The organism is Pseudomonas sp. RIT-PI-r (genome assembly GCF_001297015.1).
Taxonomy (GTDB): domain Bacteria; phylum Pseudomonadota; class Gammaproteobacteria; order Pseudomonadales; family Pseudomonadaceae; genus Aquipseudomonas.
This window is the reverse complement of the sequence record NZ_LIGE01000041.1, coordinates 1-55,390: the sequence shown is the minus strand read 5'-3', so window position 1 is coordinate 55,390 and position 55,390 is coordinate 1. Positions and strand designations below refer to the sequence as shown.

At 59.7% G+C, this 55,390-nt stretch carries 54 protein-coding genes and 1 pseudogene (1 of these 55 cut by a window edge); 25 read left to right on the top strand and 30 right to left on the bottom strand.

The window, feature by feature from the left end; translation table 11 throughout:
- A protein-coding gene (locus tag AK821_RS24570; protein ID WP_064392361.1) for an ankyrin repeat domain-containing protein crosses the window boundary here: on the bottom strand, positions 1-130 show its 5' portion. It extends 407 nt beyond the left edge of the window; the window shows 130 of its 537 coding nt (coding positions 1-130); the start codon lies at positions 128-130; the stop codon falls past the left edge of the window.
- A gap of 60 nt (positions 131-190) precedes the next feature.
- A complete protein-coding gene (gene katB / locus AK821_RS24565; protein ID WP_064392359.1) occupies positions 191-1,732 on the bottom strand; it encodes a catalase KatB in 1,542 nt (513 codons plus the stop codon).
- Between the two features lie 286 nt (positions 1,733-2,018).
- Here katB and mscL point away from each other — a divergent pair, with 286 nt between their 5' ends.
- Complete coding sequence (mscL, locus tag AK821_RS24560) at positions 2,019-2,432, top strand: large-conductance mechanosensitive channel protein MscL (RefSeq protein ID WP_064392357.1); 414 nt, start codon at positions 2,019-2,021, stop codon at positions 2,430-2,432.
- A 46-nt stretch (positions 2,433-2,478) separates the two neighbouring features.
- Here the strand turns inward: mscL and AK821_RS24555 are convergent, their stop codons facing one another.
- Entirely contained in the window at positions 2,479-3,255 is a 777-nt protein-coding gene (locus tag AK821_RS24555) for a ferredoxin--NADP reductase (RefSeq protein WP_064392355.1), read from the bottom strand.
- A 326-nt stretch (positions 3,256-3,581) separates the two neighbouring features.
- Here AK821_RS24555 and AK821_RS24550 point away from each other — a divergent pair, with 326 nt between their 5' ends.
- Both AK821_RS24550 and AK821_RS24545 read left to right on the top strand, forming a co-directional pair.
- Positions 3,582-4,295, top strand: a complete 714-nt coding sequence (locus tag AK821_RS24550; RefSeq protein ID WP_064392353.1) for an autoinducer binding domain-containing protein — start codon at positions 3,582-3,584, stop codon at positions 4,293-4,295.
- Between the two features lie 174 nt (positions 4,296-4,469).
- Positions 4,470-5,594, top strand: coding sequence for a methyltransferase (locus AK821_RS24545; RefSeq protein ID WP_064392350.1), 1,125 nt, complete (start codon positions 4,470-4,472; stop codon positions 5,592-5,594).
- 73 nt (positions 5,595-5,667) lie between these two features.
- Here AK821_RS24545 and AK821_RS29675 read toward each other — a convergent pair whose 3' ends face one another.
- The 3 genes from AK821_RS29675 to AK821_RS24535 form a co-directional block, all read right to left on the bottom strand.
- The gene (locus AK821_RS29675; RefSeq protein WP_016773090.1) at positions 5,668-5,835 is read right to left on the bottom strand and encodes a DUF2474 domain-containing protein; all 168 of its coding nucleotides are present in this window, start codon (positions 5,833-5,835) and stop codon (positions 5,668-5,670) included.
- 70 nt (positions 5,836-5,905) lie between these two features.
- On the bottom strand, positions 5,906-6,913 hold the full coding sequence (gene cydB, locus AK821_RS24540) for a cytochrome d ubiquinol oxidase subunit II (protein WP_007909749.1): 1,008 nt from the start codon (positions 6,911-6,913) through the stop codon (positions 5,906-5,908).
- 3 nt (positions 6,914-6,916) lie between these two features.
- Positions 6,917-8,365: a cytochrome ubiquinol oxidase subunit I gene (locus AK821_RS24535; RefSeq protein WP_064392348.1), complete on the bottom strand. Its 1,449-nt coding sequence runs from the start codon at positions 8,363-8,365 to the stop codon at positions 6,917-6,919.
- A gap of 459 nt (positions 8,366-8,824) precedes the next feature.
- Between AK821_RS24535 and AK821_RS24530 the strand changes: the two genes are divergently transcribed.
- From AK821_RS24530 to AK821_RS24520, 3 genes and pseudogenes are all read left to right on the top strand, one after another.
- Entirely contained in the window at positions 8,825-10,063 is a 1,239-nt protein-coding gene (locus AK821_RS24530; RefSeq protein ID WP_016986176.1) for an MFS transporter, read from the top strand.
- An 84-nt stretch (positions 10,064-10,147) separates the two neighbouring features.
- A pseudogene (locus tag AK821_RS24525) lies at positions 10,148-10,426 on the top strand (type II toxin-antitoxin system RelE/ParE family toxin).
- Positions 10,427-10,440: 14 nt separating this feature from the next.
- Positions 10,441-10,728 carry a HigA family addiction module antitoxin gene (locus tag AK821_RS24520; protein ID WP_064392346.1) on the top strand — a complete coding sequence of 96 codons (288 nt, stop codon included), beginning with the start codon at positions 10,441-10,443 and terminating at the stop codon, positions 10,726-10,728.
- Between the two features lie 12 nt (positions 10,729-10,740).
- On the opposite strand, the gene AK821_RS24515 is transcribed toward AK821_RS24520, so the two are convergent.
- Together AK821_RS24515 and AK821_RS24510 are read right to left on the bottom strand one after the other, a co-directional pair.
- The gene (locus AK821_RS24515) at positions 10,741-11,286 is read right to left on the bottom strand and encodes a DJ-1 family glyoxalase III (protein ID WP_064392344.1); all 546 of its coding nucleotides are present in this window, start codon (positions 11,284-11,286) and stop codon (positions 10,741-10,743) included.
- A 66-nt stretch (positions 11,287-11,352) separates the two neighbouring features.
- Positions 11,353-11,802: a DUF4879 domain-containing protein gene (locus AK821_RS24510; protein WP_064392342.1), complete on the bottom strand. Its 450-nt coding sequence runs from the start codon at positions 11,800-11,802 to the stop codon at positions 11,353-11,355.
- A gap of 222 nt (positions 11,803-12,024) precedes the next feature.
- On the opposite strand from AK821_RS24510, the gene AK821_RS24505 reads away from it, so the two are divergent.
- Entirely contained in the window at positions 12,025-13,320 is a 1,296-nt protein-coding gene (locus tag AK821_RS24505) for an NCS2 family permease (protein ID WP_064392340.1), read from the top strand.
- Positions 13,317-14,396 carry a tRNA (uridine(54)-C5)-methyltransferase TrmA gene (gene trmA / locus AK821_RS24500; protein ID WP_064392338.1) on the top strand — a complete coding sequence of 360 codons (1,080 nt, stop codon included), beginning with the start codon at positions 13,317-13,319 and terminating at the stop codon, positions 14,394-14,396. The genes AK821_RS24505 and trmA overlap by 4 nt, the downstream gene beginning before the upstream one ends.
- Before the next feature lie 58 nt (positions 14,397-14,454).
- Here trmA and AK821_RS24495 read toward each other — a convergent pair whose 3' ends face one another.
- Positions 14,455-14,898, bottom strand: coding sequence for a DUF2442 domain-containing protein (locus tag AK821_RS24495; RefSeq protein ID WP_064392336.1), 444 nt, complete (start codon positions 14,896-14,898; stop codon positions 14,455-14,457).
- Positions 14,895-15,323, bottom strand: coding sequence for a hypothetical protein (locus tag AK821_RS24490; protein WP_064392335.1), 429 nt, complete (start codon positions 15,321-15,323; stop codon positions 14,895-14,897). The genes AK821_RS24495 and AK821_RS24490 overlap by 4 nt, the downstream gene beginning before the upstream one ends.
- Positions 15,324-15,637: 314 nt before the next feature.
- On the opposite strand from AK821_RS24490, the gene aroQ reads away from it, so the two are divergent.
- A complete protein-coding gene (aroQ, locus tag AK821_RS24485; RefSeq protein WP_008084592.1) occupies positions 15,638-16,078 on the top strand; it encodes a type II 3-dehydroquinate dehydratase in 441 nt (146 codons plus the stop codon).
- 5 nt (positions 16,079-16,083) lie between these two features.
- A complete protein-coding gene (locus AK821_RS24480; protein ID WP_064392333.1) occupies positions 16,084-16,938 on the top strand; it encodes a shikimate dehydrogenase in 855 nt (284 codons plus the stop codon).
- Positions 16,939-17,042: 104 nt separating this feature from the next.
- Here the strand turns inward: AK821_RS24480 and AK821_RS24475 are convergent, their stop codons facing one another.
- Positions 17,043-17,720 (bottom strand): TetR/AcrR family transcriptional regulator, encoded by a 678-nt coding sequence (locus AK821_RS24475; RefSeq protein ID WP_064392332.1) that lies wholly within the window; start codon positions 17,718-17,720, stop codon positions 17,043-17,045.
- Positions 17,721-17,821: 101 nt separating this feature from the next.
- Positions 17,822-19,723 carry a 3-dehydroshikimate dehydratase QuiC gene (gene quiC, locus AK821_RS24470; protein WP_064392330.1) on the bottom strand — a complete coding sequence of 634 codons (1,902 nt, stop codon included), beginning with the start codon at positions 19,721-19,723 and terminating at the stop codon, positions 17,822-17,824.
- 359 nt (positions 19,724-20,082) lie between these two features.
- Here quiC and AK821_RS24465 point away from each other — a divergent pair, with 359 nt between their 5' ends.
- Entirely contained in the window at positions 20,083-21,420 is a 1,338-nt protein-coding gene (locus AK821_RS24465) for an MFS transporter (protein WP_064118770.1), read from the top strand.
- A 125-nt stretch (positions 21,421-21,545) separates the two neighbouring features.
- Here the strand turns inward: AK821_RS24465 and AK821_RS24460 are convergent, their stop codons facing one another.
- From AK821_RS24460 to AK821_RS24445, 4 genes are all read right to left on the bottom strand, one after another.
- Positions 21,546-22,424, bottom strand: a complete 879-nt coding sequence (locus AK821_RS24460) for a DMT family transporter (protein WP_034153813.1) — start codon at positions 22,422-22,424, stop codon at positions 21,546-21,548.
- 99 nt (positions 22,425-22,523) lie between these two features.
- The gene (locus AK821_RS24455; RefSeq protein ID WP_064392329.1) at positions 22,524-23,339 is read right to left on the bottom strand and encodes a sugar phosphate isomerase/epimerase family protein; all 816 of its coding nucleotides are present in this window, start codon (positions 23,337-23,339) and stop codon (positions 22,524-22,526) included.
- Between the two features lie 2 nt (positions 23,340-23,341).
- A complete protein-coding gene (locus AK821_RS24450; protein ID WP_064392327.1) occupies positions 23,342-24,403 on the bottom strand; it encodes a Gfo/Idh/MocA family protein in 1,062 nt (353 codons plus the stop codon).
- Between the two features lie 232 nt (positions 24,404-24,635).
- Positions 24,636-25,412 (bottom strand): IclR family transcriptional regulator, encoded by a 777-nt coding sequence (locus AK821_RS24445; protein WP_064392324.1) that lies wholly within the window; start codon positions 25,410-25,412, stop codon positions 24,636-24,638.
- Positions 25,413-25,588: 176 nt separating this feature from the next.
- Between AK821_RS24445 and AK821_RS24440 the strand changes: the two genes are divergently transcribed.
- The 5 genes from AK821_RS24440 to AK821_RS24420 all read left to right on the top strand — a co-directional run bounded on the left by AK821_RS24440 (position 25,589) and on the right by AK821_RS24420 (position 31,101).
- Positions 25,589-27,328 (top strand): FAD-dependent oxidoreductase, encoded by a 1,740-nt coding sequence (locus AK821_RS24440; protein WP_064392323.1) that lies wholly within the window; start codon positions 25,589-25,591, stop codon positions 27,326-27,328.
- The gene (locus AK821_RS24435; RefSeq protein WP_064392321.1) at positions 27,312-28,145 is read left to right on the top strand and encodes an aldo/keto reductase; all 834 of its coding nucleotides are present in this window, start codon (positions 27,312-27,314) and stop codon (positions 28,143-28,145) included. Before AK821_RS24440 ends, AK821_RS24435 begins: the two co-directional genes overlap by 17 nt.
- A 146-nt stretch (positions 28,146-28,291) precedes the next feature.
- Positions 28,292-29,143, top strand: coding sequence for a KPN_02809 family neutral zinc metallopeptidase (gene ypfJ, locus AK821_RS24430; protein ID WP_064392319.1), 852 nt, complete (start codon positions 28,292-28,294; stop codon positions 29,141-29,143).
- Between the two features lie 119 nt (positions 29,144-29,262).
- Positions 29,263-30,150 carry a KPN_02809 family neutral zinc metallopeptidase gene (gene ypfJ, locus AK821_RS24425; RefSeq protein WP_064392317.1) on the top strand — a complete coding sequence of 296 codons (888 nt, stop codon included), beginning with the start codon at positions 29,263-29,265 and terminating at the stop codon, positions 30,148-30,150.
- Positions 30,151-31,101 carry an alpha/beta fold hydrolase gene (locus tag AK821_RS24420; protein WP_064392316.1) on the top strand — a complete coding sequence of 317 codons (951 nt, stop codon included), beginning with the start codon at positions 30,151-30,153 and terminating at the stop codon, positions 31,099-31,101.
- A gap of 139 nt (positions 31,102-31,240) precedes the next feature.
- Here the strand turns inward: AK821_RS24420 and AK821_RS24415 are convergent, their stop codons facing one another.
- The 3 genes from AK821_RS24415 to AK821_RS24405 form a co-directional block, all read right to left on the bottom strand.
- A complete protein-coding gene (locus AK821_RS24415; RefSeq protein ID WP_064392314.1) occupies positions 31,241-31,834 on the bottom strand; it encodes an HAD family hydrolase in 594 nt (197 codons plus the stop codon).
- The gene (tesB, locus tag AK821_RS24410) at positions 31,831-32,700 is read right to left on the bottom strand and encodes an acyl-CoA thioesterase II (RefSeq protein WP_008082985.1); all 870 of its coding nucleotides are present in this window, start codon (positions 32,698-32,700) and stop codon (positions 31,831-31,833) included. The genes AK821_RS24415 and tesB overlap by 4 nt, the downstream gene beginning before the upstream one ends.
- Before the next feature lie 109 nt (positions 32,701-32,809).
- Positions 32,810-33,379, bottom strand: a complete 570-nt coding sequence (locus tag AK821_RS24405; protein WP_064392312.1) for a GNAT family N-acetyltransferase — start codon at positions 33,377-33,379, stop codon at positions 32,810-32,812.
- Positions 33,380-33,461: 82 nt separating this feature from the next.
- Between AK821_RS24405 and AK821_RS24400 the strand changes: the two genes are divergently transcribed.
- Both AK821_RS24400 and AK821_RS24395 read left to right on the top strand, forming a co-directional pair.
- Positions 33,462-34,382: a histone deacetylase family protein gene (locus AK821_RS24400; protein WP_064392311.1), complete on the top strand. Its 921-nt coding sequence runs from the start codon at positions 33,462-33,464 to the stop codon at positions 34,380-34,382.
- Between the two features lie 186 nt (positions 34,383-34,568).
- Positions 34,569-35,816 carry a TIGR03862 family flavoprotein gene (locus AK821_RS24395; protein ID WP_064392520.1) on the top strand — a complete coding sequence of 416 codons (1,248 nt, stop codon included), beginning with the start codon at positions 34,569-34,571 and terminating at the stop codon, positions 35,814-35,816.
- A 313-nt stretch (positions 35,817-36,129) separates the two neighbouring features.
- Here AK821_RS24395 and AK821_RS24390 read toward each other — a convergent pair whose 3' ends face one another.
- Together AK821_RS24390 and yedA are read right to left on the bottom strand one after the other, a co-directional pair.
- The gene (locus AK821_RS24390; RefSeq protein WP_064392309.1) at positions 36,130-37,467 is read right to left on the bottom strand and encodes a DEAD/DEAH box helicase; all 1,338 of its coding nucleotides are present in this window, start codon (positions 37,465-37,467) and stop codon (positions 36,130-36,132) included.
- Between the two features lie 52 nt (positions 37,468-37,519).
- Positions 37,520-38,455, bottom strand: coding sequence for a drug/metabolite exporter YedA (yedA, locus tag AK821_RS24385; RefSeq protein ID WP_064392307.1), 936 nt, complete (start codon positions 38,453-38,455; stop codon positions 37,520-37,522).
- Positions 38,456-38,618: 163 nt separating this feature from the next.
- On the opposite strand from yedA, the gene AK821_RS24380 reads away from it, so the two are divergent.
- Positions 38,619-39,071 carry an Lrp/AsnC family transcriptional regulator gene (locus AK821_RS24380; RefSeq protein ID WP_064392305.1) on the top strand — a complete coding sequence of 151 codons (453 nt, stop codon included), beginning with the start codon at positions 38,619-38,621 and terminating at the stop codon, positions 39,069-39,071.
- Positions 39,072-39,204: 133 nt separating this feature from the next.
- Here the strand turns inward: AK821_RS24380 and AK821_RS24375 are convergent, their stop codons facing one another.
- The 3 genes from AK821_RS24375 to AK821_RS24365 form a co-directional block, all read right to left on the bottom strand.
- Positions 39,205-39,810, bottom strand: coding sequence for a 3'-5' exonuclease (locus tag AK821_RS24375; protein ID WP_053124223.1), 606 nt, complete (start codon positions 39,808-39,810; stop codon positions 39,205-39,207).
- 35 nt (positions 39,811-39,845) lie between these two features.
- On the bottom strand, positions 39,846-40,325 hold the full coding sequence (locus AK821_RS24370; protein WP_007949802.1) for a LabA-like NYN domain-containing protein: 480 nt from the start codon (positions 40,323-40,325) through the stop codon (positions 39,846-39,848).
- A gap of 199 nt (positions 40,326-40,524) precedes the next feature.
- Positions 40,525-41,271, bottom strand: a complete 747-nt coding sequence (locus AK821_RS24365) for a DUF2076 domain-containing protein (protein WP_064392304.1) — start codon at positions 41,269-41,271, stop codon at positions 40,525-40,527.
- A gap of 179 nt (positions 41,272-41,450) precedes the next feature.
- Here AK821_RS24365 and AK821_RS24360 point away from each other — a divergent pair, with 179 nt between their 5' ends.
- A complete protein-coding gene (locus AK821_RS24360; RefSeq protein ID WP_064392302.1) occupies positions 41,451-42,125 on the top strand; it encodes a YciC family protein in 675 nt (224 codons plus the stop codon).
- Positions 42,126-42,200: 75 nt separating this feature from the next.
- On the top strand, positions 42,201-43,280 hold the full coding sequence (locus AK821_RS24355) for an endonuclease/exonuclease/phosphatase family protein (RefSeq protein ID WP_064392300.1): 1,080 nt from the start codon (positions 42,201-42,203) through the stop codon (positions 43,278-43,280).
- 98 nt (positions 43,281-43,378) lie between these two features.
- Here the strand turns inward: AK821_RS24355 and AK821_RS24350 are convergent, their stop codons facing one another.
- The 4 genes from AK821_RS24350 to AK821_RS24335 form a co-directional block, all read right to left on the bottom strand.
- Entirely contained in the window at positions 43,379-44,215 is an 837-nt protein-coding gene (locus tag AK821_RS24350; protein WP_064392298.1) for an ABC transporter ATP-binding protein, read from the bottom strand.
- The gene (locus AK821_RS24345; protein WP_064392296.1) at positions 44,203-45,006 is read right to left on the bottom strand and encodes an ABC transporter permease; all 804 of its coding nucleotides are present in this window, start codon (positions 45,004-45,006) and stop codon (positions 44,203-44,205) included. The genes AK821_RS24350 and AK821_RS24345 overlap by 13 nt, the downstream gene beginning before the upstream one ends.
- Before the next feature lie 10 nt (positions 45,007-45,016).
- Positions 45,017-46,003: an ABC transporter substrate-binding protein gene (locus AK821_RS24340; RefSeq protein ID WP_064392295.1), complete on the bottom strand. Its 987-nt coding sequence runs from the start codon at positions 46,001-46,003 to the stop codon at positions 45,017-45,019.
- Positions 46,004-46,520: 517 nt separating this feature from the next.
- Positions 46,521-48,011, bottom strand: coding sequence for an aldehyde dehydrogenase (locus AK821_RS24335; RefSeq protein WP_064392293.1), 1,491 nt, complete (start codon positions 48,009-48,011; stop codon positions 46,521-46,523).
- A gap of 221 nt (positions 48,012-48,232) precedes the next feature.
- Between AK821_RS24335 and AK821_RS24330 the strand changes: the two genes are divergently transcribed.
- Complete coding sequence (locus tag AK821_RS24330) at positions 48,233-49,147, top strand: LysR family transcriptional regulator (protein WP_064392291.1); 915 nt, start codon at positions 48,233-48,235, stop codon at positions 49,145-49,147.
- A gap of 112 nt (positions 49,148-49,259) precedes the next feature.
- On the opposite strand, the gene hrpB is transcribed toward AK821_RS24330, so the two are convergent.
- The gene (hrpB, locus tag AK821_RS24325; RefSeq protein ID WP_064392290.1) at positions 49,260-51,779 is read right to left on the bottom strand and encodes an ATP-dependent helicase HrpB; all 2,520 of its coding nucleotides are present in this window, start codon (positions 51,777-51,779) and stop codon (positions 49,260-49,262) included.
- Between the two features lie 110 nt (positions 51,780-51,889).
- Between hrpB and AK821_RS24320 the strand changes: the two genes are divergently transcribed.
- On the top strand, positions 51,890-52,309 hold the full coding sequence (locus AK821_RS24320; protein ID WP_064392288.1) for a hypothetical protein: 420 nt from the start codon (positions 51,890-51,892) through the stop codon (positions 52,307-52,309).
- A gap of 12 nt (positions 52,310-52,321) precedes the next feature.
- On the top strand, positions 52,322-53,218 hold the full coding sequence (locus AK821_RS24315) for a cation diffusion facilitator family transporter (protein ID WP_064392286.1): 897 nt from the start codon (positions 52,322-52,324) through the stop codon (positions 53,216-53,218).
- On the opposite strand, the gene AK821_RS24310 is transcribed toward AK821_RS24315, so the two are convergent.
- Positions 53,212-54,276, bottom strand: coding sequence for a DUF6515 family protein (locus tag AK821_RS24310; protein ID WP_064392285.1), 1,065 nt, complete (start codon positions 54,274-54,276; stop codon positions 53,212-53,214). The genes AK821_RS24315 and AK821_RS24310 overlap by 7 nt on opposite strands.
- Positions 54,277-54,728: 452 nt before the next feature.
- Here AK821_RS24310 and AK821_RS24305 point away from each other — a divergent pair, with 452 nt between their 5' ends.
- Positions 54,729-55,208 carry an Lrp/AsnC family transcriptional regulator gene (locus tag AK821_RS24305; protein WP_008081091.1) on the top strand — a complete coding sequence of 160 codons (480 nt, stop codon included), beginning with the start codon at positions 54,729-54,731 and terminating at the stop codon, positions 55,206-55,208.
- The last annotated feature ends 182 nt before the right edge of the window (positions 55,209-55,390 follow it).

The following is a 55,390-nucleotide window of genomic DNA, read 5'->3' as shown; positions in this document are numbered from 1 at the left end:
TCGGTACATCACCGCGCCGGGCGGCGTCGAAATAGTAGTCCTGCAGTTGGGCCTTGATCGCCTCAGGGTTCTGTTCGGCCAGCGCAGCAAAGGACTGGCAGCCGAGCAGCAAGAATAGAAGAACACGCATAAACCACCTCCTTGAACAGAACGGGGCCTGATTCAGGCCCCGCATGGCATTGCGTCGAAATCAGTCGACCAGCTTGGCCGCCAACGCCTTGACTCGACTCAGGTCACCCTTGGCTACTGCCGTCACACCACTGCCGTATTCCGGATCAGCCTTATAAAGGAAAGACAGGATGATGTGCTTGCTCTCGTCATCGGTGGTCGCCAGCGAGCCGCCAAAGCTCTCGATCAGGTCACGACGTTCCTTCTGGCTGAATGAGCGATACAGTTCACCGGCCTGTTTGAAGTTCTGCTCTCGTGTAATTTTCGCCTGCTGAGTGTTGCCGGACAGCGCCGACTGGCTGTAGCGCGCACTATTTGCTTCTTCACGCGGCTGCAAACGGCTTGGCTGATAATTCACCCCGGAGTTGCTCGCGCCGATGTTCATTGCGCCATCCTGATTGCCGTTATTCACCGCAACCTTCGGTGCGTTGATCGGCAGTTGCAAAGCGTTGGCGCCGAGACGATACATCTGCGTATCGGCATAAGAGAACACTCGACCTTGCAACAAACGATCTTCCGATGGCTCGATACCCGGAACTACATTGGCTGGCGCCATGGCCACTTGTTCGGTCTCCTGAAATACGTTTTGCGGATTTCGGTTCAAAACCATCTGTCCAACTTTTCGCTCAGGAATACCTGGCCAGATCTTGGTAGCGTCCAATGGATCGAAATCAAACTTAGACAAATCTTGTGGTTTTAGCACTTGAATGTACAAGTCCCACTTCGGGAAATCACCCTTGTTGATATGAGTGACAAGATCATTGGTCATATGACTGTAATCTTGACCTTGAACTTTGCTTACTTCTCCAGGCGTGAGGTTTTTAATCCCCTGCAAACTTTTCCAGTGAAACTTTACGTAGTGAACTTCACCTTTCGCGTTAATCAGTTTATAGGCATGTACACCATTGCCATCCATTTCCCGATAACTCGCGGGCGTTCCCGAATTGGAATACAACTCGGTCAGCGTTCGAGTGGCTTCCGGCACATGGGAAAAGAAATCGAAACGACGTGAATCGTCGTCCAGATTAGTGCGCGGATCCGGTTTGAATGCATGCACCATATCCGGGAACTTGATTGCATCACGGATGAAAAAGGTCGGGAAGTTATTGCCAACCAGGTCCCAATTGCCATCAGCGGTATAGAACTTGGTGGCGAAACCACGGGGGTCACGCAGGGTTTCCGGGGAGTGGTTGCCATGTACCACAGCGGAAAACCGCACGAAGACGGGCGTCGTCTGGCCGGCAGCAAATACCTTGGCCTTGCTCAGGTCGCTCAGGTCATTGGTCACGGTGAAGGTGCCATGCGCACCGGTACCGCGGGCGTGCACCACGCGTTCAGGGATGCGTTCACGGTCGAAACGCTGCAGTTTCTGAATCAGTTGCACATCCTGCAGCAGCACCGGGCCATTGGCGCCGGCGGTTTGCGAGTTCTGGTTGTCACCGACCGCGGCGCCGTTATCGCGCGTCAGGGGCGCGGCATTCACGGAGAACGTCAGCAGGCTGGCGGTGAGTACGCCAAGGGTACGGCGACGGGGAAAAGCCCCTGAGCCAAGCGATGAAGTCATATCAGGTTCCTCTGGTTTTTTTGGGCGCATCCGGGTGCGCCAACCAGAGGCTAGAGGGCATGGCGCGGGAACATAAATAGAATCTTCACAACTTCACGATTGAAAAAAATAGCTTCCTGATCAGCGAGTTAAGGCGTATTTCGCGCGCGATTAGTGGCATTTTGCAAACTATTTACCAATTAATGTGTCGATAAAAACGGGCATTGTAAGAAGGTGTTTCGCGCAGGACGCGTTTTGCTGATTTACACTGCGTACACCAACCTCATCTGTAACAAGGAAATAACCTATGGGCGTGCTAAGTGAGTTCAAGGCCTTCGCGGTCAAAGGCAATGTGGTCGACATGGCCGTCGGTATCATCATCGGCGCGGCCTTCGGCAAGATTGTTTCGTCGTTTGTCGGCGACGTCATCATGCCGCCAATCGGCCTGCTGATCGGAGGTGTGGACTTCAGTGATCTGGCAATTACGCTGAAAGCTGCCGAGGGCAATGCCCCTGCGGTGGTCATGGCGTACGGCAAGTTCCTCCAGACGATTCTGGACTTCGTCATCGTCGCCTTCGCGATTTTCATGGGCGTCAAAGCCATCAACCGCCTGAAGCGTGAAGAGGCCGTGGCCCCGACTCTGCCGCCGGTTCCGACCAAAGAAGAGGAATTGCTGGGCGAGATCCGCGACTTGCTCAAGGCGCAGAACACTCGCCCCTGAGCACGCTGGCATGAACGAAAACGGCACCGGTGAGGTGCCGTTTTTTTTACCAGTAGTTTTCCACCGCCACCTGACCGGGCCTGCGGCTAAGGCTCAGGCTCATACCGCGTCGTTTCAGCAGGGCGCGGGTGTCGCCGATCATCTGCGGATTGCCGCACAGCATGACCCGCGAATGTTCGGGCGTCAGGCTGACGCCAGCCCTGCGCTCCAGCTCACCATTCTCGATCAGCAGGGTGATGCGCCCATTCAGCGCCCCGGGATGTTCCTCACGCGTAACCGTCGGGATGAACCGAAATTTGTGGGCGTACTCTTGCAGGTATTCCCGTTGCGTCAGTTCGGCGATCAACGATTGATAAGCCAGCTCGCGCGCCTCGCGCACGCTATAGACGAGAATGATGCGCTCGAATTTTTCCCAGACCTCGAAGTCCTGCAGGATCGATAGAAACGGCGCGACCCCGGAACCCGTGGACAACAACCACAGGTCGCGACCATCGACGAAACGATCAAGGGTCAGGTATCCAAACGCCTGGCGCTCCACCAGCAAGGTATCGCCCACCTGCAATCGGCTCAGCTCGCTGGTGAACTCCCCTCCTGGCACCACGATGGAAAAGAACTCGAGAAACTCATCGAACGGCGACGACACCATCGAATAAGCCCGCCATACCGTACTGCCATCAGCCTTGGTCACTCCCAGGCGGGCGAACTGGCCGGCGCGAAACCTGAACCCGGCATCGCGCGTGGTACGCAGCGTGAACAGATTGGCCGTAACAGGCTGGACATCGAGCAAGGCCTGTCGGGTGAACTTCTCAGTGCTGGCAGTCATGGGGTACTCCATCGAACCGGTACGCGCAGTTTCGCGCAATCCTCTGCGATTAAACACCGGTGGTTTGTAATGGCATTAGCGCCAAGCCCTCACAAACAATATCTTTAAGGAGTGGCAAACATCCAACGTTCGCATACTACCGATCGATCAGATGCCACACACCATATGAAAAAAGCCGCTTACTAATATCTTTTTTTTAAACAACGCCGAACTCCAATAACAAAATATTCCAGAAGCTTTTGTAAGAATCGTCCTACACTTCGTTTTCGTGCTGATCCTTTGGATCCAAAAAAGCACCCCCGCGAAGAACTCATGGAGAGTTAGTGATGGAAATGTGGAAGGAGTCCCAGTTGAAGCAGCTGACTCTCGCCAGGGAGATTGATGTTGCTTATCCAATCCTGCTGAAATTTGCTGAAGATATCGGGTTCAAGTTTTGCGCCATCTATTTGACATCAAACAATCGGAATGCCGATTTTAACGCCTTGCAAATCAATAATTACCCCCGACAATTCAGCCAGCAATATGAAAAGGAACGCTACAGTAAAGTCGACCCGGCAATAGCACACTGCAACCACTCAATGTTGCCTGTTGTCTGGAGCGAGCACCTGTTCTCCTCGACCCCGCACTTATGGCAAGCCCAGCAGGATAATGGCTTGCGCCACGGCTGGTCGCAGTCATTTCTGCACGAGGAAAGCGGTTTGTGCAGCATTCTCAGCCTGGCCAGAGAGCATGGCCCCTTGAGCCCCCTCGAACTGTACGAGCATTTTGGCTATATGTTCTACGCGACCAGCCACCTGAGTGAACTGTTCGCCAGGACGCTGCCCAAACAGGCGCTCAAGGCCGCGCAACCACACCTGTCGCCGCGGGAGCTGGAAGTGTTGAAACTCTCAGCTGTGGGCAAGACCGCGTATGAAATTTCGAGGATTCTGTTCCTCAGCGAGCGGACTGTGAACTATCACGTGCAAAACGTGATTCTGAAACTCAACGTCTGCAACAAGATTTCTGCCGTCATTGCAGCCACGCGGATCGGCATCATCTGACGAGACATCCCCGCCACGACGAAAACCCGCGGGTATTCCAACGGAAAAAAAAGTACCATTTGCGACCTTCCTGAGTGATGACGCCATACTTGCACGTCGCATTGCACTCGGACGGTTCCGCCGCACGATCCCCTGGGCCGCGGGACACCCGTTGATTACCCAGAGTCCCGCCCCATGCCTTTGCTCGACACGCCCTTCGCCCAACTTGATCTGATTCGCCAGCCCGAGCAGCAGAATGAACCACTGCAAGCCTTCGATGCGGCCGACGAGTACCTGCTCAATCATCTTGCCGCGCAACAGCCCGCAGCGAACACACGGGTACTAGTGCTCAATGACAGCTTCGGCGCGCTGGCTGCCAGCCTCCTGGGCAAAGTCGCAGTGAGCAGCAGCGGTGATTCGTTTCTCGGATTCCTTGGGCTGGAAAAGAACTTGCTGCGCAATGGTCAGGCATTCGACGCGATTCGCCCAATCCCGGCCAGCGAGCCGTTGATCGGCCCGTTCGACCGTGTGTTGATCCGCGTCCCGAAGACTCTGGCCCTGCTCGAAGAACAACTGATCCGCTTGCAAGGGCAACTGGCGCCGGGTGCTGAGGTCGTCGCCGCGGCGATGGTCAAACACCTGCCACGCGCGGCCGGTGATTTACTGGAGCGTTACATCGGCCCCGTGCAAGCCTCGCTGGCCGTAAAGAAAGCCCGGCTACTGATCGCGACGCCGCAGGCAAAGGCCCCGGCGGTCTCGCCCTACCCGTCGCGTTATCGCCTTGATGAGCCAGCAATCGAACTGCTCAACCACGCCAACGTGTTTTGCCGCGAAGGCCTCGATATCGGTACTCGCGCCTTTCTGCCGCATCTGCCGCAAAACCTCGGCAGTGCAAGGGTAGCCGACCTTGGCTGCGGTAATGGCGTATTGGCGATTGCCAGCGCCCTGCGCAATCCGGATGCGCATTACACACTGGTCGACGAGTCGTACATGGCGGTGCAATCGGCCGCTGAAAACTGGCGCGCGGCGCTGGGTGATCGCGAGGTCGTAGTGCGTGCAGGCGATGGTCTGGCCGGACAAGAGGCACAATCACTGGATGCGGTGCTGTGCAATCCGCCATTCCATCAGCAGCAAGTCGTCGGTGACTTCCTCGCCTGGCGCATGTTCCAGCAGGCGCGCGAAGCGCTGGTAGTGGGTGGTGCGCTGTACATCGTCGGCAACCGCCATCTGGGCTATCACAGCAAACTGGCCCGGTTGTTCCGGGGCGTCGAGCAAGTAGCAGCGACACCGAAGTTCGTGATCCTCAAAGCCCGCAAGTAAACCGCCAGGCAAAAAAAACCCTCCGCAAGGAGGGTTGCAAAGCCGTACCCGAAGGCGCCGGGACGGGGATGATTCAGTGCGTGGTCAGGCCTGCGGCATTCATGAACATGCGCATCAGGCTGGCGGCGATGAACAGCACGCCAACGCTACCGACCCAGATCAGGGCCAGCCAGCCGAGCCGCTGCCACAGCGGTTTTTTTTCGGCTTCTTCAATGTCGTGCAGGGAATGTTTGCCGGTCATTGTTGCGATCCTCAGTCAGATCGATGGCGCCGCTACCGACGCCATCGCGGGCAAGCCCGCTCCCACAGGATTAGTGATAGCCGTCTTCATGGGTGACCTTGCCGCGGAACACGTAGTAGCTCCAGAAGGTGTAACCCAGGATAAACGGGATAATGAACAACGTGCCCACCAGCATGAAGCCCTGGCTTTGCGGCGGTGCGGCGGCGTCCCAGATCGAAATCGACGGCGGTACGATGTTCGGCCACAGGCTGATGCCCAGACCGCTGTAGCCGAGGAAAATCAACACCAGGGTCAGCAGAAACGGCATGTAGTTGGCATTGCGCGCGACTGCTCGGATCAAACCGTACATCGTCACCAGCACCAGAATCGGCACCGGCATGAACCAGAACAGGTTGGGCATGCTGAACCAGCGGGTGGCAATATCCGGATGAGCCAGCGGCGTCCAGATACTGACAATACCGATCACGGCCAGCAGTACGAAAGCCAATGGCCGTGCCAGGTCATGCATCTGTTCCTGGAGCTTGCCTTCGGTTTTCATAATCAACCAGGTGCAGCCGAGCAAGGCATAGGCCACCACCAGCGCGGCGCCGCAGAACATTGTGAACGGCGTCAGCCAGTCCAGTGAACCGCCGGCGAACTGCCGATTGACCACCGGCAAACCGTCGATGAATGCACCCAGCGCCACCCCCTGAAAGAACGTCGCCGCCACCGAGCCACCGATAAACGCCTTGTCCCACAGGTGACGCTTGTCGTCCTTGGCCTTGAAGCGGAACTCGAACGCCACGCCACGGAAAATCAGGCCGATCAGCATGAAAATCAGCGGCAGGTACAGCGCCGACAGCACCACCGAATAGGCCAGCGGAAACGCGCCGAACAACGCCGCGCCGCCCAGTACCAGCCAGGTTTCGTTGCCGTCCCAGACCGGGGCGACGGTGTTCATCATCACGTCACGGTCGACTTTGCCGGGGATGAACGGGAAGAGAATCCCGATCCCCAGGTCGAAGCCGTCCATGACCACGTACATCATGATGCCGAAGATGATGATCACGGCCCAGATCAGCGGAAGATCAATACCCATGAGTCAAATCTCCTTGGTCACGCGAAGGTCGTCGTCGCCGTGATCGGCATCGGCCGAATCGTCGGCAGCGGACAACGGACGGGCCGGTGTGCGTTTCTTGCCAGGACCACCGTCCGGCGTTTCCACGCCCTCGCTGATCTTCGGCCCTTTGCGCACCAGACGCATCATGTAGCCCAGACCTGCACCGAACAGCGCGAAATACACCACCACAAACATGATCAGGGTGATGCTCATCTGCATGAAGCTGTGGTTGGAAGACGCATCCGCCGTGCGCATCAGCCCGTAGACCACCCACGGCTGACGGCCGATTTCAGTGGTGAACCAGCCCGCGAGAATCGCGATCAGGCCGGACGGTCCCATCCACAACGCCAGATACAGGAACGGCCGCGAGGTGTAGAGCGTGTCGCGCTTACGCAGCCACAGGCTCCACAGACCGGTGAAGATCATCAGGAAGCCGAGGCCGACCATGATCCGGAACGACCAGAACACGATGGTCGAATTCGGCCGGTCTTCCGGCGGGAATTCTTTGAGCGCCGGCACCTGTTTGTCCAGCGAGTGAGTGAGAATCAGGCTGCCGAGGTACGGGATCTCCACGGCGAATTTGGTTTTCTCTTCTTTCATGTCCGGCCAGCCGAACAGGATCAGCGGCGTCGCTTCATCACCGTGGTTTTCCCAGTGACCTTCGATCGCAGCGATTTTTGCCGGTTGGTGCTTGAGCGTATTCAGACCATGGAAGTCGCCGATGACTGCCTGGATCGGCGCGACAATCAGCGCCATCCACATTGCCATCGACAGCATGGTGCGGATGGCCGGGTTGTCCTTGCCGCGCAGCAAGTGCCAGGCCGCCGAGGAGCCGACGAAGAATGCCGTGGCGACGAACGCGGCCGTTGCCATGTGCATCAGGCGGTACGGGAACGAAGGGTTGAAGATGATCGCCAGCCAGTCGGTCGGAATCACTTGGCCGTTGACGATCTCGAAGCCCTGCGGAGTCTGCATCCAGCTATTGGAGGCGAGAATCCAGAACGTCGAAATCAGCGTACCGATGGCCACCATCACCGTGGAGAAGAAGTGCAGCCCGCGCCCGACCTTGTTCCAGCCGAACAGCATCACCCCGAGGAAACCGGCCTCAAGGAAGAATGCCGTGAGCACTTCATAAGTCAGCAACGGCCCGGTGACGGCACCGGCGAAGTCCGAGAAGCGACTCCAGTTGGTGCCGAACTGGTAGGCCATGACCAACCCGGAGACCACGCCCATACCGAAGTTGACGGCGAAGATCTTCGACCAGAAATGGTAGAGGTCACGGTAGGTGTCGTTACGGGTTTTCAGCCACAGGCCTTCGAGCACCGCGAGGTAACTCGCCAGGCCAATGGTGATGGCCGGGAACAGGATGTGGAACGAGATGGTGAACGCGAACTGAATTCGGGCGAGATCTAGTGCCTCTAAACCGAACATATGGCTTCCTCTGTCAGGTAATACCGGCTGCGGACCCGGAGGCCTGCACCCACTGCCCCCACGGATATGGAGTGCGGCGAATTCTGATTCGTTCTTTTTAAACAACCATCGCAACGCAGGGAGTCTGGCCAACTGGCCACCGGATCAATTCCTTTTGGGTCTTGATCTGGATCAAGCAACGTTGAAAGAGTAGTCCCATTTTTGCCGATGAACTGCGTGGTCGTTTGCCGCGTGACAAGTTGCCTCATAACCGTGGCAATGCCCTGCAACAAATCCCCGGAGCGCTGGCAGCGGGGAAAACAGTACAGATCGCGAAGGCGACGCAAATCCCCGAACAGCAGAATTCGTCTGCACCGTAAAAAATTCGATGTCCTCCTAACTAAATTTTTTGTCATAGCAACTTCCTGTTACAGACTGGTGATAACCTCGCGATTCCCCTCGAGCCAGACCTGCCTTCAGATGCCCAGCCAAGAGCCCCTGCTGTTACGTCATCACCGTCCATTTCTCGCCTTCTGGTTCGCGCGGATTTTCACCGCCAGCGGTTTTCAGATGCTCACCGTGGCGATCGGCTGGAACCTCTATCAGTTGACCGGCAACGTCCTCGATCTGGGCCTGGTCGGGCTGGTCGAATTCGCGCCGCGCGTGCTGTTCATGTTGCACACCGGGCATGTCGCCGACCGCTATGACCGGCGCAAAGTCGCGGCGATCTGCCAGTCGTTACAGGCGTTGATCGCGCTGGCACTGGCCATCGGCAGCGCCACCGACCACGTGACCCGCGAGATGATCTTCATCCTCGCCTTCCTGCTCGGCGCGGCGCGCTCGTTCGAGATGCCGACCACTCAGGCACTGCTGCCGAGCATCGTGCCCAGCGCACTGTTCCCCCGAGCCGTCGCGGCGGCGCAGTCAGCGCAACAGTCCGCGACCATCGTCGCCCCGGCGCTGGGTGGCTTGCTCTACGCATTCGGCAGCGTCTGGGTCTATGGCCCGACCGTGCTGCTCTACGTCATTGCCTGCACCTTGATGCTCAACCTGCCCGCGCGGCAAACGCCGCTGAACAAAGGCAAGGCCACGCTGGATTCGTTGCTGGCAGGGATCCGTTTCATTCGCAGCCGCCCGGACATCCTCGGGGCGATTTCTCTGGATCTGTTTGCGGTGCTGCTCGGTGGGGCAACGGCGCTGCTGCCGGTATTCGCCAAGGACATCCTGCTGACCGGACCGTGGGGCCTCGGGTTGCTGCGTTCGGCACCGGCGGTGGGCGCACTGGGGATGTCGCTGTTCCTGGCGCGGTTTGCCGTGGAGCGCAATGTTGGCCGGGTGATGTTCACAGCGGTGGGCATATTCGGCGTCGCGACCATCGCCTTTGGCCTGTCGACCTCGTTCTGGTTCTCCCTGGCGGTGCTGGTAGTGCTCGGCGCAGCGGACATGATCAGCATGGTCATCCGCGCGTCTTTCGTACAACTGGAAACCCCGGACGAAATGCGCGGCCGGGTCAGCGCGGTGAACGGGCTGTTTATCGGTGCTTCAAACCAGTTGGGCGAATTCGAATCCGGCGTCACCGCCCACTGGTTCGGCACGGTGCCGGCGGTGGTAATGGGCGGGATCGGTACGCTGGTAGTGACGGGGACATGGATCAAGTTGTTTCCGACATTGGCTAATCGCGATCGCATGCATGTGCCGGTGGAAGAAGTGAAGGTCTGACAACCTCCAAAGCACAAGAAAACTGAAAATGTGCGGTACATAGTTACCGCACCGAGTGTAATGTATCGCCTTACACTCGAGCCCATGATCAAATCCTTTCAGCACAAAGGCCTTCGAGGCTTCTATGAAACAGGTTCGACTCGCGGGATTCGTGCCGACCACGCAAAACGGCTGTCGCGCATGCTGCAGTTCATGGATCGCGCTACGCTTCCCGCAGATCTGGACCTTCCGGGGTGGCGCCTGCATCCATTGAAACGTGAGCTGACGGAGTACTGGTCGCTGAGCGTTTAAGGCAACTGGCGAGTGATCTTTCGTTTTGTCGGTTCGGATATCGAACTGGTCGATTATCTGGACTACCACTGACAGGAGGCAGGCTTATGCCCATGCACAACCCGCCACACCCCGGCGAAACACTGCTGATGGATGTTTTGCCCGAGTTTGGCATCAGCGTGACTGAATTGGCTCGCCATTTGGGCTTCGCCCGCCCACATCTTTCCCGTGTATTACACGGACATGCGCCAATCAGTCCGGATCTGGCTGTGCGTCTTGAGCGTGCCGGCATTGGCAAGGCGCGTGTGTGGCTAGGCGTACAAACCGACTACGATCTGTGGCAAGCGGAGCATCGGGAGCAACCGGTTATCGAACTGATCGCTGTCCACGCCTGACACCTCCAGCCACTACACCCCCCCCGCCACTTTCGCCCGCAAGGCCTTGCCGCCGAGTTGCTCGACCAGCATCAAGGCAAATTCCAGCGCAGCGCTGGAGCCTTGCGAGGTGATGCAATTGCCGTCGACCACCACCGGTTGATCAACAAACGTGCAGCCCGAGAGTTGATGACTGGCGTTCGGTAGACAAGTCATCCGCCGCTGGCGCAGCACGCCAGCCGCTTGCAGGACGACGGCCGGGGACTCGGCGATGGCGGCGAACAGGCGTCCGGCGCTGGATTGATCCTTGAGCAGTTGTTGCAATGGTTGATGCGCTGCCAAGTGTTGCGAACCAACGTCGCCGCCGGGCAAGACGATCAGGTCAAAATGCTGGGCCAGCACATCGACCAGCATGCCGTCGGCAGTCAGACGCGTGCCGCGCGCGCAGGTGAGCATGCGCCGGCCTTCGATGCTGGCAGCGACGACTTCGATGTCGGCGCGGCGCAACACGTCAATCAGGGTCACACTTTGCAGATCATCGATGCCCTCGGCGAGGGTAATCAGGGCTCTAAAGGTCATGGGCGTTATCCGCTGGGTGATCTTTAAAGCGTAGTCAGCTTCCCCCGGATCGCGCGGAAGCAGCCGTTACTTGATGTAAAGCTGGGTCGACATCGTGTTGCGTGGCGCGTTGATGGAAGTGTTGCTGAAGCTGAAGGTGCCTTCCTGCTTGCCCGCCAGATCGAAGGTATAGAGAGAACCGACGGTTTTACTGCCGGGAGTGCATTCGGTCAGGTTGCCATTATCAAAGGCACATACCGGCGCTCGGGTGCCGTTCACTTCGAAACCATCCAGCGTGGCATGCGGCTGGCTCTGGCCGTATCCGACTTCCAGTACATAGACTTTGATGCTCGGCCCGTTGTGATTGCATTGGGTCTGTGTCTGCCCATCACCAATGTCTTCCAGACCACAGGCCGGCGATTGCACCTTGATCACTTTCACTTGGGTCAACGGCTCCGCCGAGGCCGCCAGCGCTCCCGGCGTCACGGCCATCAGCGCGGCAATCAAACCCGAAACCTTCATCCAGCACTTGCTCATGCACTTCCCGCCCCGAAAAAATCAGCGCGCAGTATGGCGCAGTTGGCATCAACGCAAAACTTCGCCGACGATCGACACCAACAACCGCCATATTCCTCACGCTGCTGGTATGATGCGCGGCTTTTTCCGGCCCACCACAATTTTCCAGGCGCTTGCGACGGTCTGTGCTTTGCTGTTGAGGTCGATACATTCACGGCGCCACGCGCGCCACGGGGAGCAGACATGCTGGAAAGGCTGTTTCAACTCAAGGCACACAACACCAACGTGCGCACCGAGATTCTCGCGGGCATCACGACCTTCCTGGCCATGGCCTACATTCTGTTCGTCAACCCGAGCATTCTCGGTGAGACCGGCATGGACAAGGGCGCGGTATTCGTTGCCACCTGTCTGGCAGCTGCCATCGGTTCGACCGTCATGGGTCTGATCGCCAACTACCCGATCGCCCTCGCCCCTGGCATGGGCCTGAACGCCTTCTTCACCTACACCGTCGTCTTGCACATGGGTCACACCTGGCAAGTGGCGCTGGGTGCGGTGTTCATTTCGGCGGTGTTGTTCTTCCTGCTGTCGATCTTCCGCATCCGTGAATGGATCATCAACAGCATTCCGCTGCCGCTGCGCTCGGCGATTGCTGCCGGTATCGGCCTGTTCCTGGCGCTGATCGCCTTGCACAACGCCGGTATCGTGGTGAGCAACCCGGCGACCATGGTCGGCCTCGGTGACCTGAAACAGCCAGCACCGATTCTCGCCACCCTCGGTTTCGCCCTGATTGTTGCCCTCGAAGCACTGAAAGTGCGTGGCGCCGTGCTGATCGGCATCCTCGCGGTGACCATCGTGTCCATCGCCATGGGCTTCACTCCGTTCAACGGCGTGACCTCGATGCCACCTTCGCTGGCTCCGACTTTCCTGCAACTGGACATCAAAGGCGCACTGGACATCGGTCTGGTCAGCGTGATCTTCGCTTTCCTGTTCGTCGACCTGTTCGACAACTCCGGCACCCTGATCGGCGTCGCCAAGCGCGCCGGCCTGATGGGCAAGGACGGCCACATGCCGAAAATGGGTCGTGCGCTGATCGCCGACAGCACCGCGGCCATGGCCGGTTCGCTGCTGGGCACCTCGACCACCACCAGTTACATCGAATCCGCTGCCGGCGTCAGTGCAGGCGGCCGTACCGGTTTGACCGCCATCGTCGTGGCAATTCTGTTCCTGCTGGCGCTGTTCTTCTCGCCCTTGGCGGCCAGCGTTCCGGCGTTCGCCACTGCACCGGCACTGCTGTTCGTCGCCGTGTTGATGACTTCGGGTCTGGCGGAAATAGACTGGGAAGACATCACCGTTGCCGCGCCGGTTGTCGTGACCGCGCTGGCCATGCCATTCACTTACTCGATTGCCAATGGCATCGCGTTCGGTTTCATCTCCTGGACCGTGATCAAGCTGCTGTCGGGGCGTGCCCGTGAGCTGAACCCGGCACTGGTGATTCTGTCGATTCTGTTCGTGATCAAGTTGGGTTGGTTCAACGCATGACATTTGATTCCCGGGCTTACGCCGAGCAACTTGAAGCCAAGGTCACGCGCCTGCGTGACCTGCTGGCGCCGTTCGATGCCCCCGAGCCGACGGTGTTCGACTCGCCGCTGCAGAACTTCCGTCTGCGCGCCGAATTCCGCCTGTGGCGCGAGGGCGGCGATCGGCACTACGCAATGTTCGCTCAGGACGACAAACGCACACCGATTCTGATCGAAGAGTTCCCGATCGCCAGCCTGCGCATCAACCAGTTGATGCCGCAGCTGAAGGCGGCGTGGCAGGCCAGTTCGGCGCTGAGCCACAAGCTGTTTCAGGTCGAGTTCCTGACCACGCTGTCCGGCGATGCGATGATCACCCTGTGCTATCACCGTCCGCTGGACGAACACTGGCACACGGCGGCGACCAAACTGGCGACGGATCTCGGCGTCAGCATCATCGGTCGCTCGAAGGGCAAACGCGAAGTGCTCGGCCTCGATTACGTGGTCGAGAAACTCGACGTCGGCGGTCGCACCTTCAGTTACCGCCAGCCGGAAGGCGCGTTCACCCAGCCTAACGGCACGGTGAACCAGAAGATGTTGAACTGGGCGTACGACGCGCTGGGCGATCGCAGCGATGATCTGCTGGAGCTGTACTGCGGTAACGGCAACTTCACCCTGCCGCTCGCCACCCGTGTGCGCAAAGTGCTGGCTACCGAGATCAGCAAGACTTCGGTCAACGCGGCACTGAGCAACCTCAGCGAAAACGCTGTGGATAACGTCACCCTGGTGCGTTTGTCCGCCGAAGAGCTGACCGAAGCGCTCAACGAAGTGCGCCCGTTCCGCCGCCTGCAAGGCATCGACCTGAAGAGCTACGAGTTCGGCAGCGTCTTCGTCGACCCGCCACGCGCCGGCATGGACCCGGACACCTGCGAACTGACCCGGCGTTTCGACAACATCCTGTACATCTCCTGCAACCCGGAAACCCTGGCGGCCAACATCGCCCAGTTGCACGACACGCACCGTATTACCAAATGCGCGTTGTTCGACCAGTTCCCGTGGACGCATCACATGGAATCGGGTGTGTTGCTGACCCGGCGTTGATTGCGGGGAGCTGATGCGAAAAAGCCGTCGTGATTGACGGCTTTTTTGTGGGCGCTCACTAAGCGGGATCGACCTTACGCGGACGCCCGCCCTTTTTGCCATTCGCCCGCGCGGCTGCAGACTTTGCCGCGCTGCTCTGACGGCCGTTGCGCGAAGCAACGGCAGAAGCGGCCATGGCTAATAGTGATGGGCTCGCCGAAATCATCCCGGAAATGGAAACGTCGAGGTCTTTACCCTCGTGACAAAGTGCAGTGCCCGCGAAGCCGACTGTCAGGTTTTCATAATCCTCTGCATTGAATCCGTCGAACTCTGGATAACGATCCACCGGTAGCAACACACCGCTGCCGTCTTCAAAACGGATGATCAGGGATGGTTTCTCAAAGGTTACGGAGACAGCCTGCAAGCTATTCGTTCGGCGTGCTTGCCCTTGCTGGATGGCGACGTCGATCATCTCCTCCGTGAGGGGACGACGTGCGGATGGCTTAGCTTTGATGACTTTCATAAATCGATTTCCACTCCTTCCAATGCGTCTATCAATGTCAGAAGAGTTTTGCCCTCGTCTGGCAGATAACGCGCCGATCCCACTCTGTATGTCGTGTCAGTGACGAGTTTCATCCCCAATACTTCGTTTGAATGGCTGTCCCACAATTGATTGTCGAGACAGACAGTTTGCAATTTCGACCACCAGATCCCGCGTGCTCGTCGCAGATGAGCAGGCTGCTCAAGGGATCGACACAAGCCTTCCAGCACGGCCAAGGGTGGTCGACGAGAAAGGGGCACGACGTCCCAAAGCTCAATATCGTTGTGCCAGAAACTGAACTGTAATCGGGCACTCCAACTGCCCGCATTCACGTGAACGTGTGGTGGGCAATGTTCATCTCGCAGCATGATGACAATCGACAATCCTTTGTAGCTGCACACCTTCATGCTAACCCATCCGTTAGGTTAAAAAGTTTCAGGATTCGAGATTCCTTTCAAATCCGACGACTGGTGATCAAGCACATGACGTTTCACCGCTTTTGAGGCTAGCGTCGGAACGGGCTTGAGTCGGTCAATCTGCGGTAAAAAACGTAAGTAAAGCTGTCGTCATATCTCGATCAAATTTGCTTCTGTGCGATCACCGAACATAAAAAGCCACGTCCATTTTTGTTCAATTGACCATGGTAACCATCTAGTACATTTTATCTCCACAGGCTGAAACCCTCGGCCAAAGCCAAAAACAATAAGTGGAGTTACCCCTCATGCCCCCTATCGTTCTGGTGCTCAACGGCCCGAACCTGAACCTGCTCGGCACCCGCGAGCCGGCGACTTACGGTCACGAAACCCTGGCGGATATTTCTGCGTTGTGCGGTCGTGCGGCTGAAGAATTCGGCCTGGCCGTGGAGTTTCGCCAGACCAATCACGAAGGCGAACTGCTCGACTGGATTCACGCGGCTCGCGGTCGTTGCGCCGGGATCGTGATCAACCCGGCAGCGTGGACGCACACTTCGGTGGCGATTCGCGATGCACTGGTGGCCAGTGAGTTGCCGGTGATCGAAGTGCACCTGTCCAATGTCCATGCCCGCGAACCGTTCCGTCATCATTCGTTTGTCTCGGCGATTGCCACAGCGGTGATGGCCGGTTTTGGCAGTCATGGCTATCGCCTGGCACTGGAACATTTCAGTCAGCGGTTGAAGGGGTGAATCACATGGCTCGCTCTAACGTAATACTCGCCGGGCTGATCGGCGCTGGCATTCAGGCCTCGCGCACGCCAGCGCTGCATGAGCACGAAGGCGATGCGCAGGGCATGCGTTATCTGTATCGATTGATCGATCTCGATCAGCTGAAAATGGACAGCAGCGCCCTGCCCGATCTGCTGCTGGCGGCCGAGCGGATGAACTACACCGGGCTGAACATTACCTTTCCGTGCAAGCAGGCGATCATCCCGCTGCTCGACGAATTGTCACCGGAAGCCAAAGGCATCGGCGCGGTGAACACCGTGGTGCTGAAAGATGGCAAACGCATCGGCCATAACACGGACTGTCTGGGTTTCGCCGAGGGTTTTCGTCGGGGCTTGAAGGACGCTGCCCGTGAGCGTGTGGTCCAGATGGGCGCAGGTGGTGCAGGCGCGGCAGTGGCTCACGCGTTGTTGAGCGAAGGCGTACAGCAACTGAGCATTTTTGATGTCGACAGTGAGCGCGCCGAGAGTCTGGCGAACAATCTCAATCAGCATTTCGGCTTTGGTCGTGCGGTGGCCGGACATGATCTGCCGAGTACGCTGAATCAGGCTGACGGACTGGTGAATACCACGCCGATGGGCATGGCCAAACTGCCGGGCATGCCTGTGCCGGTCGAACTCCTGCGTAAGGATTTGTGGGTCGCGGAGATCGTGTATTTCCCGCTGGAAACCGAACTACTGCGTAACGCCCGCGCGCTGGGTTGCCGGACGCTGGACGGCGGCAACATGGCGGTGTTTCAGGCGGTGAAGGCGTTTGAACTGTTCAGCGGTGTAGCGCCGAATGCCCAGCGGATGCTGGCGCATTTTCAAAGCATGAACGGTTAACACTGTAGGAGTGAGCCTGCTCGCGATGGCGTCCTGTCAGCCAACACATTCGTTGCCTGACACACCGTTATCGCGAGCAGGCTCACTCCTACAGGGGTTCTATGTCAGGCTTGCAGGTAGCGCAGCACCGATTCGCAGATCATCTCGCGATGACGCTGTTTAATGCTTTCATCCGGCAGATCGATCTGGAAAATCTCGCCAAACGTGTGCCGGTTCGACACGCGATAGAAGCAGAATGAACTGATCAGCAAATGCACATCCAGTGCATCCAGCCCCTTACGGAAAGCACCCACTTCAGCGCCCCGACGCAAAATCTCGCCCAGCGAATCGAGGATGGTGTTGTTCATCGCCTTGATCGCATCGGAACGCTTCACGAATTCAGCGTTGTGGATGTTTTCGATGCTGACGATGCGCACGAAATCGACGTTGCGGTCGTGGTGATCGAAAGTGAATTCGACCAATCGACGAATCGCCTCCACCGGCGGCAACTCCGCCAGGTGCAACCGATTTTCGGTGTTGCGGATATCGCCGTAAAGCTTCTCCAGCACCTCGACGTACAACTGCTCCTTGCTACCGAAGTAGTAATAGATCATGCGTTTGGAGGTGTGGATGCGCTCGGCGATCGCATCGACGCGAGCACCCGACAAACCTTGCTGGACGAACTCGACGATCGCCTCCTGCAGGATGTTCTCGCGGGTTTTTTCCGGGTTGTTCTTGCGACTCTTGCGCGGCTCTACGGCGGACACTTCAGTAGCTGCGGAAAGTTCTGTATTCATCGTCATTGCGGGCTCACGGCCATCACTGCACAGGCGGCGATTATGGGCCGCGCAGCACAGTGAAGGAAGCCGCGGGACCTGTGTTTAATCCCGCGTTTACGAATTTCCTACAACTTCGCCTGGCGCATGGCGCCACTGCGTGACTTGGCCATAGCCGCCAGTCGCACCGCCACGTTCGCCGCGCCGTAACCGGCGTAGCCATTCTTGCGCTGGATGATCTCGAAGAAGAAGCGCCCTTCGAACGGTTCGGTGTAGACGTGGAACAGCTCACCGCCCTGGGCATCACGGTCGTACAGAACGTTGTAATACGCCAGTTCACTGAGAAACTCGTCATCGAAATCGAAGCGCGCAGCAAGGTCGTCGTAATAGTTGAGCGGGATATCCAGCAAAGGTACACCGGCTTCTTTGGCGCGACTGACTTCGGCGAAGATGTCGTCACAATCGAAGGCGATGTGATGCACACCGGAACCACGATAACTCGACAGCGCGTGGGAAATCGCGGTGTTGCGGTTCTCGGAAATGTTCAGCGGCAAACGAATCGAGCTGTCGCGACTACGCAGTGCACGGCTCTTCACCAGACCGTACGGGTCGGGCAGCACCACTTCATCGTCCGCTTCGAAATCCAGCAGGCTCTTGTAGAACAGCACCCAACTGTCGAGGCTGTCGGCGGGCAGCGCCATCGCCATGTGGTCGATACGCTTGAGACCGCCACGGGTCGGCGCGTCGGCCAGCAGATTGAAATCGGTGCCGTAGACGTCGGCCTGTTCATCGACCAGATAAATCAGGCTGCCGTCCGGCGCGCGCACTGCCGCCAATTCGAGTTCGTTGGGGCCGACCAGTCCACGATAGGGCTGACCTTTGTAGGCGACGGCGCGGGCCAGCGCACTGGCGCTGTCCTTGACCCGCACGGCGGTGGCGCACAGCGACGGGCCGTGGGCCTCGAAAAAGCTGTGAGCAAACGAATACGGTTCGGAGTTGAGGATCAGATTGATGTCGCCCTGACGCAGCAGGCTCACACTCTTGGAACGATGCTGCCCGGCCTTGACAAAACCGAGGCGCTCCAGCCAGTTCGACAGCTTGGCGCCGAGGCTTTCATCAACGGCAAACTCAAGGAACTCGATGCCGTTGTACTCACTGGCCTTCGGCGTTTCGAAGAGAATTTCGCGGTTGGCCACAGATTGGGTTTCCTGCTCCAGCCGTTGGCGGGTTTTCTCTTCCAGATACAGCAGCGAACGCAAACCGTCGGCGGCATTGGCCCGTGGCGGTGCGGCGCGGAAACCGTCGTTGAAGATTTCCAGCGACAGCGGCCCGGTGTAACCGCTCTGGATGATCGGCGCGAGGAAACCCGGCAGATCAAATTCACCCTGCCCCGGGAAGCAGCGGAAATGCCGGCTCCACTCCAGCACATCCATTTGCAGGATCGGCGCGTCAGCCATTTGCACGAAGAAGATCTTGTCGCCAGGAATGTCGGCGATGGCGCGGGGATCGCCCTTCAGCGACAACGTATGAAAGCTGTCGAGCAACACGCCGAGGCTCGGGTGATCGGCTTGGCGCACGATATCCCAGACCTGTTGATAAGTATTCACATGACGACCCCACGCCAGCGCTTCGTAGCCAATGCGCAAACCACGCGCACCGGCGTGTTCAGCCAGCAGCCGGAGGTCATCGACTAGAATTTGCTGATCGCCGACGCTGTCGGCCGAGGCGTTACTGCAGACCAGCACCAGATCGGTGCCCAGTTCCTGCATCAGATCGAACTTGCGTTCGGCGCGCTCCAGATTGCGCGCCAGACGATCGCGGCGGCAGCCTTCGAAATCGCGGAACGGCTGAAACAGGGTGATGGCGATGCCGAGATCGGCGCACATCTGTTTAATTTCCCGCGGGCTGCCGTCGTAGTACAGGAGGTCGTTTTCGAAAATCTCCACCCCGTCGAACCCGGCGGCGGCGATGGCTTCGAGTTTTTCCGGCAGGGTGCCGCTCAAGGAAACGGTGGCAATGGAACGCTGCATGATTCAACTCCCGGACGGCGCCGCTTTATCTTTACTGTAGGAGCTGCCGCAGGCTGCGATCGTTTGATCTTTATTCGTGGAGAGCAAAATCAAAAGATCGCAGCCTGCGGCAGCTTCTACATGGGATGGGTTTTTATAGTAGGGAAATTATTGGCTGCATCGATCGCGGCAGCAATTTAAAGTGTACTACCCGGTTAGTTTTGCGTGCGATTATCGAACACAATGGCGGTTTGGCGAATTGACGATTTTTCGTCCACTGCCCAACATCGACCGCACATTGAGTCCGGATCTGAACCACCGGTCGCAGCGTGCAAAGTAAAAAGCACACCAAATAACAAATCCAAAAACGGGTGGAACACATGATTCCTTCACAGACTTCCCGCATGGCTCCGGCCATGAGCACTGCCACGGGTGGCATCGGCGACAAGATCCGCGGCGCCATGGCCGTCGGCAAGACCCGTTGGGGCATGCTGGCGCTGGTGTTTTTCGCCACCACCCTGAACTACATCGACCGCGCCGCCCTCGGCGTCATGCAGCCGATCCTCGCCAAGGAAATGAGCTGGACGGCGATGGATTACGCCAATATCAACTTCTGGTTTCAGGTCGGTTACGCAATCGGTTTCGTCCTGCAGGGCCGCTTGATCGACCGGGTCGGCGTCAAACGCGTGTTCTTCTGCGCCGTGCTGCTGTGGAGCCTGGCCACCGGCGCCCACGGCCTGGCAACTTCGGCCGTTGGCTTCATGGTCTGCCGATTCATCCTCGGTCTCACCGAAGCGGCCAACTACCCGGCCTGCGTGAAAACCACACGCCTGTGGTTCCCGGCCGGCGAACGTGCAGTCGCTACGGGCATCTTCAACGCCGGCACCAACGTCGGTGCGATGTTCACGCCGATGCTGCTGCCACTGGTTCTCCACGTGTGGGGCTGGCAAGCGGCGTTCCTGTGCATGTCGGCACTGGGCGGGATCTGGCTGCTGTTCTGGGGCTTGAAGTATTTCAACCCGGAAGATCACCCGAGCGTTAAACAGTCCGAACTGGACTACATCCAGCAAGAAGTCGAACCGGAACAGGCCCGCGTGCCGTTCTCGAAAATCCTGCGCATGCGCGGCACCTGGGCCTTCGCCCTCGCCTACTCGCTGACCGCGCCGGTGTTCTGGTTCTATCTGTACTGGCTGCCGCCGTTTCTCAATCAGCAATACAACCTGGGCATCAACGTCACCCAGATGGGCATTCCGCTGATCATCATCTACGTGACTGCTGACTTCGGCAGCGTCGGCGGCGGCATTCTGTCTTCGTTCCTGATCGGCCGCGGGATGAACTCGATCAAGGCGCGACTGCTGTCGATGTTCCTGTTCGCCTGCTGCATCATCGGCGTGGTCATGGCGGCCGGCTCAGCGAATCTGTGGGTTGCAGTGGCTGCGATCTCTCTGGCCATCGGTGCACACCAGGCCTGGACGGCGAACATCTGGAGCCTGGTGATGGACTACACGCCCAAGCACATGATGAGCACGGTATTCGGTTTCGGCGGCATGTGCGCAGCGATTGGCGGGATGTTCATGACCCAGATCGTCGGCCATATCCTCACCGTGACCAACAACAACTACACGGTGTTGTTCACCCTGATCCCGGCGATGTATTTCATTGCGCTGACGTGGATGTACTTCATGGCCCCGCGCAAGATTCCTACCATCACCGAATAACCTGCCTACAACCCTCCCCTTGTAGGAGCTGCGGCACGCTGCGATCTTTTGATCTTGATGTTGAAGATCAAAAGATCGCAGCCTCGTTTCACTCGTCAGCTCCTATACAGGGGTTTGCGTATCCTTCAGCGGCGGCTCTGCTGCCACGCTGCCGCCAGCCCGCTGCAACAGATCACCGCAATGCCGATGATCGTCAACAGACTCGGCGTGTGATTGAACAGCAACCAGCCCAACAGCCCCGCAAACACGATCTGGCAATAACCGAACGGCGCCAGCAGTGCCGGTGCGGCATGACGGAACGCCTGGGTCAGAAACAGATGCGCGGTCATCCCGCAACTGCCCAGCGCCAGCATCAGCCCGGCATGGGTCAGCGTCGGCACTTGCCAGAAGAACGGCACCAGCGCACTCATCACCAGCGTGTTGCACAGCCCGGCGAAGAAGTTGCTGGTAGTCGGGCTATCGACTTCGGCGAGCTTGCGGGTCAGCAGTTGATAGAAGCAGAAAAACAGCGCCGAGCAGAACGGCAGCAACACTGCCGGTGTGAACAACTCACCGCCCGGGTGGACGATGATCAGCACGCCGATAAAGCCGCAGATGACGGCGATCCACTGGCCTCGGGTCACTCGCTCCTTGAGCAACGGCACCGACAATGCGGTCACCAACACTGGCGCAAGAAAGTTGACTGCCGTGGCTTCCGCCAACGGGATGTACAGCAGCGCCGTGGTGAAAAACAGGCTGGTGCCGAGCAGGCAAAGTGCCCGCACCAACTGCCATAACGGCTTCTTGGTGCGTAGGACGCGCAACCCGGACTGCGGCAGAAAAATCCCCGCCATCAATAAGGTGTGCACCAGATAGCGCGCCCACACCACCATCACGATCGGATAGAAACCGGAGAGATATTTCGACAGTGCGTCATGGCTGGAGAACAGGAAGGTTGCCACGACGATCAGCAAGATGCCCTTGAAGGGTTGGTTTACACCGGAGAGCGGGGTGCTGACGGTCATTGGATATCCTTGTGTTGCCATAAAAAATCAAAAGCTTCGCGGACTGGCTTGCCTCCCCCTGTGGGAACGGGCTTGCCCGCGATAGGTGCGCAGCACCGCTTACAGCCGCGCCAATAATTCCCGGGTTCTATCAATCGCCATCTGCGCCCGCTGCAACCCGCTCACGCCTTGCTCCAGCAGTTTCACCGTGGGAATTTCCAGACTCAGTGGAATATTAGCTGGCAACGCTTTCAACAACCCGAGCAAGTCGCAATCGCCTTCGCCGGGAAACCGTCGCTCGTTGCGCGCCTGACGCAAGATCTCGGCCATGTCCGACGGTCGCGGCCCCGCCACGTCACACAATTGCGCATAGCGCAGGCGCGAGGACGCAACGCCCGCGAAATTCTCCAACCGTGAACCCGAACGATCAAAGTGAAACGCGTCCACCAGCACCGCCGCATTCTCCCGATCGGCGTTTTCTACGATGCGCAACGCCTGCTCAAGGTTGCGTGCATCGGTCCAGGGCATGAATTCCAGATGCGGGTGCAAACCATAGGGCTTCGCCAGATCACACAATGCTGCAAAGTTATCGGTGAGCCGCTGCTCGTCAGGATCGTTACCGGCGACCAGCAATTCAGTCGCGGCAAATTCCGCGCCGACCGTCAGAAGTTTCTCGAAATCAGCGACGATGGTTTGTGGCTTCAGACGCAGGATTTCCACGTCGAGCACGCGGATTCCCGTGTCACGCAACTGCGCCAATGTCTGACGCCGCAAATCATCATCGGCGACCAGCGGAAAGTGATATTCCTCAGGGGTTGCCGGCTCCAGACGCAGACCGACATGGCTGTAACCCGCGCGGGCGGCCACTTCGACCATCTGCGGCGGCGATAACTCCAGCACAGTCAGGCTGGCCAGGGACAGGATTCGTTCGCTCATGCTCAAGCCTCGATCAGTGCAGGGGCGCAGGCTCGGCCAGTAGCGGCGGCTTCGCGGATGGCTTCAATCAGTGCAAGGGTGCGGGCAGCATCCGCCGCACTCACCAGCGGCTCGACTTCACGCCGCGCCACGCGGACGAAATGCTGTAACTGCAAGCGCAAAGCTTCGTCACTGCTGTAGGACTCTTCGACCACCAGCAACGGTTCATGCCAACCGGCGTCGACCTGATCAGCGGCGTAATGCCAACGCTTGAGCTGCGGAATGCTCAATGCACCGGCGGTTCCGGCCAGCAGATAGCACGGCTGATCGGCCTGACGTGGATACACCGGGTTTTCGCCGGAATCCAACTCCCAACTCCAGGGCGCGGCGACGGCATCGGATCCGCTCAACGTGCCCAATGTGCCGCCCTCGAATTGCAGTAACACTGCCGCGCTGTCTTCATTGGCAAAACCACGCACGGTGTTGTCGGTGATCGCTTGGACCGAGCGCACTTCACCGCACAGGTGCCGGAGCAAGTCGAGGTCGTGAATCAGGTTGGTCAGCAACATCCCGGCGCCCGGTTCACGGCGCCACGGGATCTCGAAGTAGCTGTCCGGCTTGCGCAACTGGAACAGCGCGGTGACCGTGGTCAACCGCCCGAGCGCGCCGCTCTGCACCAACTCATGGGCACGCACGATCAGCGGATTGTGTCGCCGATGATGGCCGACCAGCACCGGCACGCCGCTGCGTTCAACCGCCGCGACCAGCTCGCGCGCTTCATCGAGGTGCACACCGACCGGCTTCTCCAGCAACACCGGCACACCCGCCACCAGACAATCGAGCGTCGTAGCGACGTGCTGATTATTTGGATTGGCAATAATCACCGCTTCCGGCCTGATGTGTTCGAGCATCTGACGATGATCGGCGAAATGCCTGACGCCCCATTCAGCCGCAAGCGCTGCGGCTTGCGGCCCGGGATCAGCCACTGCGCAAAGCGTCGCTTCGCTGAGGGCTTGCAGATGCCGATAATGTTGTTGGCCCATATTGCCGGCGCCGATCAGGGCGATTCGAAGGGGCGAATTCAAGGTGCGGTCCTCTTGTGATTGTTCTCGGAATGACACTCCGTAAACAATTTAGAACCGAGTTCCAGAATCAAACACCCATCAACCACAAAACCGTGCGAACACCGCACAAATTCACGCCAAACGAATATCCATGTAGGAGCTGCCGAAGGCTGCGATCTTTTGATTTTGCTATTAAAAGACAAGGTCAAAAGATCGCAGCCTTCGGCAGCTCCTACCGGGGATTTTCGGCGGATTAGATAAACAGTTCCGAGGCCAGGCTGGCTGCTGATAATTCTTCGGTGAATTTCAGCAACAGCGGCGCCAGTTCATGCAAGCGCGCCCCCGGCATTCGCGCACTCGGCCCGGCGATACTCAGCACACCGATCACCCGACCATCCGTTGGATGCTTCACCACCGCCGCAATCGCCGAAGTCCCCACCGCCGAACTCTCCTCGACCCAGGCATAGCCCTGTTCACGGGCCAGACGCAGCCGTTCGAGCAACTCGATATTTGAGCGCGGCGCGTTTGGCCCCACGCCCACCGGCACTTCCGCAGCCTGCCGCTCGACCAGCGACAACGCCTCGGCATCACTCATGCACGCCAGCCACGCATGACCGGACGCGGTGTAAAACAGCGGCGCGTCGCGGCCCATGTCCGGGTCATAACGCAGACCGGTGCGCGCGCCTTGGGCCTTGGCTATCCAGGTCTGGCGCTCGCCGTCGATCACCCCCAGGCGCACCAGTTCACCGGTTTCCTGCGCCAGTCGATCAAGCACCGGCTGGACGATGTCGGCACCGCTGCTCGACAGGTATTGAAAGCCCATCGCGACCAGTTTGGTCGACAAGTGATAGCGCAAGGTTTCCGGATTCTGCCGCACGTAGCCGAGGCGAATCAGCTCGGCGAGCAAGCGGTGCGTGGCGCTTTTCGGGATATCCAGTTGCTCGGCCAGCGCCTGCATCGGCAGCCCGCGCGGATCACTGGTAAGGCTTTCCAGCACGCTGAAAACCCGTTCGATTTGACTGCCAGCCATGGGGACATCCAATTGAAATTTTGCCGATTCTAGAAGACATCCGCTGCAAAGCGAAATCTGGAACCGATTGTTCGATAACCGCCCGTTTTGTTGGATCAAGGCTTGTCGAACGACTCCAGCACTCGCTATTTTCTGGAATCAAATTCCAAAAACAATTTCCGCTGGAGCGTTGTTTGATGTCTGCCGAACTCCCTGATATCGACTGCGACGTATTGGTCGTCGGGTCTGGCGCTGCCGGTTTGTCCGCCGCCGTGACCGCCGCGTGGCATGGCTTGAAAGTCATCGTCGTCGAGAAGGATCCAGTGTTCGGCGGCGCTACGGCCTGGTCCGGTGGCTGGGCGTGGGTGCCGTGCAATCCATTGGCCCGTCGGGCCGGAATCGTCGAAGACATCGAACAACCGCGCACGTATTTGCGCCATGAACTGGGTGAGCAGTACGACCCGGCGATGATCAACGCTTTCCTTGAAGCCGGCCCGCGCATGGTCGCCTTTTTCGAGCAACACACTGCCCTGCAATTCGCCGATGGCAACGCCATTGCCGACATTCATGGCGAAACACCGGGTGCAGGTACCGGCGGACGTTCGGTGATCGCTGCGCCTTACGATGGGCGCGAAGTCGGACGCTTGCTCAAGCGCCTTCGCCCAACCATGCGTGAAACGTCCTTCATGGGTATGCCGATCATGGCCGGGGCGGATCTGTCGGCGTTCCTCAATCTGACCCGTTCGCTGAAAGCCGCATGGCATGTCACTCGGCGCTTTACCCGGCACTTGCTGGACCTCGCCGTTCATGGCCGGGCCATGCAATTGGTCAATGGCGTGGCGCTGATTGCGCGATTGGCAAAATCTGCCGAAGACCTCGGCGTCTTGTTGTGGGAGTCGGCGCCGGTGGCTGAGCTGCTGCGTGACGGCTCGCGGGTTTCCGGCGCAGTGGTCGAGACCCGCAAAGGTCCGATCCGCATTCGCGCACGCAAAGCCGTGATACTTGCCGCCGGGGGGTTCGCCAATGACATCGAGCGGCGCAAAGCGTTGTTCCCGCGCACACCAACCGGTCATGAACACTGGGCATTGCCGCCGCTGGCCGTCAACGGCGATGGCTTGCGCCTGGGTGAAAGCGCAGGAGCGCGAGTCAACACCGAGGTCGCTTCAGCCGTGGCGTGGGCACCGGTGTCGCAAGTGCCGTATTCCGACGGCAGCATCGGCCATTTCCCACACATCATCGAGCGCGGCAAACCGGGGATCATCGGCGTGCAGCGTAACGGACAGCGCTTCGTCAACGAAGCCAACGGTTACTACGACTATGTCAGCGCCATGGTTGCTGCTGCGCCGGAAGGCGAAGAAGTCGCCTCCTGGTTGATCTGCACGCGCGCCTTTCAACGGCGATATGGCCTCGGCATGTCGAGGCCGTTTCCGCTGCCAGTGTCGGAATTCATCCGCAGCGGTTATCTGAAAACCGGTAACACCGTTGAGGAATTGGCCATTGCCTGCGGCATCGACCCCAGCGGTTTGCGCCAGACTGTGGATAACTACAACGGCCATGCCCGCCACGGCGAAGACCCGCTGTTCGGGCGCGGCACCACACCCTACAACCGTAAACAGGGTGATCCGAAAAACCGTCCCAACCCCTGCGTTGCCCCAATAGAAACCGGGCCGTTCTACGCCGTGAAAGTCCAGCCCGGCTGCTTCGGCACGTTTGCCGGCCTCAAGGTCAATCCGCACGCGCAAGTGCTGGATGCCAACGAACAACCCATCGCCGGCCTCTACGCGGCGGGTGGCGACATGGCCAGCATCATGGGCGGTCACTACCCGGCGGGCGGCATCAATATCGGCCCGGCCCTGACTTTCGGTTACATCGCCGCCCGGCATATCGCCGGCATTACTGCTTTCGAACAGGAGATCGACCATGCAGCACATTGTTAACGCCCAGGGTTTGAACATGCCGAAACTCGGTCTCGGCACCTGGCCGATGCTCGGTGAAGAATGCACCCGTGCCGTGGAGCAAGCGCTGGAGCTGGGTTATCGACACATCGACACGGCAGCGGCCTACAACAATGAGGATGCCGTCGGACAAGCGCTGGCGAATACACCGACACCGCGCGAGCAGATTCATGTCACCACCAAAGTCTGGTGGGATCAGTTGCAACCGGACGCGATGCGCCACTCCATGGATCGCAGCCTCAAGGCGTTGCGCAGCGACTACGTCGACCTGTTCATGATCCACTGGCCCACCAAGGATTGGGATCTGCCACGCACTCTCGACACGCTGGCCTCGTTCAAGGAACAAGGCCTGGCCCGCAACATCGGCGTGGCGAATTTCCCTCTGCCGTTGTTGCGCAAAGTCGTCGAGGAATACGGCATCGGTCTGTCAGCGATTCAGGTCGAGTACCACGTCCTGCTCGGACAAACCGCCCTGCTCGATTACGTCCGGCAACACAATATGGCGCTGACGGCCTACACACCGCTGGCGCGCAACAAGGTTTCACACATCAGCGAAATTCAGCAAATTGCTGCCAGACACGGCGTACTGCCGACCCAGGTCGCACTGAAATGGCTGCTCGATCAAGACAACGTGGCAGCGATACCCAAGGCGAGCAGCGCTACTAACCAACTCGCCAATCTGGCGGCACTTGAGGTCAATCTGGATGATCAAGACCGGGCGCTGATTGCCGGTCTGTCCAAGCGCGAGCGACAGGTCAGCCCGGACTTCGCGCCAGTGTGGGATGCATTCGACCAGTGAGTGGGAAAAGGCTTATGACTCACACCGAAACGGCAGATTCGAAAAGGGTCTTACGCGCCCTTACATTTATGCCCAGCAGATTCTGACGCGCGCGGTTATTCATAGGCGAGGTGATTTACACCCCCAACCTATGAAGGAACGCAAACATGTTATGGACCAGAGCGAGACGCAGCGACAACGTCAATGACACACGAAAGGGCAAGGACGCCCGCACTCAGACAGGGAAGAAAATCGCTGCCGGCCTGGCAGCCGTCACCCTCTCGGGCGCGGCGCTCTACGCCTCATACGACAGCACTCCCTGGCAACACCCGAGCCAGATGAATGACGTCAGCCGACCCGCTTCGTCCGCCGACGCTGCCCAACTCAGGTTTATCGAGTCGATACTGGGTGACACCGAAGACACCTGGACGTTGCTGTTTGCCCGAACCGCACGCCATTACCCCACCCCCACACTGACGCTGTTCAGTCATAGCGTGGTCTCCGCTTGCGGTGCCGCCGACAGCTCGATCGGCCCCTTTTACTGCCCGGGCAATCGGCAGATCTATCTCGACCCGCAGTTCTTCGAGCTGATGGCCGAGCGCTTTTCAGCGGTCGGCGACTTCGCCCAGGCTTACATCATCGCGCACGAGGTCGGCCATCATGTGCAGGTTGAACTGGGCATGTCCGAGCCGTTTGAAACCGCCCTCTCGGCACGACTACCGGTGATCGGCAACGCGGGCCTCGAAGTGCGCAGCGAACTGCAGGCCGATTGCCTTGCGGGGGTCTGGGCATACCATGCCCAACAGCGCCTGACCTGGCTGGAACCTGGCGATATCGAAGAAGCCTTGAACGCCGCCAGCGTATTCGGTGACGACTATCTGCAGCGTGCACAGAACCGCTCGGTTCGTCCGGAGACGTTCAGCCACGGCACCTCACAACAACGCACCCAATGGTTCACGGCCGGATTCGATAGCGGTCGTATCGATACGTGCGATACCTTCAACGCTGCACAGCTGTAAGCTGGCGAATAGACAATGTGCTCAGAACCGTCATCAATCACGATGGTCTGACGACCGGACTGGCGCCACTCCCACGCACCAGCAACACTCATCACCAGATTCATTCAGAGGATTCCCACATGCTATGGAAAAAAGGCCGACGCAGTGACAACGTCGTCGACGCCCGTGGTGATGATTCCGGCGGTGGCGGCGGCATGCGCTTCGGTGGCGGCAAAGGCCTGAGTCTGGGCGCCATTCTGCTGATCGTCGGCATCGGCTGGATCACCGGGCAGGATCCGCTGCAAATTCTCGGGCAGCTCGCCGGGCAATCGACACAACAATCGGCGCCTACCTCGCAAACCCGTCAGGCGCCACCGGCCAACGACGAGCAAGCCGAATTCGTCCGCTCGATCCTTGGCGATACCGAAGACACCTGGGGCGCGATTTTCCAGCAGGCCGGGCGGCAATATAAAGATCCGACGCTGGTGCTGTTCAGCAATCGGGTCAACTCAGCCTGCGGTCTTGCAACCTCGGCGACCGGCCCGTTCTACTGCCCGGCCGACCAGAAGGTCTATCTGGACATGGCGTTCTTCCAGGAAATGTCGCAACGCTTCAAAGCGGCCGGCGACTTCGCCCAGGCCTACGTGATCGCGCATGAAGTCGGACACCATGTGCAGACGCTGCTTGGCGTCTCGGCGAAAATTCAGACAGCTCGACAGCAAGGTCGACAGATGGAAGGTGACGGCGGTTTGCTGGTGCGTCAGGAAGTGCAGGCTGACTGTCTCGCCGGCGTCTGGGCCTACAGGGCGCAGAAGCGCCTGAACTGGCTGGAGCCGGGTGACATCGAGGAGGCCTTGAACGCGGCCAATGCCATCGGTGATGATCGCTTGCAACAACAGGGTCAGGGCCGTGTGGTGCCGGACTCGTTTACCCACGGTACGTCGGCGCAAAGGGTGCGCTGGTTCAAAACCGGATTCGCGCAAGGCCAGGTCGGCCAGTGCGACACCTTCGCGGCGAAAAACCTGTAAATGCATAAATGGCTTCTGGCTTTACTGATTATTGGCAGCACTGCACAAGCCGCCGGCGTCGACGCCATCAGCCCCGGTCGCCTGCAACTCAAGGCCGGGGAAATGGCCGTCGGCATCGGCCCGGCACCGGAGAAAATCGAACGTGTGCTGATCGTCATTCATGGCCGGTTACGCAACGCCGAGACCTATCGCAAAAGCGCCGAAAGCGCGGCTGAACTGGCGGGACAAAGCGCGCACACGCTGGTGATCGCGCCGCAGTTTCTCAATGAGAGCGATGTTGTCCTGTACTCCTTGCCCGCCACACTGCTGCGCTGGCAAGGCAACGAGTGGATGGGCGGCGGATTATCCACAGGGCCGAATCCGTTGAGTTCCTACGCGGCGCTCGACGAGATCGTCGGGCGAATCAGCGATCGCAAACAGTTTCCGGACGTGAAGCAGATCGTTATTTTCGGTCACTCTGGCGGCGGTCAGGTGGTGCAGCGTTATGCCCTGCTGGCCAAGGATCAACCCGCGCTGAAGGCCAACGGCATTCGTTTGCGCTACGTGGTGGCCAATCCTTCGTCCTATGCGTACTTCAATGAACAGCGGCCAGTGGCGTTCGATCACGCCAAATGTGCAGGTTTCAATCGCTGGAAGTACGGTCTGGCAGACATGCCGGTGTACGCCGGAGGGCAAACGCCGTTGCAACTCGAGAGCAGTTACGTCAAACGCGAAATGATTTATCTGCTCGGGCAGCAGGACATCGATCCGCAGCATCCGGCACTGGACAAGGGTTGCGAAGCCGAGGCGCAAGGGGCGTATCGCCTGGAGCGTGGGAAGTTGTACTTCGGCTATTTGCTGCGTCGGCACCCGGAGGGAGTTAATCAGCGACTGGTTGAAGTGCCGGGGGTTGGGCATAACGGCGATGGGATGCTGACCTCGCCGGAGGGGCAGAAGGCGTTGTTTGAATGAGTCCTGTATTGAATGATCTGGCGCCATCGCTGGCAAGCCAGCTCCCACAGTGCATTGTGTCGCACACATTTTGCATCCACTGAAAATCCCTGTGGGAGCTGGCTTGCCAGCGATGAGGCCAGATCAAACAACCGAAATATCAGGTAAGCAACATCCTGCGCAACTCGACACAATCCTTCGCATGCCAATCGGTCAACTCAGGCCACGGATTATCCGGCAAATTCACCAACACCGTCCGCGCGCCCGCCGCTCGCCCGCAGTCCAGATCAAAGCGGTAATCACCGACCATCACCATCTCGCTGGCCGGCACATCCCAAGCCTCTGCCAACTTCAACAGTCCACCCGGATGCGGTTTCGGCGGTGCTTCGTCGCGGCCCAACACATCGTCCACCGCGAAGCAGTCAGCCAGACCAATCGCCTCCAGCGTCACGTGCGCCAGCTCCCGCGCATTGCGGGTGAGGATGCCGAGGCGATAACCGCGCGCATGCAGATCACGCACCAGCTCCACCGCACCGGTGGCCGGGGTCGAACCCAGCGCCCGATCGCGCTCATGCTCCAGCAACCATGCGTGTTTCGCTGCGGCCTCATCCGCCGGCAACGCCGCGAGGTGCGTCAGGATGTCGTCCTCCGGCGGAATCGCCAGCGCCACGCGAATCGCCGCGAAATCATGCACGGCGACGGTCAGCGTGCCATCCATGTCGAACACCCAATGGCGAACTTCGCTCAGGCTCATGCCCAATCCTTGCGATGACGAATCAAACCTTCCTGCGTCACCGAAGCCACCAGTTGCCCGGCACGGTTGTACACGCTGCCACGGGAGAAGCCACGGGAATTTCCGGCCCACGGGCTGTCCATTGCGTAAAGCAACCAGTCATCGGCGCGCAGATCGTTGTGGAACCACAGCGCGTGATCGAGGCTGGCGACCTGCATGTCTTTCTGCCAGACCGACTTGCCGTGGGGCAGCATCGAGGTGGTCAGCAGGCCGAAGTCCGAGGCGTAGGCCAGCAGGTATTTGTGCAGCGCAGGGATGTCGGCCAGCGCACCGTCAGCACGGAACCACACGTACTTCACCGGATCGGCCGGTTGCGGGTTGTACGGATCCTTTTCAGTGACCGGGCGCACTTCGATCGGTTTCGGGCACAGCAGCTTTTCACGCATGTGTTCGGGGATCAGTTGCGCGCGTTGCTGGAACAGCTCCAGCTCCGACGGCAGGTTTTCCGGGCCGACCACGACAGGCATCTGGCTCTGATGCTCGAAGCCGGCTTCGTCGTACTGGAACGAAGCACTGCAGGTAAAAATCGGATGGCCCTTCTGGATCGCCGTGACGCGGCGGGTGCTGAAGCTGCCGCCATCGCGCACGCGATCAACCGAATAAACCACTGGCAATTTGGCGTCGCCTGGACGCAGAAAATAACCGTGCATCGAGTGCACGTGGCGCGCCTCTTCAACCGTCTGACTGGCCGCCGACAGTGACTGACCAAGCACCTGACCGCCGAACAACTGGCGGAAACCCAAGTCCTGGCTACGGCCACGGAACAGGTTTTCCTCAATCGGCTCCAGGGTCAGCAAATCGACCAGATCTTCCAACACTTGGCTCATTCAGACTCTCCTCACACAAAGCAATGCCGCGCAGTCTTGGCTGCGGTGGCCGATTCAGATTCTGGCACGGGCCAATGATATGGCGGCCATTGTAAACGTCCGTGTCGGCTTAGCCATGCAAGGTTTGCAGCCATTGTTCCCGAGTGATGCGATACAGCACATGCCGGCGCAACGGATGATCGACGGCCAGTTTCGGGTGGTCGAAATCATCTTCGGGAGCGTGATGCATGCCGATCGCCTGCATGACTTTCTCCGAAGGCAGATTCGATTGCGCGGTGAAGGAGACGATTTCCTTCAGCGCCAATCGATCAAAGCCGCAACGCAGAGCGGTCCACGCCGCTTCACTGGCGTAACCCAGGCCCCAATGCTCCTTGGCCAGGCGCCAGCCGATTTCCACTGCCGGAGTGAACGGCGCATCAAAGCCGACCACGCCGAGCCCGGTGAAACCGATGAATTCACCGCTGTCCTTGCGCTCCAGCGCCCACAAGCCGAAACCATGCTCGGCAAAATGCCCGCGCACCCGGCCGATCATCGACGCGCTTTCCAGACGGCTCAACGCTGCCGGAAAATAGCGCATCACCTGAGGATCGGCGCACATCGCGGCAAATGCCGGCAAATCCTCGTCCTGCCACTGACGCATCAGCAAGCGCGCGCTTTCGAGTTCCAGTATCGGCTCCATCGGTCCCCTCCGTTTCCATGCCGCAAGTCTACATCGCTGGTAGGATCCTTCACTCTTTCCTACGTTCCTACATGAAACCGCCATGCCACTGCCGCTGATCTACCACGAAGACTACAGCCCCGAGTTTCCGGCGGATCACCGCTTCCCGATGGACAAGTTTCGTTTGCTGCGCGATCACCTGGTCGACAGCGGGCTGACCCGTGACGCCGATCTGCTGCGCCCGGAGATCTGCCCCAACGACATCCTCGCCCTCGCCCATGACCGTGCGTATATCGAACGCTACATGAGCGGCGAGTTGTCCCGCGAAGACCAACGGCGCCTTGGCCTGCCATGGAACGAAGCACTGGCACGGCGCACGGTGCGTGCGGTCGGCGGTTCGATACTGGCAGCGGAAAAAGCCCTGGAGCACGGTCTGGCCTGTCACCTGGCCGGCGGTACCCATCACGCGCATTACGATTACCCGGCGGGTTTCTGCATCTTCAATGACCTGGCGATCATCAGCCATTACCTGCTGCAAAGCGGCCGGGTCAATCGCGTGCTGATCTTTGATTGCGATGTGCATCAGGGCGACGGCACGGCGCGAATTCTTCATGACACACCGGAGGCAATCACCGTTTCCCTGCACTGCGAGAAGAATTTTCCTGCACGCAAAGCCGAAAGTGACTGGGACATCCCGCTGCCCAAAGGCATGGGTGATGCCGACTATTTGAAAGTGGTCGATGACACGCTTAACTATTTGCTGCCGCTGTATCAACCGGACCTGGTGCTGTATGACGCCGGTGTCGATGTGCACAAGGATGACGCCCTCGGCTATCTGCAGCTGACCGATGCAGGTGTCGCCGCCCGTGATGAAAGCGTGATGCGCCATTGCCTGGGCCGCGACATTGCGGTGATGGGCGTGATCGGCGGCGGCTACAGCAAGGATCGCCACGCCCTCGCCCGTCGCCACGGCATCCTCCATCACAGTGCGCAGCGCGTCTGGCGGTCACACGGTTGTCATTGAGCTGGGCTGCGTTACCCACAATCGCTGTGGAACGGCCTGTGGATAACCCGTAGGAGCTGCCGCAGGCTGCGATCTTTTGATCTTGCCGGTAAAAATCCACAGCAAAGATCGCAGCCTGCGGCAGCTCCTACAGGGATCTCGGCTGTTAGAATGCGCGCCTTATCCCGCCATACCGCAGCGCATGCCATGACCCAGAACTCCGCCTCCTCCCCCGCTCACGTCGCCATCATCGGCGGTGGCCCTGCCGGCCTGATGGCCGCTGAAGTGCTGAGCGAGGCTGGAATTCGCGTCGACCTGTACGACGGCATGCCCTCGGTGGGCCGCAAGTTTCTGCTGGCCGGCGTCGGCGGGATGAACATCACCCACTCCGAAGCGTATCCGGCGTTTCTCTCGCGATACGCCGAACGCGCACCACAGATCGCGCCGTTGCTGCGCGGCTTCGACGCCGATGCGTTGTGCCAATGGATTCACGATCTGGGCATCGAAACCTTTGTCGGCAGCTCCGGCAGGGTTTTCCCTACTGATATGAAAGCCGCCCCGCTGCTCCGCGCATGGCTCAAGCGTCTGCGCGACAGCGGCGTGATTATCCACACCCGCCATCGCTGGCTCGGTTGGAATGAACACGGCGCGTTGCGCATCGATAGCCCGGCAGGTGAAATCACCGTCAAACCCGACGCCACTCTGCTCGCCCTCGGCGGTGGCAGTTGGTCACGCCTTGGTTCCGACGGTGCGTGGATGCTCGCGCTGGAGCAGCGCGGTGTAGGACTGGCGCCGCTACAGCCAAGTAATTGTGGTTTCGAGGTACAGGCCTGGAGCGATTTGATGGTCAGCAAATTCGCCGGCGCGCCGCTGAAAAATATCGCCATCGGTTTGAACGACGACGTTCCGCGCTTGGGCGAATGCGTGATCACCGCGACCGGGATCGAAGGCAGTCTGATTTATGCGCTGTCGGCGCCGATTCGTGAGGCGATCAATCAATATGGCGCGGCGACTATTCACATCGACCTGCTGCCCGGCCGACCTGTGGATAAATTGCAGACGGCGCTGAGCAAACCTCGCGGTTCGCGTTCGATGGCCAAGCATCTGCACAGTCAGGTCGGGATTGATGGGGTCAAAGCGGCGCTGTTGCGTGAACTCACTGATGCCGCCACGTTCGCTGATCCGGCGTTGTTGGCCCGGGCGATCAAGGCACTGCCGCTGACGTTGGTGAAAACGCGACCATTGGACGAGGCGATCAGCAGTGCCGGGGGGGTGACGTTCGAGGCAATGGATGAGCGCTTGATGCTCAAGACGTTGCCGGGGGTGTTCTGCGCGGGCGAGATGCTCGATTGGGAAGCGCCGACGGGCGGGTACTTGCTGACGGGGTGTTTTGCCAGCGGGCGGGCGGCGGGGTTGGGGGTCGTGCAGCGGCTCAAATCCGAGGCGTCTGCCTGAACCCTCACCCCAGCCCTCTCCCAGAGGGAGAGGGAGCCGACCGAGGTGTCTGACGCCATCCATCGACCTGAACCACCGAGTCGATTGTGGGTTTTGTCAGCCGACCGAGGTGTCTGACGCCATACATCGACCTGAACCACCGAGTCGATTGTGGGTTTTGTCAGCCGACCGAGGTGTCTGGCGAAGGTCCTGTCGATTATGGATTCACAACAGAAGAATCAGGTCGGCGTACTTCGCAAGCATCCCCCAATCAGTCCCCTCTCCCCCCGGGAGAGGGATAGGCGGGCGGCGTTCCGATGAGGGGCTTTTGACTTTAAGGCTTACGCTTGCGAGGTCCAGTATTGAACACCGGCACCTTGCGCACAGGCTTGACCGAAGGCTCCGGCGCCTGCGTCTCGCCGCTGTCGACCCACTTGCCCAGATTACGCTTGCCGCCACCGCCCGAAGCTTTCGGCTTCTTCGGTTTCTTCGGCTTCTTGATCACCTGACCGCTGGCATCGGTATCCGGCACACGGTGCTCAGGCTCGAAATCGGGCTCGTTCTCACGCTTCAAGGTCTGGCGCGTCAGCATCTCGATCGCCGACAACATGTTCACTTCATCCGCACACACCAGCGAAATCGCTTCACCGGTCGCGCCCGCACGGCCCGTCCGACCGATGCGGTGGATGTAGTCTTCCGCCACGATCGGCAGATCGAAGTTGATCACCAGCGGCAGATCTTCGATATCCAGACCTCGCGCCGCCACGTCAGTCGCGACCAGAATCTGCACTTCACTGAGCTTGAAACGATCCAGCGCCCGTTGACGGGTCGCTTGCGGCTTGTCGCCGTGGATACCGTCGGCATTCACACCGAGGCCCTGGAGTTTTTCCACCAGCGCATCCACACCGTTACGGGTCTTGGCGAACACCAGCACCTGCTTCCATTTGTTCTTGCGCATCAGGTGCACGAACAGTTCGGCCTTGCGCTTTTTGTCTACCGTCACGATCCACTGCTTGACCGTGTTGGCGGCGACGTTGCGTGGGCTGACTTCGACGGTCAGCGGATCGTCGAGCATCTGCCCGGCGAGCAGGCGGATGTCATCGGAGAAAGTCGCGGAGAACAGCAGCGTCTGACGTTTCTTCGGCAGTGCGCGGTAGATGTTCGCCAGCTCTTCGGAGAAGCCCAGATCGAGCATGCGATCGGCTTCGTCGAGCACCAGGGTTTGCAGCTGATTGAATTTCAGCGCCTTCTGGCGGAACAGGTCGAGCAGACGCCCCGGCGTTGCTACCAGCAGATCAACACCGCCGCGCAGCTTCATCATTTGCGGGTTGATGCTGACACCGCCGTACACCGCATAAGTGCGCAGCGGCAGGTTTTCGGCATATTGGCGCACGGCTTCGTGAACCTGTTCGGCCAGTTCACGGGTCGGCACCAGAATCAATGCGCGCACCGAGTTGGCGGCGACTTTCGGCCCTTCCATGGCCAGCAACTGCAGCAGCGGCAGGGCGAAACCGGCGGTCTTGCCGGTGCCGGTCTGAGCGGCTGCCATCAGGTCACGACCGGCCAGCACGGCCGGAATGGCTTGCGCCTGAACCGGCGTCGGGGTCTGGTAGCCGAGCTTCTCGAGGGAGCGCAGCAAGGGTTCGATCAGGCCAAGGGTGGCGAAAGTCATGGAGGTACCGTAGGAAAAAATAACGCAGGCATGCAATGCCGCGCAGTTTACCCTAATTCGTACGCGTTTCTGTGGGAACGGCTGTCGGCGCCACGACTGGCGGCTGTGCTGGCCGGCGCCACTGCGGCAAGCCTATCAGCACCACGGCGCTGATGATCACCAGCATCGCCAGCGCCTCTTCGATTCCGATGGTCTCGCCAACAAACACGATCCCCAGCAATACCGCCACCGCCGGGTTGACGTAGGCATAACTGGTCGCCGCCGCTGGACGTACGTGCTTGAGCAGGTACATGTAGGAATTGAAGGCGATGATCGAGCCGAAGAAAATCAGGTACGCCAGCGCCAGCCAGCCTTCCATCGGCGGCACGGCTTGCAGGCGTTCGCCACTGACGGCGCTGCCAATCAGCAACACCACACCGCCGACCAACATCTCAACCGCACTGGCCATAGCGCCCTGCGGCAACGGCAAATGTCTGCTCCACACCGAGCCGAACGCCCAGGTCGCCGCCGCGAAAATCAGCAATGCCGCGCCCAGCGGACTCGATTGCAGGTTGGAGCCCATGTTGAGCATGGCGATGCCGATGATCCCCAGTGCCACACCGGCCCATTCCAGGCGCGTGTTACGTGCGCCCCAAAAATAACCGAACAGCAAAGTAAACAGCGGCACCGTCGCCACCGCCAATGCCGCCACGCCTGAAGCCACGCCGGTGTGTTCAGCCACACTCACTGCGCCATTACCGAAACTGAGCAGCAGAATCCCGATGATCCCCGCCGCTTTCCACTGCGCCCAGGTCGGCGCCGGTGCCCCGCGCCAGCGCAGGAAGGCGTACATCAACGTGCCGGCGATCACGAAACGCACACCGCCGAGCATCAGCGGCGGCCAGTATTCAATGCCAATGCGGATCACCAGATAGGTCGATCCCCAAATCACGTACAACGCAAAAAACGCGGCGATCAGCGGCAAGGAAAAACGGCGCAAGGCAGGCATGGGCAACTCGAACGTCTGGGTCTGGGGATTGATTATTCTAGAAAGGCGCACGGACAAAAATAAGTTACAAAACCTGTTTATAGCGCCGTTACACTTCTGAAAACACGGAGATCGACGGATTAAACCGAGATTTCGAAAGTCCGGCATTTTCAGGAGTCCGAGCATGGACAAATACGACCGCATGCTGCTCAGCGCCCTGCTCGAAAACGGCCGTGCGTCCTACGCCGACCTCGCGCGCAAAGTGAACCTCTCCGCCCCCGCCGTCGCCGAGCGGGTGGCCAAGCTTGAGGCATCCGGGGTGATCACCGGGTATGAGGCGAAAATCGACCTGTCGAAAATCGGTCTGCCGATCCAGTGCGTGATTGAGCTGAGGCTGCACCAGAACGGTAGTCAAAAGGTGTATGACGAACTGGTGAAAATCCCGCAACTGACGGAGTGCTTTCGGGTCACGGGCGATCCGTGCGTAATGATGAAAGCCGCGGTGGGATCGATGACGGAGCTGGAGGAGTTGATCAATCGCGTGGCGAAATTCGGCTTCAGCAAGACCTCGATCGTGCTGTCGAGCGCCGTCGAAAGGCGCGTGCCGCTCGGCCACATCGAAAGTAACGGCAAATAGTTCGGATCAACACAGATCCAATGTAGGAGTGAGCCTGCTCGCGATGGCGGCGCATCAGTCGAAACAAATGTTGACTGACACACCGTCATCGCGAGCAGGCTCACTCCTACAGGGTTCTGTGTTGGGCTGGGGATCAGCGATAGCGCTGCAGGTGCTCGCTGACTTTCGCGGCTGGGACTTTCTGCAATTTGCACAGCAGGTCGTGTGACAGCTCACGCACGCCATGCTTGCCGCGCAACTCTTCCGCCAGATGCGCCATCAGGTTGGCCGCCATCTCGGCATCGGCCATGGCCCGGTGAGCCTGGCCGGTGTGTGGCAGGCGCGCAAACGTGGTCAGCGTACCCAGTTTGTGATTCGGTGCCGCCGGCATCAGCCGCCGCGCCAGCAGCAACGAACAGGCAAAGTTCTGCAACCGCGTACGCTTGATCCGCCCCAGTTCAAAGTCCCAGAACTTCTGGTCGAACGAGGCGTTGTGCGCGACCAGCGGCGTGCAGCCGACAAACTCGTTGACCTCGTTCATCACCTGCTCGGCCGGCGGCGCGGTGCGCAGCATGGCGTTGCTGATGCCGGTCAGTTGTTCGATAAAAGCGGGGACGCGCACACCCGCGTTCATCAGGCTCTGGTAACGCTCGACGATACGGCCGTTTTCCAGCATGACCACGGCGATTTCCGTGGCGCGACAGCTGCTGTTCGGCGACAGGCCAGTGGTTTCAAAGTCGATGACTGCAATGCGTTCCAAACCGGTTTCAACTCCGTACAAATCAATGGTTCAGCTTAGTTTTTCAGCAGCAGCGCGCCTTCGATCGGCACGTAACGGCTGGCGGCGCGGATCAGCGAATTGGCAGTCAGGCCGGGCACGCCGTAGGCGACTGCCTGGACGCCGTGCTTGCTGATGATGCGTTCGAGCAGCATGTCGAAATCACCGTCACCCGAGGCCAGGACGATTTCGTCGACGTGGTCGGCGGCGTCCATGATGTCGAGGGTGATGCCCACGTCCCAGTCGCCCTTGGCCGAGCCGTCGCTACGCTGGATGTAAGGCTTGAGCTTCACGGTGAAGCCGAGGTTGCGCAAAATCTGCTGGAACTGCTGCTGTTTGCTGTCACCCCGGTCGATCGCGTAGGCGTAGGCCTCGACGATCTGTCCGTCCTTGCTGATGTCGGCCCACAGCGCGGCATAGTTGAAATGACAACCATAGGCCTGACGCACGGTGTAGTAGAGGTTCTGCACGTCGGCGAACACTGCGATTTTTTTCACCGGAGTTCCTGTGGGCGCGCAAGCGCACGAAGCGGGATCGGGCGCCAGGCCCGAAAAAGGCGCTCAGTATGCCAGCCAAGAGGAAGGTTCAGCGAATAATCACCGGCAGACGCCGAGGTGCTACTGACGAGTGGTGAATGTGGTGAGGGGATTTACCCCCTCACCACAGGTTTGGTGCCAAACCTGAGAAATGCAGGGGTCAGACGAAGGAATCGTCGTCATCGAAGAACGATGAGTTGTCGTCGCTGCTGTAATCAGTGTCGGTGAATCCGCCCTGATCGTTGCCAGCCATGCGCTGATCATCGCCCCAGCCATTGTTGCTCTGGTCGGCAACCTGCGCCGGTTCTTCCTTGATCACTTCAACGATTTCTTCCGGCTGCTGGTTGTGATGAAACAGGCTGCTGATGCCTTGCGCCAACATCCCACCACCGGCCACACCGGCGGCGGTTTTCAGGGCACCGCCGAGGAAGCTGCTGCCGGCCGCCGGGGCCGCTGGTTGCGCGTAGCCAGACGGTGGGGCGCCGAAATTCTGTTGTGGCGCGGGAGCAGCGAAGTTCTGCTGCGGAGCCGGTTCGCGCCAGCCGCCAGTGGACGACGGCGCGGCACTCTGGGTCGGCGCCGAACGCGGGCTGCCACCAAAGATGCTCGACAGGAAACCGCCACCACCACTCGGCGCCGGTGCGGCACTCTGGGCCTTGGCCGATTGCAGTTCAGCCTGCAAACGCTGGACTTGCTGGGTCAGCTGCTTGTTCTGTTCGTCGAGGCTCTTGAGCGCTGCCTCTTGCACCAGAATCGCCTGGGTCATGAAATAACCTGCCGCCGGTTGGCGTGTCAGGTGTTCCTTGATCCGCGTCTCGGCCTGGGCGTCACGCGGGGCTGCCTCCGTTTCGGCCTGTTGCAGCCGGGAAAACAGTCCATCGATCAGGGTTTGCTCTTCGCTGTTCATGGCGACCTCGTAGATTGCCGGGGGAAAACATTGCCCTCGTCCACGGTGGACAAGGTGCTCTCCTGTAATGGAGACGGTGACAGGATGTTTCAACGACCTTTACCGAATGTTTACGTTTGTGCCGGCGCCGGCGTCATCGGTTAAAGTGAGCCACTGTTTTCAACCTGCGATACCGACTGATGAATGCCTTCGAAGTGCTGCGCGACTCCCTGTATTTTTTCAAACGCCATTTGGTCAGCATCGTGCAGTTGTGCCTGCCGCTGGTGATCTTCGAAGCGTTTTTGCTGCAACTGGTCGATCACAACACCGACCCGGACAGTTTTTCCTCAGTCAGCGTGGTCGTCGGCCTGCTGGTTTATCCGTTGTACACCGCCGCACTGATCCTCTTTCTCGACGCCCGCACACGTGGCGAATCCCCCCGCACCCTTGACCTGCTGGCAATGTCTGCACGCCTGTGGCCGCGTTTCGCCCTGCTCACGGCACTTAACACTTTGCTGATTCTGCTCGGTCTGTCGCTGTATTTCCTGCCGGGCCTGATGCTGATGGTAATGCTCGCGTTCGGTGAATATCTGCTGGTGCTGCGCGGCCTCGGACCGTTGCAGGCGATGAAGGAAAGCCTGCGCCTGACCCGTGGGCACTTCTGGCGGATCCTGCTGTGCATTCTGTGTGTGATGACGCCGTTGTGGCTGCTCAAGGGCGCGACGCTGGCGGTGTATCCCGAGCCGCAGAACCCGGTGCTCGCCGTGCTGATCGACAGCGCCCACAGCTTCCTGCAACTGTTCACCAGCGTGGTGTTGTTCCGTTTGTTCATGCTCATCAGCGAATCGCCTGACAAACGTGACGGAGCGGTCTGACAGCGCTGCACTTGGGCTTGGCGACTGCCCTCAGGTATGCTCGGGGCCACTTTCTGTAACGCTATAAGCCGAGCCATGACCCGTCTACTGCGCTACACCCTGTTGTTTGTTGTGCTCGCCATCACCCTGATCGGCGGGCTGATCTTCAGCCTGACCTGGCGCCCCGAACCTCGCGAAACCCTGCCGGTCAGCTGCACCGGAACGCCCCCGACGCTGGTGCCGGGGCAGGCGCTGAAAGTCATGACCTGGAACGTGCAGTTTCTTGCTGGCAAGCGCTACGTGTTCTGGAATGACCTGGCCAAGGGCGATGATGAAGCGCCGACGCTGGAAGACATGGCCTTCAGCCTTGACGAAGTGACGCGGGTGATCCGCGATGAGCAGCCCGATGTGGTGCTGTTGCAGGAACTGGATGACGGCGCCAAGGCCAGCGATTATCAGGATCAGCTCAAACTGCTGCAGGAAAGGGTTGCCGACCTGTATCCGTGCAGCGTCAGCGCTTTTGACTGGAAGGCTGACTTCGTTCCTGATCGGCATATCTTCGGCAGCGTCGGCCGGCAACTGGCGACGCTCAGCCGCTACCGCATCGAACACGCCGAACGCCTGCAATTGCCGGTGGCCTCGGCGAACTTCATCAGCCGTCAGTTTCAGCCCAAAGATGCCTTGCTCGCGACCAAGCTGCCGCTCAGCGATGGCGGACAATTGACCGTGTTCAACACGCATCTGGAACGCGCCAGCCAAGCGGACAGCACCTTGCAGGCGCAAGTGAGCGCCGTGGCCAAGGTCCTCGACAAATATGAAAGCCAGGGCCTGCCATGGCTGATCGGCGGTGACTTCAATCTGTTGCCGCTCGGGCAATACCGCCGCTTGCCGGTCGAACGGCGTACGCCCTACTCCACCGACAGCGAACTGCATCTGCTGTGGGACAAATACCCGATGATCCCGACCAACAACGAGGCCGGCGGGATTGATCGTGCGCAGTGGCTGACACACTACCCCAACGACCCCGGCCTGAATGGCCCGGATCGCACGGTGGACTACCTGTTCTACAGCCCGAAAATCAAACGGGTTGAAGCGACGGTGCGCCAGGACGATACCTTGCGCATTTCCGACCACCTACCGGTCATCGCCCGCTTCCTCCTCCCCGCCACTCCATAACCAACACATTCCCGTGTAGGAGCTGCCGCAGGCTGCGATCTTTTGATCTTCAAGAACAACATCAAAAGATCGCAGCCTGCGGCAGCTCCTACAGGGGATCAATGCACTTCTTCGAGGTCGTCATGCAGCAACCCGAAGATCTGCCGTTTCATGTCGATAAACGAGCGCTCCATGACCATGTCCAGTGAGCGCGGACGTTCGATCGGCACGTCGAGAATCTGCTTGATGCGCCCCGGTTTCGCGCCCATCACATAGACCCGATCCCCCAGCAGAATCGCTTCGTCGATGTCATGGGTCACGAACAACACGGTCTTCTTGCTGTTGCCCCAGACCCGCAGCAACAACTGCTGCATCTGCAATCGCGTCTGGCTGTCCAGCGCGCCGAATGGTTCGTCCATCAGCAGAATCTGCGGATCATTGGCCAGCGCCCGGGCAATCGCCACACGCTGCATCATCCCGCCCGACAGCTGTTTGGCGTAGTTGTCGGCGAACCCGGCAAGGCCGACTTCGTTGACGTAGTAATCGACAATCTCCTTGCGCCGCGCCGCCGGCACGCCACGACGCTTCAATCCGAACTCAACGTTCTGCCGCACCGTCAGCCACGGGAACAGCGTGTAGCTCTGAAAGACCATGCCGCGATCCGCGCCGGGGCCTTGCACTTGCTGGCCGCCGACATAGATCTCTCCAGAGGTCGGCTCCGCCAGCCCAGCGGTCAGGTACAGCAGACTCGACTTACCACAACCCGATGGCCCGACCAGCACCGCAAACTGCTGATCCGGCACCTCGAACGAGACCTCTTCCAGCGCGGTAAACGTGCCGCCGTCAGGCTTCTTGTAACGCAGGCTGACCTTGTCCACCTGCAAGCGCGGCGCGGCTTGCGCCGGGGTCGCGACAGGTTCGATGAAACGATGATTGGCAGCAGTCACTGAGCCCATGCGGCAACCCTCAGGCGGAGAAAACGGAACAGTTGATCGGTGACCAGACCGAGCAGGCCGATGATCGCGATGGCGAGGAAAATCACATCCACCTGAAAGCCGCGCATGGCTTTCAGGCTCAAGTAACCCAATCCGCTGGAAGCGGCGACCAGCTCAGCCACCACCAGATACGTCCAGGCCCAACCCATGGTCACCCGCAGCGTGTCGAGCACACCCGGCACCGAGGCAGGCGCGATCACATGCAGCACCGCATCGCGACGGTTGGAACCCAGGGTGTAAGAGGCGTTGATCAAATCCTTGGAAATGCCCTTCGACACGTCGGCGATCATCACCAGTTGCTGGAAGAACACGCCGAAGATAATCACTGAAACCCGCTGCTCCAGACCAATGCCGATCCACAGGATGAACAGCGGCACGAACGAGGTCACCGGCAGATAACGAATGAAATTCACCAGCGGCTCAAGGAACGCCTGGACGATGCGGAAGCTGCCCATCAGTAACCCCAACGGCACCGCCACCAGCGACGACACGATGAAGCCGACCATCACCACTTCGACACTGGCCCAGACATGCGTGCCGAGCGTGCCGTCACGACCCAGGCGCACGGCGGCTTCAACCACCGCGCCCGGTGTCGGCAAAAACATTCCCGGCACGATGCCGCCGTAAGACAAGCCAGCCCACAGACCGACCAACAACACCCAGGCCAGCGCGCTGGCGCTCCACACCACTGGCACCGGCAACGCGGTTTTCGGCGTGAGGCTGCGGCTCAGCCACGAATTGCGCTTGAACATTGCAAACCTCCTAGAGCGGGCTGACGAAACGGTTGTCGACCAGTTCGTCGTTGCTGACGTTGTAAGGTTTGCCCTGCAATTCGCTGGCGGTTTCGTTGGCCAGTTTGATCAGCGCTGCGCTGTCACCCGGTTTGCCCGGTGAGCCCAACAGTTTCTCGCTCATGGCCTGATCGTAGAAACGCACGCCCTGTGCGGCGGCGGCCAGCTCCTTCGGATCGGAGAGGTAACCGCCGACGCCTTTGGCCATGATTTTGTACGCGTCTTCCGGGTGATCCTTGGTGTATTGCACGGCTTTGTACAAACCGGCGACCAGCGCCTTGACGTCTTCCGGTTGCTTCTCGATCACGCTGCAATTGAGCGCGACCACGTCGACGATCACCCCGGGGGTGCTGCTGCTATCGATCAGCACTTTGCCTTGTTGCTTGTCGCGGACCATCGACAGGTGCGGCTCCCAGGTCACCGCAGCGGGCACGCGACCGGCGATGAACGCGGTGGCGGCATCGTCAGCGGTCATGTTCTGCACGGTGATGTCGCTCATGCTCATGCCGTTTTTCTTCAGCAGGTACGAGAGCCAGAACTGTGAAGTCGAGCCTTCGTTGACCGCGACGGATTTGCCCTTGAGCTCTTGCAGGCTCTTCACGTCCTTGCCGACCAGCACGCCGTCGCCGCCATGGCTGTCATCCAGCGCCGCGACCGCTTTGAAGCAGAACTGCGGACGATATTTGAGCACCTCATCGATGGTCGACGCCGAGCCGGACAATTGCCCCGAAGCCTGCGCGGCCATGTACATCGACGCTTCTTCGACCACCGGCAATTCGACGGTCAACCCGTTTTCCTTGAAGTAGCCCAGATCCTGAGCCAGATAGAGCGTGCCGTAACCGACCCACGTGGTGTGGCCGATGGACAGGGTGCCGGCCTGGGCGCTGGTCGCGACCGTGGCGGCCAGAGCGGTAATTGCCAAAGGGTGAGTGAGACGGAGACACAAGGACTTGATCATGGAGCACTCCCGACGCTGTTGATTTAGTTTTGTCATGGGCAGTACGGTCGCCGACCGTTGTGCAGTTGCTACCGTTGGTCTCTCGCGGACGCTTGGGCGGACAACATTCGGCTGGCGGGCAAGATCGATGGTGGCCCATGTGCGCGGTGAGGAAAATCAGGAAATTGTTGGCTGCAAATGATGAAAAAACTGGGTAGTGCGCACTGCTTCAGGGCGGGGATTGCGGGGGTGCGCGAGGTGAGTGCAGATTGGGGGTTTTCGGCGAGTGGAAGAATGTCATCGCTGGCAAGCCAGCTCCCACAGGAATCTCAGTTGTACCCCGGTTTTTGTGAACACCACTGAAAACTGTAGGAGTGAGCCTGCTCGCGATGGCGTCAGGTCAGTCCATATCTCGGCTGCATGACACACCGCTATCGCGAGCAGGCTCACTCCTACAAGGGTCTAGGGTGTGGCTGGATTTCATGCATACCGCTGAACCTGTGGGAGCTGGCTTGCCAGCGAAGGGGGCGACTCGGTCTCAGCGCAGCTGGAACCAGGTGGTTTTCAACTGGGTGTATTTATCGAACGAGTGCAGCGACAGATCCCGACCAAACCCCGATTGCTTGCCACCACCAAACGGCACCGTCACATCCAGCGCATCCACGGTATTGACCGATACCGTGCCCGCGCGCAACCGACGCGCCACGCGGTGTGCGCGGTTGAGGTCATCAGTCCACAACGACGCCGCCAAGCCATACACACTGTCATTGGCCAGTCGCACCGCTTCTTCCTCGCTGTCGAACGGCATCACCGCCAGCACCGGTCCGAATACCTCTTCGCGAAACAGCGGCATGTCGGCAGTTACACCGGTAAAAATCGTCGGCTCAATAAAATTGTCCGACCCGTTAAATCGCCGCTGCTGCCCGCCACACACCCGCGTCGCGCCCGACTGCTCGGCACTGCGAATAAAACCCATGATGCCCGCCGTCTGCTTGCTATCGACAATCGCCCCGGCACTGCTCTGCGGATCCAGCGGATCGCCCGGCAACCAGCGCTCGGCCTGCGCTTTCAGCCGTTCGACAAACTCATCATGAATGGAACGCTCCACCAGCAATCGCGAATTGGCCGAGCAGACTTCACCCTGATTGAAGAAGATCCCGAACGCCGCTTTTTCCGCCGCCAGATCGAGATCCTGACAATCGGCGAACACCAGATTAGCGCTCTTGCCGCCGCACTCCAGCCAGACCTGTTTTAGGTTGGATTGCGCGGAGTACTGCATGAAATATTTGCCGACCTGGGTCGAGCCGGTGAACACCAGACAATCGACATCCGCGTGTAAACCCAACGCCTTGCCAGTCTGCTCGCCAAGCCCCGGCAACACGTTCAGCACACCGGCCGGCAGCCCTGCTTCCAGCGCCAACTCGGCCAGACGCAATGCCGAAAACGGCGACTGCTCAGCCGGTTTTAAAATCACCGAATTGCCCGCCGCCAGCGCCGGCGCGAGCTTCCACGCAGCCATGTCCAAGGGGAAGTTCCACGGCACCACGGCTGCCACCACTCCGAGCGCTTCGCGGGTAATGGTCGCCAACACATTCGGCGCACTGGGTGCCACCTGATCGTAGAGTTTGTCGATGGCTTCGGCGTACCAGCGGAACACTCCGGCAGCGCCCGGCACGTCGATGTTGTAAGCATCCATCACCGGTTTGCCCATGTTCAGCGAATCGAGCAGCGCCAGCTCTTCACGATGGCTCATCAGCAAATCAGCCAGACGCAGCAGCACTTGCTTGCGCTCGGCCGGGGAGCGTTGCGACCAGATACCGGACTCGAATACTTGCCGGGCATTACGCACGGCGACGTCGACATCCGCCTCGCCACACGCGGTGACATTGGCCAGACATTGCCCGGTCGCCGGGTTGATCACAGCGAAGGTCTGCCCTGATTGCGCGGCGCAGTGTTGGCCGTCGATCACGGCTTGATCGGGAAACTTCAATGCAACGGCGCGGCGCTGCCACTCTGCAAGCTCGAACACGACGGATGCTCCTGAGACGTTATTGTCAATCGATGGTCGCTCAGGCCCGCACGGGCTAAAAATAGTAAAAATGTCTTCGCAGGCAATAAAAACACTGGGCAATGACTTCCCCCAATCGCTGCGCAGGTGGCTATGGTTGAAGGATAAAAACATCGTCGCGCAACGGACGTGGCGGCGCACAAATTGCTTTGAAGTCGAGTCCGCTCGTCCTGAGGTTTGCCGTGGCCGCCTACAATTTGCGTCAGTTGAAATACTTCATCACCACCGTCGAATGCGGCAGCGTTGCCGAAGCCTCGCGCAAGCTGTACATCGCGCAACCAGCGATTTCCACGGCGATCAAAGGCCTGGAGGACAGCTTCGGCGTGCAACTGCTGATCCGTCATCACGCCCAGGGTGTGTCGCTGACCCCAAGCGGTGCGCGGTTTTTTCGCAAGGCTCAAGAGCTGCTGCGCATGGCCAAGGAGTTTGAGCAGAACGCGTTGGCCGACAACGACGTGGTCGCCGGACAGATCGATATTGGTTGTTTCGAAACGGTCGCGCCGTTGTACCTGCCGCAATTGATCGCCGGGTTCTCGGCGTTGTATCCGGGAGTGAAAATCCGCATCCGCGACGGTGAACAGCAAGAGCTGGTGCAAGGGCTGACGTCGGGCACGTTTGATCTGGTCATCCTCTATGAACACGAACTCGACGCCACGATTCAGACCGAACCGCTGATGCCGGCGCAACGGCCATATGCGCTGTTGCCGGCGGATCATCGTTTTGCCCAGTACAAGCAGGTTTCGCTAAGGGATCTGTGCCTGGATCCGATGATCCTGCTCGATGTGCAGCCGAGCCGGACTTACTTCGTCAGCCTGTTTGAAGAGCTCGGGCTGACCCCACGCATCGAGTTCAGCTCGCCGTCGATCGAGATGGTGCGCGGGATGGTCGGCCAGGGTTTCGGCTTCTCGATTCTGGTAACCAGACCGCATTCGGAATGCACTTACGACGGCAAGAAAGTCGTCTGTGTGGACATCGTCGAGGACGTCACCGGTTCAGGCCTGGTGGCGGCGTGGCTCAAGCGCGGGCAGTTGACCAAACCGGCGCAGTTGTTCGCCGATTATTGCCGCGAACAACTGACGGCCAAGACGCACCCTTGACAGCAAAAGATCGCAGCCTTCGGCAGCTCCTACAGTAGATCGATGTCGCAGCATTATTTTGTGGCCGACTTCAATTCTGTCGGAGCTGCCGAAGGCTGCGATCTCTTGATCTTCAGGTCCCGCGCGGCTTGGCCCGTGCGGTCGCCTCGGCCACCAGCGGATCATCCGGCCAGTAATGCTTCGGATACCGCCCCTTCAAGTCCTTCTTCACCTCGGCATAGGTGCTACGCCAGAAGTTCGCCAGATCCTGCGTCACCTGCACCGGCCGCCGCGCTGGCGACAGCAGATGCAACTTGACCACCTGGCGCCCGCCGGCAATCCGTGGCGTATCCGCCAGCCCGAACAGTTCCTGCAAACGCACCGCAAGGATCGGCGGAGACTCGCTGTAATCCAGACGAATCGACGACCCCGACGGCACGCTCAAATGATGCGGCGCCAGCTCATCGAGCTTCTGCGGCAATGGCCATGGCAGCAAATTGCGCACGATGCTCGACAGATCGAGATTGGCAAAATGGCTGAGCCGCGAGACTTTACCCAGATAGGGCATCAGCCAGTCTTCGAGACTGTTCAGCAACGTTGCATCGCTGACATCTGGCCACTGACTGTCGTCCTGATTGTTCAATTCCAACTGGCGCAACAACGCCACCCGCGCCTGCCACTGACGCAATTCCGGCGTCCACGGCAACAGCTCCAGCCCCTTGCGCCGCACCAGATTGACCAGCGCCTGACTGCGCGCATTTTCATCAAGACCGGTCAACGGCTCGCGGCTGAGAATCAGCTCGCCAACCTTGCGTTGCCGCTCGGCACGCAGCACGCCTTCGCGTTCGTCCCAGTCGAGTTGATCGACGTTGCGCACCTGTTCGGTGAGCACTGAATCGAACAGCGCCGGATCGAAATCCGCCGCCAGATAAATGCGCTCTTCGCGCTGGCCCTGACGGCTGCCGAGGTCGGCGATGACAATCCACGGCTCTTTCATCAGGCTGTCGGCTTCGGCGAACAGCGCCGCACGACCGTTGGCCAGGCGATATTCCGCGCCACCGGCTCGCCGCTGTTGCGCAACGCGATCGGGATACGCCAACGCCAGCAAAGCGCCGAGCCAGCGCGGATGATCGGGATCGCTGACCGGCTCGCTGGCCTTGCCGCGCAGATAACCGCGATATTGCCGGGCGAGTTGCTTAGCCCGTTGTACGCCGCCCTGCGCACCTCGGGCGGCACGCTCTTCGCCGGATAGCAGCAGCAATCGACTGTGCAAATCCGCCCCGGCGCCACGCAAGATATCGCGCTCACCAAGCAATGCGGCAACGTCGCAGGCCATGTTGGCCAAACCCAACGCCTGTCCGCGCAACAACAAATGACCGATGCGCGGATGCGCCGGCAACTCAGCCATGGCCTGACCGTGGGAAGTCAGCGCGTCACCTTCCAGCGCACCGAGCCGTTGCAGCAAATCCTGCGCCTGTGCATAAGCCGCCGCTGGCGGAACGTCGAGCCAGACCAGTTCGCCCGGCGTCACGCCCCAACGGCCCAGTTGCAACGCCAGACTGGCGAGATCCGCCGAAAGAATTTCCGCACTGCCATAAGCAGCGAGTTGTTCGTGCTGATCCTGCGACCACAAGCGATAACAAACACCCGGTTCCAGACGCCCCGCACGACCCGCACGCTGCGTGGCGCTGGCCTTGGAAATCCGCTGGGTATCAAGGCGCGTCATGCCGCTACCGGGATCGAAACGCGGCACCCGCGCCAGCCCGGTGTCGATCACCACGCGCACGCCGTTGATGGTCAGACTGGTCTCGGCGATGTTGGTCGCCAGCACCACTTTGCGCTGACCGGCCGGCGCCGGATCGATCGCCGCGCGTTGCGCATTAAGGTCGAGTTCACCGTGCAACGGGCACAGCAACACGTCGCTGCGCTCCCCCATGGCGTCGACAAGTTGTTGATGCACACGACGGATTTCCGCCTGCCCCGGCAGAAACACCAACAGGCTGCCGGTTTCATCGTGCAGCGCTTCGAGCACGGTTTGCGTAACACGCTGATCAATATATTCGCCGGGCTGAAACGGCCGCCCCCAGCGCATCGTCACCGGATACATGCGGCCTTCGCTGCGCAGGATCGGCGCGTCATCCAGCAACCCGGCGAGGCGCTCGCCTTCGAGCGTGGCCGACATCAGCAAAATCTTCAGCGGTTGTTCAGCTCGAAACAGCTCACGACCGTTCAGACTTAATGCCAGCGCCAGATCAGCATCGAGGCTGCGCTCGTGGAATTCGTCGAAGATCAGCAAACCCACGCCTTCCAGCGCCGGGTCATCCTGCAAGCGCCGGGTGAGAATGCCTTCGGTGACCACTTCGATGCGCGTGTTGGGGCCAACCTTGCTGTCGAGGCGAATGCGATAACCGACGGTTTCACCGACCTTCTCACCCAGCTCGCTGGCCAGCCGTTCCGCGGCTGCACGCGCGGCGAGACGGCGCGGCTCGAGCATCAGAATGGTCTGCCCGGCCAGCCACGCTTCATTGAGTAGGGCCAACGGCACGCGGGTGGTTTTACCGGCGCCGGGCGGTGCTTCGAGCACGGCTTCATGGCGAGTCGCCAAGGCTTCACGCAGGGCGGGTAAAACTTCATCGATCGGCAAAGAATTCATGCTGGCTCCAAAACAGAGGCCCGAGTATAACGGCGAACCGGCGGGCGTTCGTCAGGGTCTTAACTTCACACGACGACGCTTCGTTCTTAGATCAATCAGGAGATTTTCCCATGCGCTTACCTTTTCGCCTGATCGGCGGTGTACTGGTCGCCACCCTGCTCACGCAAATCACCGCGTGCGGTTCGATTTTCTACCCGGACCGGCGTGGTCAGATCGACGGCAAGATCGACCCGGCGATTGCCGTGCTCGACGCCGTGGGCCTGCTGTTCTACGTCATTCCCGGCCTGATCGCGTTTGCCGTCGACTTTGCCACCGGCGCGATCTATTTCGAACCGGGCCACACCGCGCAGATTGACCCGGCCAAGCTCAAGCAAGCCATTGGCCCGGACGGTCAGGTCGATAATCACAAGCTGCAGGCTATTCTCGAAAGCGAGTTGGGCAAGGATTTCCCTCTGGATGACCCGCGCCTGATTCAGCACAAGGGCAGCACGCAACAACTGGCGATGTTCGGCCTGCACCCCGCCGCTTAAAAAGGACGTTCAATGACATCCAGCCCCGAACACGCTCGCTTGCTGCGGCTGGCGACCCGCGCCTCGGTGGCGGTCGCCTGCACGCTGATCGTCGCCAAAGCCATCGCCTGGTGGCTCAGCGGTTCGGTGAGCATGCTCGCCGGCCTCACCGACTCGGCGCTGGATGGCGTCACCTCGATGCTCAATCTGCTCGCGGTGCATTACGCGCTGCGCCCGGCCGATGACGATCACCGTTATGGTCACGGCAAAGCGGAATCCCTGGCGGGCATGGCGCAGGCGCTGTTCATTGGTGGCAGTGCGCTGTTGATCGCGTTTCAGGCGTACGAGCGACTGCACGATCCGCAACCACTTGGGGCGCCGTGGCTGAGCATCGGTGTGATCGTGTTTTCGCTGTTGCTGACGGCGGCGTTGCTAGTGTTGCAGCATCGGGTGATCAAGCAGACCGGCTCCAACGCCGTGCGCGCGGATTCGCTGCACTATCGCTCGGACATGTTGCTCAACGGCAGCATCCTGATTGCGCTGATTTTGGCCGGGTTTGGTTTTGAGCAACTGGACGCGTGGTTCGGTCTGGGGATTGCCGCGTACATTCTGTGGAGTGCGATACAGATCGCCCGGGAAAGTTTTTCGGTGTTGATGGATGAAGAACTGCCGGCGGATGTCAGTCAGCACATGCTCGAATTGGCCTGCAGCGTGCCGGGGGTGTTGGGCGCGCATGACTTGCGCACGCGGATCTCCGGCAACCACTGGTTCGTGCAGTTGCACCTGGAATTGCCGGGGGAATTGACCCTGTCAGTGGCCCACGGCATCAGCGATCAAGCCGCCGATGCCATTCACAAAGCCTACCCGCGCGCCGAAGTGCTGGTGCACGCCGACCCGCAGGAAGTGGTGCTGGCCGCTCGGGCTCAGTAACTGACCTGATAACCGCGACTGCTCAGGCAATTGCCCTGAGCCTGGCGGTACGCCTGAACCACTTCGGGCGCTGGTTGATAGGTCGCGGTGCGCGGGTCGAAACCGCTTTGCTGCACCGCGTACTGGTAGCACTGGTAACCGTCCTGCTGCACCTGTTCCGGCGACTGGCCGTTGGCCGGATAGGCTTCAACGTCATAGCCCTGTGATTGCGGTTGCGGCTGCTGTTGCACCGGCGGCGCGACGACCACGTAATCCTGCGTCGCTTCCTGGTACGCGTAGTAGGAACCGGCGGCGAGGAACAGCAGAGAACCACCGATCCACACTTCACGGGCGTAGTCCGGCAAATACTGGATACGAATCCCGCGCGGCGGCTGCACGACGATGTAGCGTGGGCCTTGCGGGCGATACCAGTAGCCGCCGGAGAAGAAGTAATCCTGACCGCGATACGGCACGCGATAGTCGCGATCCGGGAAGCGGTCGATCACATGCCCCGGCCGATACTGCGGGCCGGGGCCCCAGCCATTGCCGTGCCCGTCCGGGCGTCCCGGCCAGCGATTGTCGTTGGGTCGGTTGTTGGTCTGCCAATGCTGATTGTTGTAGCCGTTCTGCGGACGCTCGTCGCGGTAGTAACCCTGACGCGGCTCCTGAGTCTGGCGTACGGCGTCGGGCCGAGGCTGGATCGGCAGGCTGTTGGCCGGCAGTTGCGGCGGCGGTGGCGGCTGCCGCACCGGGTTGGGGTTGTAGGCCGGGCGGTTCTGATCGTGGTTTTGCCACTGGCCATTGTTGTTGCCGTTGTGCTCGAACTGACGACTGTTGTCGCCACGAATGATCTCGTTGTTCTGTGGGCGCGGCTGATTCTGTTGCGGCGAATTCTGCGATGGATTGTTCTGCGGACGCGGCTGATTGTTACCGCCATGGCCCTGATTGCCGCCCTGAGGGCCCTGCCCGTGGCCACCGCCATCCGGCCCACGATTCTGCGGCTCGTCAGCAAGCGCTTGCGCACTGACACTCACACACAGCAAACCGACACCGGCCAGACGCCAGATGCGTGACTTCATGCTTTTTCTCACTGCGGGGCCTGTAAATGTAAGAGGACTTGTCACTAAGACCGGGAATACACACACCGGGTTCTGCAACAGGTTATCAGTCACGCAACTTATTTATTGAGCGCCGCAACATGAAATCGCAGACAAGAAAAAAGGGAGACCCGTCGGCCTCCCTTCTAGAGAACTTCGTCCTGGCTCGACGCTTTTGACGTCGGCTCACCTCACGCCGTCTTCTGGACAGCGTGCAGCTCGGGGGCCGGCACAACCCCGGTGGGGGTGGCGGCCGCGGCAGGCCGGATAGGGCGGGCCGCGTGGACTGTGTTACCGAGCAGTGATTCTGGTGATAAGAATAGGCCTGAGGCCGCGACAGATGATTGCGAAGATTGCTGAAATAAACACCACTTGCGCAATTTTTAACCCTGGATAGATAATCCGCCGCAATAGTTACAACCAAGGACAGATTGATGAGCAAACTCGACCGTTACGACCTGAGCATTTTGGCGGAATTGCAGCGCGACGCCCGCATCTCCAACCAGGAGTTGGCCGAGCGCATCGGTCTGTCGCCCTCGCCTTGCTCTCGTCGGGTCAAACAACTGGAAGACGACGGCTATATTTCGCGCCAGGTTGCGTTGCTCGATCGCAAGATGCTCGGGCTGAGCCTGACCGCTTATGTGCTGATCGGAATGGATCGGCATACGCCGGAGCGTTTCGAGAATTTCGAAGCGGCAATTCGCACGTTGCCGCAGGTGCTGGAGTGCAGTCTGGTGACCGGTGTGGATGCCGATTACCAATTGAAAGTGGTAGTGCCGGACATGGATCACTATCAGAAGCTGTTGCTTGGGCACCTCACACGGATTGAGGGCGTGACCAGCGTTCGTTCGAGCTTCGTACTGAATCAGGTGCTCAACAGCACTGAACTGCCCTTGACCCACCTGCGCAACTGATCAAAGGCACCCTCACCCCAGCCCTCTCCCTGTATGTACCGGACACATGGTGGATGGGTGTTCGGAGACATGGTGGACACATTTTAATAGACACATTGCTCATCACCAAGGAGATGACCTGTGTCCTGGGAAGAGGTGTCCACCGTGCAGCTTCGTTCAGAATTCGTGCTTTTGGCTCGGCA

What these genes read in the sequence shown, in the direction of transcription:
- AK821_RS24380 (WP_064392305.1), top strand. Translation starts at nt 38,619, where the DNA reads ATGGACAAATACGACCGCATGCTGCTCAGCGCCCTGCTCGAAAACGGC.
- AK821_RS24320 (WP_064392288.1), top strand. Translation starts at nt 51,890, where the DNA reads ATGCGCTTACCTTTTCGCCTGATCGGCGGTGTACTGGTCGCCACCCTG.
- AK821_RS24530 (WP_016986176.1), top strand. Translation starts at nt 8,825, where the DNA reads ATGCCCAGCCAAGAGCCCCTGCTGTTACGTCATCACCGTCCATTTCTC.
- AK821_RS24510 (WP_064392342.1), bottom strand. Translation starts at nt 11,802, where the DNA reads ATGAGCAAGTGCTGGATGAAGGTTTCGGGTTTGATTGCCGCGCTGATG.
- AK821_RS24435 (WP_064392321.1), top strand. Translation starts at nt 27,312, where the DNA reads ATGCAGCACATTGTTAACGCCCAGGGTTTGAACATGCCGAAACTCGGT.
- aroQ (WP_008084592.1), top strand. Translation starts at nt 15,638, where the DNA reads ATGCCCCCTATCGTTCTGGTGCTCAACGGCCCGAACCTGAACCTGCTC.
- mscL (WP_064392357.1), top strand. Translation starts at nt 2,019, where the DNA reads ATGGGCGTGCTAAGTGAGTTCAAGGCCTTCGCGGTCAAAGGCAATGTG.
- tesB (WP_008082985.1), bottom strand. Translation starts at nt 32,700, where the DNA reads ATGAGCCAAGTGTTGGAAGATCTGGTCGATTTGCTGACCCTGGAGCCG.
- trmA (WP_064392338.1), top strand. Translation starts at nt 13,317, where the DNA reads ATGACATTTGATTCCCGGGCTTACGCCGAGCAACTTGAAGCCAAGGTC.
- AK821_RS24340 (WP_064392295.1), bottom strand. Translation starts at nt 46,003, where the DNA reads ATGATCAAGTCCTTGTGTCTCCGTCTCACTCACCCTTTGGCAATTACC.
- AK821_RS24415 (WP_064392314.1), bottom strand. Translation starts at nt 31,834, where the DNA reads ATGAGCCTGAGCGAAGTTCGCCATTGGGTGTTCGACATGGATGGCACG.
- hrpB (WP_064392290.1), bottom strand. Translation starts at nt 51,779, where the DNA reads ATGAATTCTTTGCCGATCGATGAAGTTTTACCCGCCCTGCGTGAAGCC.
- AK821_RS24440 (WP_064392323.1), top strand. Translation starts at nt 25,589, where the DNA reads ATGTCTGCCGAACTCCCTGATATCGACTGCGACGTATTGGTCGTCGGG.
- AK821_RS24495 (WP_064392336.1), bottom strand. Translation starts at nt 14,898, where the DNA reads ATGAAAGTCATCAAAGCTAAGCCATCCGCACGTCGTCCCCTCACGGAG.
- AK821_RS24445 (WP_064392324.1), bottom strand. Translation starts at nt 25,412, where the DNA reads ATGGCTGGCAGTCAAATCGAACGGGTTTTCAGCGTGCTGGAAAGCCTT.
- AK821_RS24460 (WP_034153813.1), bottom strand. Translation starts at nt 22,424, where the DNA reads ATGACCGTCAGCACCCCGCTCTCCGGTGTAAACCAACCCTTCAAGGGC.
- AK821_RS29675 (WP_016773090.1), bottom strand. Translation starts at nt 5,835, where the DNA reads ATGACCGGCAAACATTCCCTGCACGACATTGAAGAAGCCGAAAAAAAA.
- AK821_RS24310 (WP_064392285.1), bottom strand. Translation starts at nt 54,276, where the DNA reads ATGAAGTCACGCATCTGGCGTCTGGCCGGTGTCGGTTTGCTGTGTGTG.
- AK821_RS24420 (WP_064392316.1), top strand. Translation starts at nt 30,151, where the DNA reads ATGCATAAATGGCTTCTGGCTTTACTGATTATTGGCAGCACTGCACAA.
- AK821_RS24480 (WP_064392333.1), top strand. Translation starts at nt 16,084, where the DNA reads ATGGCTCGCTCTAACGTAATACTCGCCGGGCTGATCGGCGCTGGCATT.
- AK821_RS24490 (WP_064392335.1), bottom strand. Translation starts at nt 15,323, where the DNA reads ATGAAGGTGTGCAGCTACAAAGGATTGTCGATTGTCATCATGCTGCGA.
- katB (WP_064392359.1), bottom strand. Translation starts at nt 1,732, where the DNA reads ATGACTTCATCGCTTGGCTCAGGGGCTTTTCCCCGTCGCCGTACCCTT.
- AK821_RS24350 (WP_064392298.1), bottom strand. Translation starts at nt 44,215, where the DNA reads ATGGGCTCAGTGACTGCTGCCAATCATCGTTTCATCGAACCTGTCGCG.
- AK821_RS24345 (WP_064392296.1), bottom strand. Translation starts at nt 45,006, where the DNA reads ATGTTCAAGCGCAATTCGTGGCTGAGCCGCAGCCTCACGCCGAAAACC.
- AK821_RS24365 (WP_064392304.1), bottom strand. Translation starts at nt 41,271, where the DNA reads ATGAACAGCGAAGAGCAAACCCTGATCGATGGACTGTTTTCCCGGCTG.
- ypfJ (WP_064392319.1), top strand. Translation starts at nt 28,292, where the DNA reads ATGTTATGGACCAGAGCGAGACGCAGCGACAACGTCAATGACACACGA.
- AK821_RS24505 (WP_064392340.1), top strand. Translation starts at nt 12,025, where the DNA reads ATGCTGGAAAGGCTGTTTCAACTCAAGGCACACAACACCAACGTGCGC.
- AK821_RS24455 (WP_064392329.1), bottom strand. Translation starts at nt 23,339, where the DNA reads ATGAGCGAACGAATCCTGTCCCTGGCCAGCCTGACTGTGCTGGAGTTA.
- AK821_RS24405 (WP_064392312.1), bottom strand. Translation starts at nt 33,379, where the DNA reads ATGGAGCCGATACTGGAACTCGAAAGCGCGCGCTTGCTGATGCGTCAG.
- AK821_RS24355 (WP_064392300.1), top strand. Translation starts at nt 42,201, where the DNA reads ATGACCCGTCTACTGCGCTACACCCTGTTGTTTGTTGTGCTCGCCATC.
- AK821_RS24545 (WP_064392350.1), top strand. Translation starts at nt 4,470, where the DNA reads ATGCCTTTGCTCGACACGCCCTTCGCCCAACTTGATCTGATTCGCCAG.
- AK821_RS24400 (WP_064392311.1), top strand. Translation starts at nt 33,462, where the DNA reads ATGCCACTGCCGCTGATCTACCACGAAGACTACAGCCCCGAGTTTCCG.
- AK821_RS24555 (WP_064392355.1), bottom strand. Translation starts at nt 3,255, where the DNA reads ATGACTGCCAGCACTGAGAAGTTCACCCGACAGGCCTTGCTCGATGTC.
- AK821_RS24550 (WP_064392353.1), top strand. Translation starts at nt 3,582, where the DNA reads ATGGAAATGTGGAAGGAGTCCCAGTTGAAGCAGCTGACTCTCGCCAGG.
- AK821_RS24515 (WP_064392344.1), bottom strand. Translation starts at nt 11,286, where the DNA reads ATGACCTTTAGAGCCCTGATTACCCTCGCCGAGGGCATCGATGATCTG.
- AK821_RS24475 (WP_064392332.1), bottom strand. Translation starts at nt 17,720, where the DNA reads ATGACGATGAATACAGAACTTTCCGCAGCTACTGAAGTGTCCGCCGTA.
- yedA (WP_064392307.1), bottom strand. Translation starts at nt 38,455, where the DNA reads ATGCCTGCCTTGCGCCGTTTTTCCTTGCCGCTGATCGCCGCGTTTTTT.
- AK821_RS24360 (WP_064392302.1), top strand. Translation starts at nt 41,451, where the DNA reads ATGAATGCCTTCGAAGTGCTGCGCGACTCCCTGTATTTTTTCAAACGC.
- AK821_RS24305 (WP_008081091.1), top strand. Translation starts at nt 54,729, where the DNA reads ATGAGCAAACTCGACCGTTACGACCTGAGCATTTTGGCGGAATTGCAG.
- AK821_RS24535 (WP_064392348.1), bottom strand. Translation starts at nt 8,365, where the DNA reads ATGTTCGGTTTAGAGGCACTAGATCTCGCCCGAATTCAGTTCGCGTTC.
- ypfJ (WP_064392317.1), top strand. Translation starts at nt 29,263, where the DNA reads ATGCTATGGAAAAAAGGCCGACGCAGTGACAACGTCGTCGACGCCCGT.
- quiC (WP_064392330.1), bottom strand. Translation starts at nt 19,723, where the DNA reads ATGCAGCGTTCCATTGCCACCGTTTCCTTGAGCGGCACCCTGCCGGAA.
- AK821_RS24390 (WP_064392309.1), bottom strand. Translation starts at nt 37,467, where the DNA reads ATGACTTTCGCCACCCTTGGCCTGATCGAACCCTTGCTGCGCTCCCTC.
- AK821_RS24395 (WP_064392520.1), top strand. Translation starts at nt 34,569, where the DNA reads ATGACCCAGAACTCCGCCTCCTCCCCCGCTCACGTCGCCATCATCGGC.
- cydB (WP_007909749.1), bottom strand. Translation starts at nt 6,913, where the DNA reads ATGGGTATTGATCTTCCGCTGATCTGGGCCGTGATCATCATCTTCGGC.
- AK821_RS24520 (WP_064392346.1), top strand. Translation starts at nt 10,441, where the DNA reads ATGCCCATGCACAACCCGCCACACCCCGGCGAAACACTGCTGATGGAT.
- AK821_RS24465 (WP_064118770.1), top strand. Translation starts at nt 20,083, where the DNA reads ATGATTCCTTCACAGACTTCCCGCATGGCTCCGGCCATGAGCACTGCC.
- AK821_RS24315 (WP_064392286.1), top strand. Translation starts at nt 52,322, where the DNA reads ATGACATCCAGCCCCGAACACGCTCGCTTGCTGCGGCTGGCGACCCGC.